We start from the raw sequence: 47649 nt of genomic DNA on the forward strand, positions 1-47649 counted from the left end.
TTTTCATCTTCAGATACTTGATCTTTGAGTTCATCTAAGGTTTTTTCTGAAGTGTAAATTAATGAGTCTGCATTGTTTCTGATTTCGATTTCTTCTTGTCTTTTAGCGTCTGCTTCAGCATTCATTTCTGCTTCTTTGACTTTTTGTTCGATTTCTTCATCGGATAATTTTGTTGAGGAAGTAATGGTAATTGCTTGTTCTTTACCGGTTCCTTTATCTTTAGCAGTTACATTGATAATACCGTTTGCGTCAATATCGAATGTTACTTCAATTTGTGGAACACCTCTTGGTGCAGGTGGGATTCCTACAAGTTGGAAACGTCCAAGTGAAGTGTTGTCAGCAGCCATTTTTCTTTCCCCTTGCAATACGTTAATGTCTACAGAAGGTTGGTTGTCTGCAGCTGTGGAGAATATTTGGCTTTTCTTGGTAGGAATAGTAGTGTTTCTTTCAATTAATGTAGTGGATACTCCACCTAAGGTTTCAATACCTAATGATAATGGAGTTACATCTAAAAGAACGATGTCTTTAATTTCTCCAGCTAATACTCCTCCTTGAATAGCAGCACCCATGGATACACATTCCATTGGGTCAATACCACGTTCAACTGGTTTTCCTATGAATTTTTCAACAAATTGCTGTACGATTGGCATTCTGGTAGGTCCACCAACTAAGATGATTTTATCAATTTCAGATTTACTCATTTTTGCATCATCTAATGCTTGTTGCATTGGTTTACCAGATTTTTCAACAATTGAATCAACGAGCTCTTCTAATTTAGCTCTTGTAAGTGAAATGATTAAGTTTTTAGGGCTTCCGTCAGCTCCCATTGCAATGAATGGTAAGTTTACTTCGGTAGTTGTGGTGGTGGACAATTCGATTTTTGCTTTTTCAGCAGCTTCTCTTAATCTTTGTACTGCTTGGTCGTTGTCCATTAAGTCAATTCCTTCTTTAGCTTTGAATTCATCAGCTAAGTATTTGATTAATACGTTATCCATATCGGTACCCCCGAGTTGGGTGTCCCCGCTGGTGGATCTTACTTCAAATACTCCTCCACCGAATTCCATGATGGTTACGTCTAAGGTACCTCCACCTAAATCGTATACCATAATGTTCATGTCATCTTCTTCTGCTTTGTCAAGACCGTATGCGAGGCTTGCAGCGGTTGGTTCGTTTACGAGTCTTACAACATCTAATCCTGCAATGGTTCCTGCATCTTTGGTTGCAGTCCTTTGGTTGTCGTCAAAGTATGCTGGTACGGTAATTACTGCTTTTTCAATAGGTTCTCCTAAGAAAGTTTCAGCATCTTTTTTGATTTTTTGCAAGATGAATGCGGAAATTTCCTGTGGGGAATATTGTTTTCCGTTTACAGTTACTTTGTGGTCAGTACCCATACTTCTTTTAATTGCACTGATGGTGTTTTCAGGGTTGGTAACTGCTTGTCTTCTAGCAGGTTCACCGACTAACATTTGACCGTCATCAGTAAATGCAACATAACTTGGGAAGGATTTACCGTATTGACTTGCTCCTTCAGCGGAAGGAATTGGGGTTGGTTTACCTCCTACAAGTACAGATGCAGCTGAATTACTTGTTCCTAAATCGATACCAATAATTTTTTCTTTTTTAGCGTCAGACATAATTATCACCTATTTTTTTATTTAATAATATAATAAACTTGATTTATTTTTTGCAAACTATAACTTTGGAGTATTTGAGGACTTTGTCTTTATACATGTATCCTTTCATCAGTTCATCTATAACATATCCGTTTTCAACATCATCGGATTCTTGAACCATAAGCGCCTCATGCTTGTTCAGGTCAAATTTTTCGCCTTTTGCAGGTATTTCTTCAACGCCTTCTTTTGTCAAGATATCTTTAAATTTGTTGTAAATGAGTTCTACTCCTTCTTTTAAGTCATTTTCATTTTCAATTTCTAAAGCTCTGCCGAAATCTTCATAACAATCAATGAATTCTTTTATGATGTCCTCATTAGCGAATTTGATAATTTCCTTATTCTGCTTTTCAGTTATTTTTTTGAAATTTTCGAAATCTGCTTGAAGTCTTTGGGATAAAGCGATGTATTCTTGAGTTTCATTTTCTTGTTTTTCAAGATCTTCCTTGAGTTTGGTCAGTTCTTCGTCTTTGAGAGCTAACTCTTCAAGAAGTTCATCGTAACTTTCTTGATTATCTTGAGTTTCAACTTCAGTTTCGCCTTTATTTTCATCAGTCATACGTGCACCCTTTTCTTGTTTTTTGAAAAACTTTTGTAATAACTCTCCATCGAGAATAGTATTCTTTAAGTTCTTTAATATTGGTTTTGGGAATTTATGGACATATAGGAAAATGGTTCATCAAACAAGAGTTATTACTTTAAGTTTTTTTGAACCAAATATTAAAGTAACAAAAAGTTATCTTTCTCTTACTATATTATAGTAACAAAAAGTTATATAAAGGTTTCGATATAATAGTATAATTATGACTAACACAAACGACATTGAGAAAAATAATAACTATCGCAAAAACGACAATTCTCCTAGAGGTCATATAGAAATTAGAGGACATTACAATGATGACCTCGGAGAGATTGACGAAGAAGATATCCTTGATGTATTAGGTTGTAAGACTAGAAGAGACATTATAAATCTTTTAAGGGAAGAACCTATGTTTGTTAGTGAAATTTCAAATGAGCTGGACATCGGTCAAAAAGCGATTATAGCTCATTTGCGTGCTATGGAAGATATAGGTATCCTAAATTCTTCTTATAAAAAGATTTTAAGAGGGCGTCCTCGTAAATACTATGATTTACAGAATGAAGTTAACATCCACATTACTATTAACCGCAATAGTTTCGATGTTAATTTTTCAGATGAGATTCTCAATACGTTACAACTTCCATCAGGGGACGAATGGTCTAAATTATTGGATATTGAAAGAAGAATCGATGACGGACAGCTTGAAGCTATTGATGAATTGAAAAATCAGATAAGATTATACGGCAACCTTTTGGACAGGGCCGAGTATATTCTTGAGAGAACTTTGAGAAGAAGATGACTTCGTTGTTGGTCATTGACTGTTTGAATTAACTTCAAACATTTCTTTTTTACTTTTTTTTAGCGTTATTATATTTTTTTAGCGACAATAGCCTGGCCCAGTGAAACGGATCCGTCTCCGGCACAGGTGTTTAAATGCTGAATGAACCTGCAATCGTTATTTTCAATGTAATTTTTAATGGTTTGGCTTATGGCTTCGTTGTATAGAACTCCTCCGGTTGCACCGATGTCAGCCACATTCTTTCTGGTTGCCGCATCTATGGCAAGTTCACCAAGTCCTTTTGCAACTGCTTTTTGGCCTGCTGATGCAACATCAGCCTTTTTTTCTCCATTTTGATATAGTCTTACGACTTCCCTTAGGATTTCAGTTGTATTCAGCATATTGTTTTCGATTATCACAGGAATGTCCAGTTCCTTGGTGGCATAATATGCCGCAGATTCAAGCTTCATGGAACATTCTCCCTCATATGTTCGCTCATGACAGATTTCAAGAGCCACTGCCATTGAATCAAGAACCCTTCCGGTACTGGTTGTTTTGCCGACATTGATTCCAGCATCAATCTGCTTAAAGATATTTCTGATTTCGATTTCGCCATATTTGAAGTAATCAATGTAATTGCTGATTAAATCTTCATCTTTCAGGATGCTTGTAAGCATTCTTGCAGGATATCTGGTTGCAACATCTCCTCCAGGCATTAATTGGGGCTCAAGATGGCCTAACCGTTCAAAGGTATTGATGTCGGTGTAGAGAATTTCTCCTCCCCAGCTTGTGCCGTCACTTCCATAACCTACTCCATCAGCAGTGATTGCAATCATCTCATCAATTCCATGGTCGTTTGCAAGTGCAACTGCATGTGCATGATGATGCTGAACCGGCAACACTTTTGCACCGTGTCTCTCCCCCAATTCATGTGCGAGCCTTGTTGTGAAGAAGTGGGGGTGCATGTCGCATGCAATTACGTCAAAATCGTTGATTTTTGTAATCCTTTCCATATTTTCAATGGCATTTTTCAGAAATTCCAATGTTTTAGGCTTGTTTGTATTTCCGATGTGCTGTGACGGATATGCCCTGTCTCCACGGGCAATTGAAAAGGTAACGTCAAGTTCAGGACCTAATGATAAAACGTCAAGGTCATTGACATCATATTTGATTGTATAAGGTTCTGGTGTGTATCCCCGTGATCTTCTAATGAATGACAGCTCATTATTCCTGAATCTGATTACGGAATCATCGCATCTGTTTAGGATTCTGCGGTTATGGACTAATGAGTAGTCATTGACTCCGTTGATGATTTCGCTGTTTTCAATCATCATAGGTTCTCCAGGAATATTTGCTGATGTCATGACATATGTGTCAATATCTCCTTCATCAAAAAGCAGATAATGCATCGGAGAGTATGGAAGCATCACTCCAATGTTGTGAAGTCCGGGAGATAGGCTTTCTGGAAACGGATAATTGTCTTTTTTCTTTAAAATCACAATTGGCCTTTTGTTGGAAGTTATTGTGCTGATTTCCTTTTCGGACAGTTGAGCATAATTTTGAACGGATTTTAAATCTTTGCTCATGACTGCAAAAGCCTGATTCGGACGGTTAAGGCGGTTTCTCAGTTCCCTTATTGCCTTATCGTTATATGCATCCACGACCAGATGTGTTCCTCCGATTCCCTTGATGGCTAAAATTTTTCCCTCTTCAAGAATCTCCGCCCCTTTTTTAATGGGATTTTCAACATTCAATTTGTCTGACCCTTCATATATTGCCATTTGGGGCCCGCAGTCACTGCAGCATATTGCTTCGCCGTGGTAACGTCTGTCAAGAGGCTGCTTATATTCCACAAGACAATTTTCACATAGGGGAAATTCCTCCATTGAAGTTCTAATCCTATCATAGGGCACGCTTTCGATTACAGTAAACCTCGGACCACAGTCGGTGCATGCATTGAATGCATATTTGTAGCGTCTGTCCTTAGGATTTCTTATTTCCTCTAGGCATTTGTCGCATATTGCAATGTCTGGTGGAATAACGCTTACTCCGGAATATGAATCGCCGCTTTCGATTATTTCAAACGAATCATAGTTTTCAGCTTCGATTTCTTCAACATCCATAAAATCGATTTTGGCTATTGGGGGCAATTCCTTCGGAAGTCTTTCAATAAAATCAGTTGTATTTTCGCCCTCAATAATGATTTCGACAACATTTCCAAGATTTCTGACATATCCATTAAGATTCAAGTCAGATGCCAGCCTATATACGTATGGCCGGAATCCCACACCCTGGACTATTCCCTGTGTCAAAACCTTTTGAGCTTTCATAGATATATTATTTAAGTTAAATTTTATATAAAATTTTATCCTAAGTAATACTATGAAAGATATTCTTGAAAGATTGGTTGAAGGGGAAATTGATATTGGCGAGGCAGAAAATCTTCTGAAGGCAGATGCTATTTTGGAGTTTGATGATGTCGCCAAGTTTGACATTAAAAGGGATAATCGTACAGGATTTCCGGAAGCCATTTTTGCGCAAAGCAAGGATTATGATGATTTGATTTTAATAATAAGGAAGTTTCTCCAAAAAAGTAGCGATGATTTGATTATAACAAGGTTGTCTAATGAAAGATATGAAAGGATTCTAAATGACCTGGGGAATGATTCACTTATTTTTGACTATAACAAGAGGGCCAAAATTTTAGTTATCAGAAAGGAAGTCGCAAAAAAAGAGCCAATTGCAAAAATAGGTATTATCACTGCTGGAACTTCAGACATCGCTGTTGCTGAAGAAGCTAAAGTGATTGTTGAGGAAGGAGGATGTGAAGCTATTACTTCTTATGACATAGGCGTTGCAGGAATTCACAGGCTGTTTCCACAGATTGCTCATATGGTTAAGGAGGGCGTTCGTGCATTCATCGTCTGTGCAGGAATGGAAGGTGCACTTCCTTCAGTTGTTGCTGGACTGGTTGATGTTCCGGTCATTGGTGTTCCCACTTCCATCGGATATGGCGTTGGAGAAGGAGGAAGGGTTGCTCTTGATGCAATGCTCCAGTCATGCGCTCCGGGCATAGCTGTTGTAAATATCGACAACGGATTTGGGGCGGGTGTATTCGCTCTTACAATAGTGAACTCTGATTAAAGGAGTTATATAAAAATTTGAGGTTTTGAAGGGGATGTGAAGCTAATCCTTAAGAGGAAGTCTTTTTATTGCTTCATGAACTCTTTTACAGTTGTTTTTGTCGTTGAATAAGAAAAAGTCATCGATTCTTTTGGAATATTTATCTTTTATTTTGCACTGATTTTCGATGTAGTATATTATTATGTCAACAAGTTCATCTTCATCTTTACACACTTCTCCCATTCCCATTGTTTCATAGTCAAAGTAGCTCTCTTCAAGATTGAAATGGTAATCCTCTCCGTACTGGTAGTAGATAACAGGCTTATACAAGTATGCAAAATCAAAAGCTACGGATGAATAATCAGTAATAAGCAGTGATCCGTTGTTGAATAATGTCTGAAACTTGGTTTTTTCATAGTCGATTTTAACATAATCGTTTTCATCAAACAGATTAATGAAATTATAAACGTTTGGATGCGGCCTGAAAATAATATCATATCCATATTCGCGCGCTTTTTCGATTAGTCTTTCATTATTTATCAGGCTATTGAATCTTTTGAAATATTCGGTTTCTTCGATATATTCATTTGATTTCCTGGTTAGATACCTTCTCCAGGATGGCATGATTATGATTTCATGTTTGTCCTCAACATTTTTCAGATTGTCATATCTTGGCAGGCCCCGCAGCTGAACTACGCCCTTTCCATAATTATAAGGGAATTTGAAAGTTGAATCATATTCTCTCTTTGAGCTTACCAAAAAGAAGCATATATTCATGTTCTTTTTGTTTAACCAGTCGGAAATATTGTCTTTAAGGATTCCATGCTGTAAAAATATGTTATTTGATTTTGGAAGTCCTGCAAAAAATGGATAGCCTCCCCAGAAAGGATAAACTATTTCATTATCCGGATGTGATGAAATGATGTTTTCCACATACAATCCCATGAATCTGTGTTTGATGGATTTGTAGGGTATGATTTTTCCAATCTTTTCAATTTCTGCATAATCTTCGCTTTTGGAATCCAAAACAAAGTATTTTTCGATATCCTCATTTTGTTTGACTGAATATTTGAATAGATGAAGTCCGTTGTCATCGGATTCTGTAGGACGGTCCATGTAAAACCATATTCTTTTATTTCTAAAAATTGGATACCCGGCCATGTAAAGCATTCTAAATGGAATTGCCTTGTAAGCGCTTGGATTGCGTGTTTTAACAAGATTCACTAATGCTTTTGCTTCTTCCTTAATCCAGTTAAGTGTTGTCTTCTTTTTTATATGGATGCTGTTGTTTTTCAATATGCTTATGAAATGTCTGGTTTTGGCATAGCCTACACTTCTTGAGAAGTTGCACGGCCTTGAAAAATCAATGTCCAATTTTTTGTTTTCTGATTCATATCCAAGTTCATATCTTCTGTCGGTCGATAAGGGGATATGTGCTTCAATTGAATAATTTGATGCATATTTGTGCCCCAAGCTATACCTGTCATATTGGGGAAATTCTTTTATTTCAGTGTTTATTTTTTCACCGTTAACCAGTAAGTCAAGGGGTCGGGGTGAAACATTCGTTATGCTGGCCAGTATATTCAATTCATTATTTATAATGTCATAAACATCGACAAATACGGTATTAAGACTCAATTTGTCCTTTAATTCCTCAGGAATTTCGCCATATTTCATTAAGAATAAAAATATCTTAGTATCGTTTTCAATTAGGATGTTGTTTAGGATTATGTCGTCGTCAATTTGATTTACAGGGTTTTTTAATTCGGATAGGTCTATTTCATCATTTGATGCTTCAATTGTCGAAAGCCATTTCAGCTGGTTCACCAATTCAAACTGCACAAATTTAGCTACTTCCCCGAATTTGGCTCTGCTTTTTTCTATTATTCTGTTAAGATTCTCGTCAATGAATTTTGAATATGTATCATTGTCGATGATGAAGTCTTCAGTTGGAAGAATCTTCTCTTCTATATTTTCAATGTACAGTCCTCCATCCTTGCAAATTCCCATTTGAGGATGATTTATTGTAATTTCATTGAGAATAGTGTTGAACTCAGCATATCCATTTAAAAATTGCAGATTGTCGGCATATTCTCTTTTAATAATGGTTGAAAGACCTAGAAGTTGTGCCTGTTCGGGATTTTCATACAAATCGAAGACTCTTGAACTTTTAATTTCATAATTCAGGTATCTTTCCAGTTTTCCGTTTTTATAGTAGTATGCAGGCAATACTAGTGTGGTGATGTTGGGATTATTTTCAATAAACTTTAGGGATTTTTCAAATGTTTCTTCGGAAAGATAATCATTTGCTTTTATAAAAAGAATATACTCTCCACTTACATTTTCAAGCCAGTCATTGCATATATTTGGTGATGTTGCGGTAACATGTTGTATATTGTTTGGATATTTGTCAATATACTCATTGCAGGTCTTTTGAGTTTTGCTTAATGCATCATCTATGATTATGACTTCAATATTGTCATTAAAATGTAATGTTTGATTAATTAGGGAGGTGAGTGTTTTTTCAATTCCTTCATTTGAATTGTTTGACAACAATATTACAGAAAATTTAAATTCACTCAACTTCATTCCTCTATTAATCTTGTGATTGCTTATAGTCTGGATGCATTGTTTCAATTATGAAGTCCAAATCTTCATTCACTTTCTTCATGCTTTTATATCCATTCATAAGTATACAATAAGCGCGATGATCTTTATAGAAACATGAAATGATTAATGTGTCGTTGTCCGACTTTAGCATTGACTGGTAGACGGTCACTTTATTGATTTTTACAGTTTTATTTGTGATATTATCGTAATCATCTTGCTCTTGGAACGCCGCACTCATATTGCCTAAAATGTTTTTAATATCTCTTCTTTTTTCGAAATCCAGGATTTCAATTTTTTCAGTATTCTTTTTATTGTATAGCTCTACTGAATATGATTCGGAGCCGCTGACTGCGAAACCGTCAGGTATTGTAATTGTAGTTTTACTGAATGTAGCAATTGCACTTCCTACGGTATTTGAATTGTCCACTATATAGTACATGGACCCAACTCCTACAACAAGTATTATTATAATTAATGCCCATCTTTTATCCATTTTCAAACCCTTTTTTTATTTCTTTTTACTGCTTTTTACATAAGCTTCGCAAACTTCTTTCGCTTCGCCTTCCATGACAATTTTCCCGTCTTCAATCCAAATGCATCTGTCGCAGATCTTTTTTATCTGTCCTATGGAATGGGAAACAAGAAGAACAGTTACTCCATCTTTCATCATGGATTTAATTTTTGCGGAACTTTTTCTTTTAAATTTGATATCTCCGACTCCCAACACTTCATCAAGTATTAGGATATCAGGTTTTATTGCGGTTGCTACTGAAAAACCAAGTTTTGATTGCATACCTTTTGAATAATTTTTTACGGGGTAGTTGATGAATTCTCCAAGTTCTGAAAATTCAACAATCTCATCGTATTTTTCTTTAAGGTAATTCTCTTCCATACTTAGGTATGCCCCATTCAGGAAAATGTTGTTTTTTCCGGTATAGTTTTTATCAAAACCTGCACTTATGGCAAGCAATGGCGCAACTTTTCCGTTGATTTTAACGCTACCTTCTGTAGGCTCATAAATTCCGGATATTATTCTTAAAAGTGTACTTTTACCAGCTCCATTAAAACCAAGGACACCCATTCTTTCGCCTTTGTGAACTTTAAATGTAATTCCATCAAGAATTCTAATCTTTTGCTTTTCCTTTTTGTTTCGTTTTAATGTTCTGATAACATATTCTTTAAGGGTATCAATTTTGTCTTTTGTAATTTTAAATTCCATTACAAGGTCAGTTACTTCAATTGCAACTTCCTTGTCCATGGTAGGTGTGGAATCTTTTTCTTTCTTTCGAAATCTACTAAATATACTCATAAATATTACCCTTTTTAAATTTCTAATGCTAATTTTTTATCGTAAATGTTAAATAGTAAAATACCTACGAAAAATACTGTGAATGCGAATGCTGCCAGATAGGCTAGCGTATTGAAATTCGGCACAACTCCATAAACAACAGCTTCTCTAAAGCATGTGATTGCGGAATATATAGGATTCAATGAAAAGATTTTCTGTACTGTACCCGGCACGATTTCTATTGGATAGAACAATGCTGATGCATACATTAAAATTAATGTGAACACGTTGTAGAGGTATCCCACATCTGAAAAGTATGTATTGCATACTGCAAGGATTAATCCTACTCCAAAAATCAATATCACTAACAAGAATATTGGTATGATTGCATATATGCTTGTCATATGGAATTTTGCTCCGGTTATTAGCATAACTCCGAATAGGATTACAAAGGATATTAAAAAGTTAACGAATTCGTAACATACTGCGCTAACTGAAAACATGTATTTTGGCACATAAATCTTTTTCAAAAGGCTAGCGTTTCTTTTTATAGATCTCATGGCTCCTTTTGTTGCGGAGTTATAAAAATCATAAATCAATCTTCCGGATAAAAAGTAGACGGGGTAATTTTCAATTGATCTACCAAATAACATTGAAAAGATTGCAGTAAATACTAACATTATTAAAAGAGGATTGAAGAAACTCCAGAGAATTCCTAATACTGAATCCTTGTATTTTGCAGTTAAATCCTTTTTAACTAATTGTTTTAATAAAAATTTTTTTTCAGCTACTGTATCAAACATTTTTTAACCAATATTCCTTCGATTTTTTAATAATATAATTATGTAAATATAATATTTATATTTATTAACCTATTTTCTTCTTCGGGAAAATTCCTCGAAGACCTCATCGATTTCCACACCCTTGTAGACTAAAATCAAAAGAGTATGAAAAATCAAATCTACAGATTCGTATACCAAGTTTTCATCATTTTTGGCAGCAAGCAATACCTCTCCGGCCTCTTCAGCTATTTTTTCAAGTATCTTGTCTTCGGCTTTTTTATCGCTGTCCTGCATGATATTTGATGTATATGAATCAATTGGATTGTCTCTTCTTGACTCTAAAACTTCATATACTTCACGAATTATCCTGTCATTATCCATTTAATCATCATCCTGAGATGCTTGGTCTTGCATACTTTCAGTAAGTGCAATTAATGGATGTTTGTCATCGTCAATGATTTCAATATCATTAAATGTTCTAATTCCAGCTTTGTCAGCGGTTTTTTCCATACCTAACTTGATGTCCTGACCTAGGTCAACAACATATGAATCTACAGTTTCATAACCTTTTTGCTTTGATGCTACTGCCCTGTGGTGACCATCTACTAAAATCCAGCGGTCTCCAGTTTTAACGACAATAGCAGGTTCTGCTAATCCTTTTTCTAATTCATAAGCTCTTCCTTCAAGTTCATCTGCATAGACTTTGTCCTGTGTAGGTCTCAATTTGTTGGTTTCAACAGGCATATGTTTTAATGTAGTTTTAATTCCGTATAACTGTTCCATGGTCTTTTTGAAGTATTCCACTTTGTTAGGTGTTGATCTTTCAATGTGTGACCTTACCATATCTGTGTTTGTAATGATTCCAACTAACGCTCCATGTCCGTCTACAACAGGCATTCTTGAAATTCCTCTTCTAAACATTACTCTTGAAGCATCATTGATGGTCAAATCTTGGTTTGCAACTACCAACTTTTTGGTCATCAATTCCTTAACGGTTTCTCCCCATTCCTTTGATATGATGTCAAATGCAGTTATCATACCTACTAATTTTCCGTTTTTAACAACGGGATAACTATTGTGACGACTTTCTTTCATTAGGCTGATAACTTCTTCGGTTTTTGTTTCCGGAGTAACATTAATAACATTTTTTGTCATATAATCTTTTACATAAGATTTTTTTCCTGCCATTTTTTCTCATCCCCTTTATTCAATATTTTCTTTTAGTAATTTAACTGTTTCACCAGGGTCAGCTTTCCCACGAGTTAATCTCATTACTTGACCTACTAAGAAGTTAAGGGAAGCTTTTTGACCACCTAAATAATCATCAACTGCTTTAGGATTTTCTTCAATAGCTTGTTTTACTGCAGCTAATACTTCATCATCTTTTACAACACCAAGCAATCCTAATTCTTCAGCAATCTCTTTTGGAGATTTGTCATTGTTCGGCATTTGTTCAATGATTTTATGACCTGCTTTTGCGGTAATTTCCTTATCCTGAAGCATTTTTAAGAATTCAACTAAATCATCAACGCCAATTCCACTATCTGCAAAGTCCAATTTGTTATAGGACAATACTCTTTTAAGTTCATCTCTCATTACTTTAGCAGCAAATTTGGAATCAATTTCCTTTACAACTTCCTCATATGCAATAGCCAAATCGAGTTCTGATGTTAAAACCTTTGCAGATTCCTCGTCAATGCCGTATTCCTCAACAAATCTTTTCACTTTGTTGTGTGGCGCTTCAGGCATTGTGTCTAAAATGTGTTGGATGGTTTCATCACTGATTTTCATTGGAGGCAAATCAGGATCGGTAATGAATCTGTAATCGTCTGCATCTTCTTTCATCCTCATTCCCACGGTAATCATTTGGGATTCAAGGTATGCACGTGTTTCCTGTTTTACTTCAACTCCTCTTTTCATAAGGTTTTTTTGTCTTATAAGTTCAAATTTCAATGCTTTGTACGCACCCTTGATAGAGTTCACGTTTTTCATTTCTACTCTGTTTCCTCCGTTGATAGAAATGTTTACGTCAGCCCTCATGGTACCTTCTCCACGGGCTCCTCCACTGTACTGTAAAACACGAATTAATTCTTTTAAAAAGTTTCTTGCTTCTTCTGGAGATTTTATGTCCGGTTCAGTAACAATTTCAACCAATGGAATTCCTGAACGGTTGAAGTTGACAGTTCCTCTATCAGGTTTGAATTGACCTGGATCCTCTTCAGCGTGAATTTCTCTTATCCTGATTCCGTTCAGTTCCCCGTTGATTCCGATTGGAACTGATGTTCTCTGATAACCTGAAGGCAAATCCGGGTAGTCATAATGTTTTCTCATGAAGTAAATAACATCTTGGTCAATTTCACAGTTAAGCATTAAAGCTATCATCAATGCATTTTCCAATGCCTTTTCATTTGTTGGGTGTGGTTTTGCACCTGGTTGGTTCAAACAGATTGGGCAGATGTTTGAATTTATCGGCGCGTCCTGATAATTGGTAGGACAATCACAGAATAATTTTGATTCGGTTTCTAATTGTACGTGGATTTCAAGTCCACACATCATATCAACATCGTCACTAATAATAATTCCTCCATAAGGATAATTTTTTAATAATTTATATTATATCTATATTTATTAGATTAGATTTATAAAGATTATTAAAATAAGGTATTTTTTGGCAATGGTTTTGGTGATGTGGTCCAAATCAATATTTGTTTTTCAATGATTCTTTGACATATCTTTTAATGAATTTGTCCAAATCTGGTGAAACTTCACTTTTTTCGGGACCTAATTTGTTTTTATCGGTAAATGTTCCCTTAAGTTCCCGTCCAGCCCATTTCACTTCTTCTTCAACTCGTTTACCATATTTTGTTGCAAACATTTTGAATAATGGGAATTTGGTTATGCCATTGGCCCCGCTCAATATCAGTATTCCTATATTTGCAAGATTGTCAATCCATGTTCCGCAGATTATTTCGATATCGGGGAAAGCTAATCTGACTTTGGCAACAACCTGAGCATAATAGAGTGATGCTGGCTGTGATGAATTCGCATAAACGGTTTCCTTGTGGGGATTCAATGAGTAAAATATTACTCTGTCGATTTTGTGATCTTTTATGTAGTCAATTACATAGTCCACATCATCCAAAGTTTCGCCAAGTCCCAATATGATTGTTATTGCTTTTTTAAACCCAAGATTTCCTGCCACATCTAACATATTGCTTATATCGTCTAACTTTTTACTTGGGCAAACATTTTCATGGATTTTGGGATTGGCCACTTCTACAGCGCCGGTTATGCCTTTGATTTCTGAACCGTATTCATTAAGTTCATCTGTAATTCCTGTATTTAGCCAAACTCCATCCCCTGTAATGCTTTTTATTGTGGTTGCAATTTCTTTAATTTCCTGTGTGGAAAATGATTCATATCCTCCAGATAAAAATTCGATATTCCAGTCAAGTCGTTTGCACATTTCCGCTTCAGCATAAATGTTGCTGATGTTTCGTCTGGCTTTTTTCGGATCTTTGATTTTATCTTTTTGTGTTGACATATAACAAAAAGCACAATCTCCTTTATCACACCACCATGATAGAAATACAGCTCGTTCAAGTGTTATTAGGTTTCCATGATGCTTTAATGTTGTTTCATTAGCTTTTTTTATTAAATCAAATATGTTAGAATCCATATTTTTATATTGATTCTTAAAGTTTATATATTAGTTTGTCTAATGTTATTATTGTAAAATTATTTTGTTTTTTCCAATAAAGTTAAGAAAAACCAAAAGATTTATATACTATGCAAATAATAGTTATTATTACTGTTTAAAGTCTTTTGATTTTTAAACATGGGTTTTATTTGGTTGAGTAGATGGGTTATTATATGCCATCGTAGCTCAGTAGGTAGAGCGTTCGGCTGTTAACCGATTGGTCACAGGTTCGAGCCCTGTCGATGGCGCTTTGAGGGCCCATAGCTTAGCCAGGTAGAGCGTCCGGCTCATAACCGGAAGGCCATGGGTTCGAACCCCATTGGGCCCATGTTAACTAAATTTGTATGTATGTATGCTCCGGTGGTGTAGTCCGGCCAATCATTTCGGCCTTTCGAGCCGAAGACTCGGGTTCGAATCCCGGCCGGAGCATTTAAAAAATTTGTTAAGATTTTTAATGGTTTCTATGTATCCTTTGTTTTTATATAAGCGGGGGTGCCCGAGAGGCCAAAGGGGACAGGCTTAGGACCTGTTGACGCAGGTCTACCAGGGTTCAAATCCCTGCTCCCGCATTTTTAACATATTTTTTATATTTTAATTGTAATCTATGCCGGGGTAGGGTAGGTGGTCATCCTCCGGGACTGTGGATCCCGGGACTCGGGTTCGAATCTCGGCTCCGGCCCCATTTTATAAAACTTATTTTTTCTGATTATATTACTTTTCAAATGCTCTTTGATGAGATTTAAATATTAATGTTGTAAAAATAATAAATGATAATTACAAATTTTAATTAATTTTTTTATCTAGTTCAACATTCTTTGACAAACTAATGGATAAAGGTGTAATCATGGCTAAAAAAGGTTCAGCTGAAGAAAGGGATTTGGTGCATAAACTTTGGGAGAGGAATTTTGCAGCTATGAGGGCTCCTGCATCCGGAGGGGCAACTAAAAATCCGTTGCCGGATGTTATTGCAGGCAATGGAAAATTATATTTGGCTATTGAAGTTAAAACAACCACCAAAGATAAAGTTTATATTGATTCTCCTCAGATTGAGGCACTATGCGAATTTTCTAAAATATTCGGTGCAAAGCCTTATATTGGGGTACGATTCAAGTATACAAAATGGTTATTTTTAGAACCTGAAAATACTCCTCGCACCCGTAACGGAAATTATAAGGTCGAAAAGGATTATGCGCTTGAAAAAGGTTTTGAAATTGATGAAATAGCCGGAATTGACAAACAAATGAAATTTTAGATAAATGGTAATGTTTATATATTATTAAAATATATTTATTATAGTATGTTATGTGGGGTTATGGTGTAACCTGGCATCATCTGGGACTCCAGTTGTCTTTGAAGAAATATACGCGTAACTGAACAGTATCCGTTGTGATGAACAATTGGAGTACTGAGGCAAGAGAAATCCCAGGATCGGGGTTCAAATCCCTGTGACCCCATTTTTTACATTAAGCTTTTTTTCAAAAATTTTAATTACTTTATTGACAATAGTATCTTTCATGAGTTCCAATGATATAATTTTTATTTTAGGTTTTAATTATGATTCAAATTGTTATTTAATTAATGGCAATACTTTGGTAGATACTGGCGCTGGTGCAAATAAGGATTATTTGTTCTCCAAACTCCGGGAAAATGGTGTGGAGCCTGAAGATATTGGATTGGTTATTAATACGCACTGCCACTTTGACCATATAGGTGGCAATTATCTGTTCCCTGATGCTAAAATTGCAGTCCATAAGGCAGATGCAGTTTCCATCAGGAATAAGGATACCTTGGGCACTTCCATGTCTGCTTTCGGAGAAGATGGAAATTCGAGGGTGGATATTGAACTGGAAGATGGTGATGATATTGCCAATTTTGAGGTAATTCACACTCCTGGCCATACCAAAGGCGGGATTTGTTTATGGGATGGTGAGAACTTAATCTCTGGAGATACAATATTTGCCGGCGGAGGAGTCGGCAGAATCGACATCGGCGGAGATTATCAGGATATGAAAAACAGCATTGGAAAATTAATGAATCTCGATGTTAAAAACATCTATCCGGGTCATGGTCCTATAGTGGAAAATAATGGAAAAGAACATATTAAATTGTCTTATTCCTTATTTTAAAGTTTCAACTTCTGTAAGTTGAAGTCTTTTCTGATTAAAGCATGTTTATATAATCATAGGGTTGTGAACAATCCTTTTTGGAAAGTTCACATGATTATTTTATTTTTCTAATTTTTTAGAGACTTTTTTGAAGTTTCCTCTTTTTACAAGCACTGAAACCTTTTCCCCACGACTTATGATATTGTCTGGTTGAGGTATAACAAGGTTTCCTTTTTGGTATGTGGCAATAATAATGTATTCTTTAGTTGGAGATATGTCTTTGAAACGTTTTCCAATAATTTTGTCATTGGTTATGGTCATATCAAGAATTTCGGCGTCCCCTTCTCCAAGTGTTATCAGTTCAGCCACATTAGGCCTTGTAACGATTTTCTGTAAATAGCCTGCAGCAGTAATTTCAGGGCTGATTACTTGGTCAATGCCAACTTCTTTAAATGCCTCTTCGTGGTCCGGATTACTTACACGGGCAATAATGTTAGGGACATTGTATTTTCTAACCAAAATGCATGACAATAGGTTTGCTTCATCATTTCCTGTTGTCGCAATGAAGAAATCAGCATCTTCAATATTACTTTCCTCAAGCAACTTGGAATTGGTACCGTTTCCACAAATTACTAGTGCATCCAGTTCGGCTGCAACTTCTGAACATAGTGATTCATCACTTTCAATTAATGTAATGTCATATCCGTCTTCAATTAATAAATTAGCAAGTGCAAGTCCTACTCGACCTCCACCCATAATGATTACATACATTATATCGCCTCATAATATATCTGATAATCAATATTTATTTTTGGACATTATAAATATTATCTTTTGAAAATTTCGAAAAGTGCCCTTAATGTAATCAATACTGGATAAATTTCCAATCTTCCAGTCCACATATTAAATAAACTAACAAATTTTAGCACAGGGTGTAATGTATAATTGACTATTCCCAATTCCAATCCATTGTTTCCCTGAAGGGACATAATTGCAAACAGGCTTCTGAATGGGTCATATCCGAATAGGCAGAAAAGTCCCCAGGTAAACATGATGAACATCAGGTATAATGTAATGAAATTCCCTGCCTGTGAAACTGCTTTTTCAGGTATTCTCTGGCCGTTGATTTTGATTGGTAAAATCCTTCCTTCAGGAGACATGATTTCTCGAATATGTCTGTAGATTCCCTTAAAGTAGGTTATCATTCTTAAAAGTTTTATTGCACCTACTGTGGATCCACTTGAACCTCCAGTCAGCATCAGGCACATTAAACAGATTATTACAAACGGTGGCCAGTTGGCCATTGCTGTAGGGGGTGCAACATTTGCTCCAGTTGTTGTAATTGCAGAAACTATGGTGAAGAGAAGGTCCATCGGCATAATGTTTGAGAGGTAGTAAAGCACCACAGTAACAATGGCAATCACGCAAATCATTACTTTAAATTGCAAATCGTAAATTAATGATTTTCCTTTGGTTTTTATAACTTTGTAATGGACTAAAAAACTTGTAGCTCCCAAAATCATCAGTATGTCTGAAATGAGGTAAATAATATCACTCTGGTAGTATCCCATATTTGCATTTTTCACATTCATTCCTCCTGTGGATATTATTGAAAATGCGTTACAGATGGAATCGAACATAGGCATTCCCGCAAGGATATACAGGATTATTCCGGCAATAGTATATATCAGATAAATCTCAAGGGTTTTTTTAAGGGTTGCTTTGATACTTGGTTTTATTCTTTCATCACGAGCTTCTGATTGGTAAAGTTTTGATGAAACAGATCCTGGTTTTGTTAAGATGCCGATAACCATAACAACAACTCCTAAACCTCCAACCCATTGTTCTAAAGCTCTAAAAAATAAGATACTGTGAGGCAATATTTCCACATTTTCATACATTGTTATTCCGCTGCCTGTCAATGCAGACATGCTTTCAAAAACGCCGTCAAGAATAGGCAGATTTGTGGCTAATGTGAAAACAAGCCCTCCGATAAGGCTAGCCCATAACCATGCAAATGATGAAATCATCATACCGTGCTTTAGCCGCATTTTTTTGGCAGTCGCATTTTCAAAGTATTTTTTAAAGGCATAGCCCAAAACGATTGAAATTATTGCAGGTATTACAAAACTGATTATGTCAAATTCAAAATAAATCAAATCAAAAATCAAGGGTATTAAACACATTATTCCGATTGCAATCATCAGGTATCCTGAATCTCTTGCAACAATTAGTAAATCAGTTTTAGTTATATACCTCATTATTCTAATACTTTGAATAAATTTCTATATAAATTTATAAGTATGATGAAATAGTATAATATAAATAAGTAGTGGTAGTTATCATGGATAAAAAAACAGTATTGTTATTAATATTTAGTGTAGCTATTTTGCTTGTAATGCTATGGTTTGTAGGTATTGATCAGGTTATCAGTGCTTTAAAAATGGCTAATCCACTTATAATAGTGTTGGCTATTGCTACTCAAGTTTTTACTTATTTTTTATACACTTTGCGTTGGCAAATTCTCAATAATCTAACGGAAATGGATGTTTCAATCAAAGAATTGCTTCCGATGGTTTTGGTAGGTCTTGCAGTAAATAACATCACCCCTTCTGGACGTGGTGGTGGAGAACCTGTAAGGGCATATGTTCTTGCTAAACGTAAGAACTATCAGTTTGAAGAAACCTTTGCGACTGTCGTAGCTGATAGGGCATTGGATACATTTCCATTTGTCGTGCTGGCAGCTATTACCATAGCGGCAATGGCTTTGTATTTTGATTTTGATTTATGGTTGCTTATTGTAATGGTTGTGGCGGTTATCGTTATTGTTGTTGTTTTGATAGTCCTTATCTACATGTGTATCAATCCTGGATTTGGTCAAAGGGTTGAAGGATGGATTATTGGTCTTGTAAGGAGATTCTATAAGAAAAATTCAGAGGAACTGGAATCTAAAATACATGATGGAATCTTCGGATTCCAGGATACAATGAAACTGTTGATATCCAATAAAAAAGTGATGTCTTACACTATTCCGTTGTCCTTTGTAATTTGGCTTTTTGAAATTCTTAGGGTTTATCTTGTATTTCTGGCATTCGGAGCTAACGTGAGCCTTATCACAATAGGTGAAGTATTTATTGTTGCTTCATTGGTGGGTATGATTCCTCTTCTTCCTGGAGGTTTGGGTGCTATTGACGGTATTATGATTGTTTTCTACTCAGCAGCAGGTATTTCAGCTTCTGTAAGTGCTGCGGCAACTGTTGTTGAAAGGTTGATTTCATTTTGGATGGCTACAATCATAGGTCTTTTGATTTTACCGTATTATGGATCTTCAGCAATGGATAAAATTTCATCTTCATCTTCTTCTGAAGAGCTGGAAAAGAATCTTGAAGAAGACCTGGACGATAAATAGAAAACTTTATTTTAATTCATAATCATAAATTTAATTATCACAAAAAATTAATTTTTTGTAAAAATTATGGTGAAACTATGCAAATTAATGATGTAGATATTAAAAATACTTACGCAGAAGGTTTTGGAATTAAAGTAACTAGAATTTTAGTTACTGCAGCAAATCAAGAATTAGCAAAAATTGCAGCAACCGAAGCAACCGGTTATGCAACTTCTGTTATCGGATGTCCTGCAGAATCAGGTATTGACTGTTTTGTACCTGCTGAAGAAACTCCTGACGGAAGACCAGGTTACGCAATTATGATTTGTCACGCTAGCAAAAAATCACTCGACCATGAATTAATGGAAAGAATCGGTATGTGTATTTTAACTGCTCCTACTGCAGCAGCATTTAACTTACTCGAATCTGAAGATGTATTAAAAACCGGTTTCAAACTCAAATACTTCGGTGACGGATTTGAAAAAGACCTTGAAATCGCTGGCAAAACCGTACATTCAATTCCAATCATGTCCGGTGACTTCTTAGTTGAATCAACATTCGGATTCAAAGATGGAGTAGCTGGTGGAAACTTCTTCATTTTAGCAAAAGACCAAATTACTGGTGTTAAAGCAGCTCAATTAGCTGTTGCAGCAATTGAAAATGTTGAAGGCGTAATCACCCCATTCCCTGGAGGTATGGTTGCATCTGGTTCCAAAGTAGGATCCAACAAATATTCTTTCTTACCTGCATCTACTAACGAAAAAATGTGTGTAACTTTAAAAGATGAAGTTGACTCTGACATTAGAGCTGATGCTGACGGTGTATTCGAAATTGTTATTGATGGTATTGATGAAGAATCTGTAAAAGCAGCTATGAAAGCTGGTATTCAAGCAGCTTGTGCTGTTGACGGAGTACTTGAAATTTCAGCAGGTAACTTCGATGGTAAATTAGGATCTTACATCATGAACTTACACGACTTATTCTAGAGAGATTAACTCTCTTTTCTTTTTTTTTATTTTATTTGGTTTGAAAACATGAAATTTAATTTTAAAGGCAACCTCATCGCTTTTTTGCTTTTATCGGTTCTTTTTTTAGGTATAGGTATTGTTTCCGCTTCTGAAAATGTGACTGATATTGCTGATGTTCAACAGGATATTGAAAGCGATGACGTTGTTCCTGATATAGCAAGCAATACTTATGAGATTCAGTCAAACGAGCAGGCGGCTCTGAAAAATACATCAATCACTTCCAATAATCCTTCAATGTACTATAAGGAAAATGGCCAATTAATCGGTTATTTAAAGGATAATGACAACAAGCCAATAAAAAATAAGAATTTAACAATATCTTTGAACGGCAAGACTTATTCCAAGACTACCGATAAGGTCGGTAAAATAGTTTTAAATTTAAACCTCAAGCCAAACAGATATGATGCAAATATCAAATTCGATGGGGATGCAAATTATTCATCAAGCTATTATAATGCAGTGATTAAAGTTTTTAAAGCCCCATTGTCAATACAAACTAATAACTTTAACACATATTGGAAATCTGATTTATATTTCAAAGCTAAAGTATTAAACAAGGTTACTAAAAAGCCTGTAAGTGGAATTAAAGTTTTATTCAAGGTTTATTCAGGCAAAAAATTATACGGACAGTATTATGCAACCACTAACGGAAAAGGTATTGCATATCTTAATAAGAATTTGCGTGTAGGAACTTATGCTGTCCATGTTTTTGTCAGTGATGCAAAGCAAAAGAAGCAGGTTGTAATCGACAGTTCCAAAAGCAAAGCTACTCTGAAAGTCAAACCTACTGCTGAAATGGGATGCTGTTCAATTTATCTTCAGGTAAGCTCTTCAGAAAGTTTGACAGGATTCAGAAGGGATTCTACTTATTCCGCAGACATTCACATCAAGTCCGTTAACTGGTATGGTCGTGTCGCAGTTAAACAATACAAGACTAATGGAGGTTATTCTTTCCATTCAGTCACAACTGCTGACGGATGGATGCTAGCTACTGGTGGGGCAGATGGTCCTAATGTCAATAGGGATATTGAAAAACTTGCAGGTGAAATGGTAAAATCAAAATCTATTCAAAGTTCTAAACTACGAAAAATCAGAAGTTTGATTAGTTCCTTAGGATTTAGCATAGGGCACTTTGCTATTAAGGCACCTAATGGTAAATATGCTTTGGTTTGGACTGGAGGATTCAAAACAGGAAAGCTTAATCCGGGTCAATATATTTCTGTTCCTAATTCAAGGGACTGCTTCCGTGAAGGTAACTGGAAAAGTTTTGGTGGCAATCCTATTGGTGCAGCCGTTAAGATTTTAGCCAGTGACCCTTATGGTGTAAACAGGAGAGATGTCACAGTATTCTATTGGAAAGCAACAACCAAGGAAGGTTCTACAACATCCTGGGTTAAGGTATATGCTGCAAATGACAATGGGAATGCGGTAGGTGCAGGCACAGCTTACCTTAAGGACAACATTTATTTCAAGGACAAGTTCTTTAGCAAGAACAGCCTTCCGAGCACTCCAAGTAAAAAAATCCTTGGATACCATAATTTCGGCAAAATAAATAAATATAAGGTTCTTACTTCTGTAAATGCTCCGATTGTTACAGCAAGTGTCAATAATTCTAAATGGTTTACTGTAACCATTAAAAATAGAGCTACAAATGCTCCTCTCAATGCTATTTCAATTAAATTGAAGATAGCTACAGGATCTAAATATAGGACTTATTCATTAAAGCTCAATAATGGGGTGGCAAAGCTTAACACTAAGGTATTGAGTGCCGGAAATCACAGGGTATACATATATTCTGCAAATTACAACTACTACATTTCAAAAGTAAGTAAAATAGTTATTAATAAATAGAGATTCCATATCTCTAATTCTTTTTTTTATTCCTGCTATTTCTTTGTCGGCTAAGTTTTTTTTTAAGTATTTTTTTAGGTTTTCAAGTCTCAATAGTCTATTTGTGTATTTTTTCGTGAATGTTAAGATAATTATATTTAGGTCGGATGATTATATTTTAATTTAAAGGTGATTATTTGCATCCGATTGATATGGAGTTACAAAAAATATCCGACACTTAAAAAGTGTGGGATATTATGCATCCGACTGACATGCAGTAATCGAAAATATCCGACACTATAAATGTGTGGGATATTATGCATCCGATAGATATGGAGGTATTGAAAATATCTTACACTTCTTGTAAATAATACTTATCAAATGCTCTCTATGAAAATATATTATATATTTTGTAGAAAGTGATAGTATGGATAACGAACTTTTAGATGAAATACACATGATGCGAAATCATGCGAAACGGACACGAGAAGTATACAAGGATGCTGTAAACAAATACACTACTTTTTGTTCAATGTCTTTGGAAGAACTGTTGAAAGAAGCAGAAGCTGAAGAAGATGCAGGCATCAAATGGAAAAAAAGAAAATTAAAAAGAAGATTGTTAACATTCAGACAACACTTGTTGGAAAACTATGCATTGAATACAGTCAACACTCTTTTAAGACCTATTTTAACAATATACAAATATTTTGAGATTGAACTGTTCCCATTGCCTCCAGTCAACAAAAAGAATGTCACTACTTCAGAACCTATAAGATTCAGTGATTTGCCGGACAAAGAACTGTTAAGGAAAGCACTAAGTGTTGCCAGTCCTTTAATGTCTGCTGTCATTTGCTTTATGGTTTCAAGTGGTTGTGCTAAAAGAGAAGTACTTAATTTAACAATCGGAGATTATATTAAGGCCTTAAGTGACTATACAGATAAGAAAGATATCTATGAAATCATTGAGGATTTGGGCAACGCAGAAAATGTAGTTCCTACATTCAATATCAGAAGACAAAAAACTGATAAACATTACACTACCTACTGCAGTCCTGAAGCTGTTAATGCGATAAATTCATATTTGTTAAGCAGGAATGATCCTTTAACTAATGACAAATCTCTTTTTAAGATTAATTCAACTTATCTTTCGGAAATGTTTGTTGCTATCAATGATGGATTGGGTTTTGGCAAAGTTGGATATTTCAACAGGCTTAGAAGCCATATGCTCCGTAAGTTCCATGCATCTGCACTTTACAATGACGGCATGAGTCTGGATGATGTAAATGACTTGCAGGGAAAGGCTAAAAACAAAACCGATCAGTCTTATTTCATGACAAATCCTGAAGATTTGAAATATGAATACATCAAGCATCTCCATGCTGTAACTATAAATAAGGAAGTTGAAAAGCTGTCCATCAAATCTCCTGAGTTTATGCAAATGGAGAATGAAAAGAATAAGCTTGAATCAGAACTTGTTGACATTAGAAAAGAGATGGATGATGTTAGAGAAATGAAAAGAGAACTGGAAGGTCTCAAAGCAAAAGTTGGAAAATAAGAATGATGAATGTGGTGGCATCTTACTTGTGAGATGCTCCTACCAAACATTCATTTATTTTAATTTTAATGTTGATATAACTAATAGCTACTTTTTTTCTTTTATTTTAATCAACTGGTTTTTACATTAACTGCCGTGATTTTGAAAATAATGTCTTGTTTTAAATTGCAGTATATATGAACTGGTTCTGGATTGTTGGTTTTGGATAGCTGATGGCGGGTGTTAATGTTGGTTGGTAACAGGTAAGCTATGATGATTCAAGTATTCTTTCGCCTTTTTCGGTTAATCTAAATATTTTGCCGGTTTTAACTTCGGGGTTGATGCATTCCATGACTCCCATGTCAAGCAGATGTTTTATGTTATTGTAAATAAAATTATTACTTCTAATGCTGCCGATTTCAGGATGCAATACCTGATCAACATCTGACATGTCCCAGTTTTTACGTCCGACAGATTTGTTCCAGCGATAGATTACAAGACTCATGTGCCTTGATATGAATCCTTTTTCCAAACCTTCTTTGATGTCATCAAATTCAGTTATTTCAATAAAATACATTCTGCAGGAATATATTCCATACTTTTGAGCTTTTTCTTTTGGAGGAATGCTTCCCATGAACTTCAAGGCGTCTTCATGTGTGCTGTTCCAGGTTAATCCGGATTCATCATTCTCATCTTCGAAGTCAACTACATTTTCACAAATCCATTGCAATAAATTTCGGTCGTTTTTCCTAATCATTTTTTTACTTCTCCCTGTTTTCATGAGTGGTGATTATTATTTTTTTTAACGAGCGTATTTATAGTGAATGAGAGAGCATTTGGTAAGTATTATTTCAATAATTTCATGTGGGATAAATTAAACGAGATGCTTTTATTTTTGTTTAATTGACTGCATTGACATTAACGTTGGTGTTATTGAATCCATAATATTGTTTTGAATTGCATATGGAAAAGTAAGTTTTAAATTGGAAATTGCAGTCGTTAATGTCTTATTTGTCACTCGAGTGAATTTTATCTTTTAAGCTATTATTGCACTGCTATTGTAATTATTCATGATGTTGGATTGATAGGTATGCTGTTGAACTATTTAAATGATTATGAAATAATAATAGCTATAATGAAACTTTAAAGAAGCTTAAATAATGTTCTGCATCTGTATTTGTATTTTCCTTATTTTAATTTGAGATGAAATTTTATGGCCATGATTTTTTGGGTTTTCGAATTTTTGATTTTATACATTTCACTTTTCCCGTCGAATTTTAATATTGAATTGTTTATACAAATTCTCAAAAACACTATGCTTAAAGTCAAGTATTACAATGTTATATTTAAACAGTTTCTAAAAATATGCCAAACAAAATGTTTATATACACAAAATTATAGACCTTAAAATAGTCATTACTGACTGAAAGCAATTTTACGAAGTGGGAGCAATACTTCACACTCGTACAACTTTTCCTTGGTAATGTCTGTAAATAAATATCTGGAGGTAAAATATCAAAAAAGCAGTGAGAAAAAAAGATCATAATAAAAGGATTATAAAAAAATAATTTTATTTTGGATAACGAACTATAAAATATTTTTAATATAATCCTATAATGGGTCAGTAAGAAAAATAAAAATAATTAGACATGTCCACAAAAACATAGTTAAAAATTAATACTTTTCAAAACTTAACCCAATATCTAGTTTATTTTAAGCAATATATAAATATTTATACATATTAAACCAGAGCCAACTTATCTTATTCTAAATATTCGGTAAAGAATGGAAAATTGATTTTACAACATACTATTTTTATTTTAAAAGACTTCTGGCCCATAACAAGTTTTCAGACTGTTGATTATTAAACCCGTTCATGATTACGGGAAAAATAGGAGACAAAAGATCATGTGTGAAGTAATAAAACAGCGGCCAAATGAAATAATTATCTTCAATAACTTCAGGGCACTTGAAGAATGCATTGCCGAAATTCAGGAAACAGAAAACATCCGCAATGAAAGGGAATTCTTCGAGTCATACAGAATCAAGATAATGAAACTGGACTAAATACCAGAAGTGTAGAATTTAAATTTAAAATTATGACAGGAGTCTTTAAAATATGATGGAACAAGAAATTGACGGTAAAATCCACGTTGTGGTCCCAAAAGAAATGTGGGAAAAAATGTGGAATATTTTTGATAGAATTGACCAATTGGGCATTGACATAAATAGCTGTTCACAATTTGAAAGATAGGAGGCTGAAAAATAATGGCAACCTCAATCAATCAATTCGAAGACAATTTCCACGGCATCTTAACCCATAGCGGTGAGGTCAAAATTGCCAAAGGAGATATGGAACAGGAAATCCTCTACATTGACGATGACGGCATAGTATTGATGGACGGGGGTAAACATGCATACCAGGCAGCAATACATGCCAAGCTATTGTCATTAATCCAATATGCAACAGAGGGGGATATTGGATTTATCAAATTCATAAGAGGAGAACCTTTCATTGTCGGATTCAGGAAAAACAAAAGAGATGGTAAATATGGAAAATGCAATCCTTGAAATGCAGCAAAACCTCAGAGACGGTTTCTTTGTCGCATTTGTATCTGCAAATAAAGATCACTACTTTCCAGTTACCAAATCAGATGACATTGCTTTCCTGAATGATAACAGAATATCCATCCATAGAAAAAACGGATGGACTTCAATAATTAACTTGGATTTAATTGTTGAAATATGCATCAGGCGTGAGTTGAGTTAAAATGTCCAAACCAGCAAGATTATATCCTAAAGAGGAACCGATTAACCCTAATCCAAAAATGATTTGGATTGGAAGCATTATATTTGCCATAGCTATCGGATGGTTTGGAATCACAACCGCAAGCTTCGGAGTATTATAAAAAAGGTGATAATAATGGTAAAAGCAGAACTAATAGAAAATCCACAAGAGACTGAAATAGTCACTGCTGTTGATAATGTCCCGGACGTTGATGTAGCTATTGAACAGTGGGACGCTTATCAAAAACTCTGCAAAGGATTATTGAATGACAGTGACTATCAGGAAATTATTGTTAAAGAAAAAGATGAAGACGGAAACTACGTTAAAGTGAAAAGACACTTCAAGAAAAAGTCAGCATGGCAGAAGCTCTCAAGAGCATTCAATGTTGATACTGAAATTGTTGACCGTGACCTTGAAAGGACAAAAATGGGCAGAATCAGAGAAGCATACTACTGCGTGCGTGCAACATTGCCTAATGGTCGCAGCGTAGAATCTGATGCATTATGCTCAAGGTCTGAAAAAGGTAAAGACAAAGTGTCTGACCACACTATAATGTCAACTGCAAAGACACGTGCAACCAATCGTGCAATAGCTGAACTGATTGGAGCAGGTGAAGTGTCAGCAGAAGAGATGTCAGCAGAAAAGATTGTAAGTCAATCAAAATTTTTAAAAGAGGATAACTCCTCTTAAATAATTTTTTAGGAGACAAATAAAATGAGTTTTGAAAATACCAGACAAACAATATTTACAGGTACAGAATTGGACTTTGAAGAAATCGTGGAAATCCCGGAAGGATATGAAAAAGCAGAACTAAGGGACTTTGAAGATGGAACTTTAATAACTGGCAGGCCTGAAATGTCTTCAGTAACCTCCTATACTTTCGATGATGACGGTGAGGAAAAAACCGTCAACCGTTTTAAATTATTCATTTTCAAAGACGATGAAAAAATTTACGTTGAAATAAACGTTAACCTCAAAAACGATGGTGACCTTCACAAAAACATCAGAAAAGGAAGTGTACTCTTTGACTTCATAACCTCTATCTTAGAATTGGAAAATACAGGAAGTGTTGGCAGATCCAATATCTTAAGAAACGTCAACCTCGCTGAATACAGGGAATTCGTAAACAACTTAGGTGAAATAACAATACAGGTCAAAGAAAAGTCCGGAAGCTATATCTATTACAGTTTCATCGTACGTGACGTTCAGGTAAAATAAGTGGGTGTATGAATGAGTAATGTAGCTGAATTACCGACAAAGGATACAATAACTCTCATTATCAACAGGGACAATGTTGATAAGGTCACATATGTATTTAAAAACAGGTATGGTAATAAAATCGGAGAATATCTAAATAAATCTCCCGCTACATTATCTTCCCAAAGCAATGTCGCAAGACAGTTCAAACAGATTATAAATCCTAACGGCGAGTTGAAACCGAGACAGGTCAACAACCAGTTTTCAGAACTGAAGCAATTACTGCAGCTCCACTATGAAAATGAGCTATCTGTTATCGAGCAGGAAATAGCTGACAAGAAACAGGCCGAGCAGGAAAAGGATTCCAATAAATTAAAGGAAGCTATCACCAAATTGCAATCTCTAAGCTGTCCTTTAGTTTATATTGGAAGTCTTGTTGAATGGTTTACTGCAGGTGAGCGCAACAACATAATGTATGCATTTACCGTATATGCAGGACAAGTTATCCTCAAAAATCCTGTTTCTGTAATATGTCTTGGTGAGGCAAGCAGCGGCAAATCACATATTCAGGAAACAGCATTAAGACTGATTCCAAAAAGGTTTGTTGTCAATGAAAAAAAGATTACCGAGGCTGCACTCTTCAACCGTGCAAAAAAGGACAGATATTTCTATGACGGAATGATTGTCAACTATGGCGATATGGGCGGAAGCAATGACCATGAATTCATGGAGGAGTCCAAAAACCTCATGAAGGAACTTCAGTCTGACGGCTTTCTAAACAAGCCATTAAACATTCCGGACGGTGAAGGCGGATGGGATGTAAAAGACCTGGAACTTGAAGGCAAGCCATGCCTGACATATACTACCGTACCTAATCATTATTTTGATGATCAGGAAATGAGCAGAAGCATTTTCATCACACCTAGAATGGACAATCAGAAAATCTTCAACAGAAGAAAAAGTGCACTGGAATTCAAGCATGGCAAAAGTTATAGGATTTTAAAGCAATACGAAAAGGAAGCTGAACTGGTGCCATACATGCTATTGCATCTAAAGGAGGTATTTGAAAATACTGTAGTGATAAACCCGTATGTTCATTTTGTCATAGACTTTTTAAAGAATTCTTCTTTTTACAAAAGGGATTTTGACAAGTTCAATGGGTTACTTAAAACAATAACTGCCCTGAACTATTATAATCATAAAGTCTATGATGTTGACGGAAAAAAGGTGGTGCTCACAAATATTGCTGATGTGCAATTGTTCATGAGTCTTTTAAGACCATACAAGGAAAGCATATCTGCAAACCTTGCACCAAAAGCTGTTGAAGTTCTAAACGATATCAGAAACAATATTGATGATTGGAAGATAAGCAAGGACAGGGAAGTGCTGAACATGGGAATTACAACCAATGATTACTTCACACTTCAAAGCCTCGGACTGAGCAAGGCATCAGCCAGGAAATACATGTATGAACTGGCAGACAAGGGATTTCTACAGATTACTGACAGGTCAGGAAGATCCAATGTATATGACCTTGCAAAAAGTGAAGTTGAATCAATCAGCTATGATTTAAAGCACATGGACGATTCAGTATATGATGATATCTGCTATGAGATTGGACAGTGGGTTGTAGACATTATGAAGGAAGATAAATTTGTTGAGGGGTTAAGTATAATGAACTTTGATTCAGATATAAGAAAGCCAATATGGATTGGCAAAAAACCATAAAAACTGAAAAACCATGAAAACCAAAAAACTAGAAAAACCATGTAAACTTATAAAAACTTTTGTAAAAGTTTTTTTAAAAAATTGTTTATAATTGTTTTTAGGTAAATTGGGGGATTTTGCTTTGGTTTTGGGGAGTTGGTTTTTGCAAAAAACTGAAGTTCCGGAAATGTGTGGGGGCATGTTTAACAAGTGGCCCCGCATACTCCGGCAAAATTTGGTTTTTTAAAAAATCATTTTCGTGAAACTTCTTATGGATTGTTATTATTTGATTTAACGGATTTTAAGGAGTTTTTAAAAAAACCATCAAAAAAGTTTACAATAGTTTTTATGGTTTTTATGGTTTTTATAAAAATTGATTGTTATGAAATCTATTAAGCAGCAGATAATCGAAGCTAAAAAAGAAAAACGAGAAAGAGAGGAAGAATTATGGTTTGTGGATTACTGTAACAACTGCAAAACAGGATTGGCTTCAGAACATGATATTCCCTGCCATCATCCATGGTACTGTTGGCATGAAGGCGAATCAGCCATTGTACAATCAGGGATTGTCCGGATAGATGAGTTTAGAAGGCTGCATGGATACGTCACATCACAGATGTATTGGGAGTATAAGGAGTTGAGAAAAAGGCAGCGCCAATTGATATGGCAGGGTAGAAGAAAATTATTGAGAGATTAAAACAAATAAATTTATTACTAATTTTATATAAAAAATATAATAAACAATATAATAAAAAATTATAATTGGAAATGATATGTCATGGGAATTACTGATTATATTAGAACCAGATTATTGAATAATCGTGTGGAGCAGTACAACACCAAGCGCAGCTATTGGGGTGAAAGTGAAAGACAGCCTAGAGTCGATGGAATCAACACAGGTCTTGATCTTGTCGATGCACTTCCGCCAGTGATAAATAAAACAATAGCCAATGCACGTTATGCTGTTAAGCTTGACGGTTATACTTCAGGAATTTTGAAAAACAGAATTGATAAGGCCAATGTCAATATTGTTCTTGTGGATAAGGAAAACAGGCTTTCTCAAGAGCAGAAACTAACGTTAATCCTTTGGGCCAGAAAAATCGACATCAGACAAGTGGCTAAGGAAATCTTGCAGGGCGGAATGGTTGACGGTGAAGGACTAATCAAACCTGTGCAGCGCTGGGATAAATCCATTGGTAAATATATTAAACCTATCTTTTTAGAAATAGGTGCACACGGTTACGGATTGAAAAAGGAATTCAATGACGATAATGAAGTCCAGCTGTACCTTCATGAGATGCCGAAAGATATCGTTAACGGGTCTCCCGAAGACTTTAACAACTATGTAAGTGTTGAGGAAGGAACATTAACGGTCAAGTATGAAGCTGGTGAGGTTATTAACTTCATGTACAATGAAATCTACGGCGAAGCTCAAAGCATCATCTTAAATTGCCTTGATGACATTTACCATAAATGCAATCTGGAGAGAAACCAGGTTGAAAGAATCAACAAGGACAACATCATTGAAGTAAAGCCGTCTCTTGACGCTAACGGCCAGCCTATAATAACCGAACTGTCATCAACCGCTAAAGAGAATCTTTATGCAGATTATGGAACAACTGCCGATTCGAATGTAGCTATTGTGCCTCCTGGAATTGAAAGTAAAATCTTAGGTGGTAACAACTACCAGTCCGACTATACAAGACAGACTGAAATCTTCAGGAATAATATCTTAAGGACTTTCGTTACTCCTCAGTCTCAGGCAGGTAACGAACGGTCTAACCAGAACGTTGCCGAATACATTAACGATTCTGCCATTACAGGATTTATCGTTAATGTTGCCAATGACCAGAAATGGGTGTTAAAATATTGCAATCAGCTATTGAATATGCAGCTGGAACTTATGGGTATTGACGAAACATTGAATATATATTTCAGCTATTCAAGAGATGATGTGCTCCGATACATTATGGAACTCTCCTCTGAAGGTGATGAAATCTATAAGAACTACTTGTCTAACTTTGAAGAGGAACAGCCTGTCGGTGAGAGAATTTCATCTGAAAGCGGTGTTGAAGTATAATGTTTTTTGCAAAATATTTATATGCAATATCATACATAATTATAAATTGAATTTTATAGGAGGTAAAAACTTCATTTGAGGTTCAGCCTGTATATCCTTGTCTCGACGAGGGGCGAATTAGGTGGTATACGGGTTCTTCTATCATTCATATAAATCAATTCTAATTTTCATATACAAACTTAATTACTTTATTTTTTATTAGATCAATGAATCCATGATTTTCATTTTCAAAATTCTGGAATGCCGACCATGAAATCAAATCCGCCATCTGCAAACCTTTATAGTGCATTGAATCCGCATGCTCGATTACAATAGGTTGCTTTTGAATATTATTTAAACTGTTTAAAAAGAGTTCATTGAAATTGTCAATTTCTTTCTGTTTGTTTTTTGACTTGTCAATGAATATGAAAGTGGGTTTATCTATATTAATTAATTCAGCTAGCTTTGAAGCTAAAATGTCATATAATTCTTTGTTGTCATATTCATAACCTATTTTATATCTGTTTGATTTGTCAAAGACGATTATGAAAATTTCATAATCAATGTTTTTCAACTTTTTGAGGATTTTGATTTTTAATTCATAAGGTAAGTTTCCGCCTTTGATTTCAGCAGAACTCAACATTTTCTTTTTAAATGACCTTCGGATTTTTTTAATTGACTTGTCCAGCTTCTTTGAATCCTCAACTTTGATGGCAGCCATAATAAAATACTTTGAACTGCCTTGTTTAGTTCCCAAATCTCCACTTTCATCAATATAAATATAAGACATGCTTAAAATCCGATTATAATTATTTAACAACGCATTATTAATCTATTTTTCATCATTAATTAATCTTTTTAATGACAAATAGAATATAAATATTTATATAAAATAAATAATAAAATATATAATAAATAATATAATAAAGTGATAATCATGAAACATGAACTTTTTGAAGTCGGATCATATGACTACTCCGATTTGGATAAACGTCTGACCAAACCTGTTGAATGGACTGCTGAAGATCTAAAGCTAATAGCTGAAAACTACCGTGGAGGAATCCCTTTAACCTCCGAGCACGATAGGGTTTATATCGGCATCGGAAACAACATAGTATTCGAAGAGGATAAGGGAAAGCTATTCATAGACCTTCCGGATGAACTTGACATGAAAGGTAAAGGGCTGTCACCAAAAGTTGATGTTTTACTGAAAGACAATGGAGATTCATTTGGAATTGATACTATGAACTTGATAGATGTAGGCGTAACCAAAAACCCAAGAAAGATAACCTTGTTGAATTCTGAAATAACCGGCGAGACTGGAGAAACCGGTGAAACAGGTGTGACCGGTGAAATTGGAAATCCAGAACCTGCACCACAGCCTCCAGAACCGCAAAACCAGGACGCTAATGTGGCAACTAATCTGCTTTTGGAAAAACTTCAGGGCAAAGATGCTGAAATCGGAAAACTTCAGGATGAAATAGACAACCTGAAAAAGGAATCTAAAAAGTATATCAAAATAAAAAAGGCTATAGAAGAAAACAAGGAATTCATAAACAATAAGGAAGATATTCTAAAAGAATTGTCTGAACTTAGAAAACATGAAAATGAAAGGAAAATAAAAGAGTACGAAGCTAAATACAACTTCAACTACAATGAAAACGCACAGGATAAGGAAATCATCGATAAGCTACTCACAGGTGATGTTGATATGGAACTGATGGAAAAACTTGCTGAGAGAAGAATTAAAATTGAAGCTACAAATGACATTTCAGCTCCTGGCGGACGCAACCCTCAAAACTCCGGTGAAATAGGTGAAACCGGAACTACTGGAAAAACAGGAGATGAAAACGCTCCGTCATTTACAACCCGTGAAGAATATAACAAGATTCTAAAGGACATGGGATTCAACCGAACTAGAATATAGCTATGATGGTGTTTTTCTAACTTTTCCACCGGAGCTATACTTTCATTGAATCGTTCGTTATTTATATTTGGGAAAGTGTTTTCACTTTCCCATTAAATTTACAAAACTTAACCCTCGAACCGACCGGTAAACGGTCGGTTCTTAAATCTGACAAGATTAATTATTTCTTCATATACATATTGCGACTCATTTCATTCGTCGCAACCTGTCCATCAAAGATGGACAGCTTATTTTTTATTAATGGCCTTTATTGAAAATATCAAAAACAAATCAGTAATATTATTAAACAGTAATGTAATAAATTATATCGAGGAATGAATAAAATGTTTTGTAAATGGTATTATCATGGCTGTTGTATACTATTTGCGTGTCCCTGTGATTTGACTGGGTCATGCGGACTCAAAGAATGAAGCAAACTTAATATTAACTTTCAAAGATTATTTTTACATTAATGCCGGCAGGTATTGATGATTAGTTTCTAATGTGGTATTTTGGGGTATCAACTATTTTTCAAGCAATCATATTGATGTCATGAGCGGTTAGTGTAACTAATTTTTTATTACTCTTTTTATTATATTATTTATATAAAATAAATAATAAAATATTGATTATGACATTGCAAGAGGAACTACAAATCAATATTGTAATGGGTAACTACAACCAGAGAAGCGGAAGCTATTCATCCAGCTATGATTATCTCTTCTTGGATAATCTGGCCAATAGCTCTTACGCTAATCTTTTCAGAAGTGATTTGAAAAATCTTAAAATCAAAACAAAGGACAAAACGGAATGCAAGGTTCTATACGTCCCATCTTATGGATCTCAACCGGCAGCAGTATTGGTGAGAGTTCCGACAAGTAAGATTTCTGAAACCACTAAGCTATTGCTGGATGTTCATGACAAATCAACAACATTCTCATGCACTTTAACGACTGGCGATGAGGTGTTGATGTTTGATGCAAACTCTGATACATTCTCACAATTTTTCATGAACTACTCTGGTTTAAGCATCAACAATGACTCAACAGACGGAGGAAAATATCTAAGAGCCAGATTTGTTCCAAACATTGAAGGAACTTCTCCAACTGGTTTATACACTACATTTGCTTCTGGTCAACCTTTAGCCAATAATCGTGTTTTTGCTGCGAGATTCAAAAGAATCGGCGGTAATGTTGTTGTTAATGATAATGCAACATATCATGGTTCAACAAGTGGAAGTATCATGATGCAGTCCGATTTCAATCTCACAATGTATCAGGTAGACAGGAAAGATACAGTCTTAACCTGGTCTGATGACGTGAAATCATATTGCATGTTTGACGGAGCCAAAACATTAGTTCAACTTTCATCATGGGACGCTTACGCTTCAGGAAGTGATGATAATGGAAATTATAATCAATACCATCTTCATGCACGTGTAGGAACTGGAACATCAGATAGTGCAGATTATATTGAAGGATTCATGAGAAACAATCCAACCAAAATCTATCAGACAGAATATAATGAGGTTTCCATTTCTCCGGAATGGTATCTGACAGAAGAATTTGAGGAATACAATTACGTTGACTTGAAATGGCTTTTGATATTTCCGTCACCATTGTTTGCAGCAAATGGAATTCCACATGTAACTGTCACTGAAAGAGATTCCAAACATGGAATCAGATTATACAAGGGAAGCCATGAATATCCTAAGGCCTACAAAGGCAGCACGTTATTGTGGGATGCAAATGATGAGTCAATGGAAAACACCGGCCTTTACATACCGGATAAAATAATCAATCATGATTGGGATTGGGTGTTCTAGATGCTTATCGATTATGATGAAACCGTTGGCCATGGCCGTGGATATCCTACAGGATTAAGCCATGAGGAGAAAATGGATGTTATTGCGTGTCTTCTGGATGAGGGCGAAAAGAAGTATGTTAATGAGGAGCATACTGCATGGATTTCATCCAACCAGTGCCGTGTCGGTGAAATGGTCACATTGGATGAATCCTCAACAATGGAGCATACAATAGTCAAGAAAGCTAATGAGGGCGATCTGGCCTTTGGTTATCTTCTGGCTAAAGTTCAGGTCAGATCTTCAGGATATACTCTCGTTACTGTGGCAGTGTTGGGTGATGTTTTCAGATTGAAACTTAAAAGACCTGCTCCTGTAAGGATATTGCCGAACACCAGAATCTACATTGATAAGGACGGCGAGTGCAATCCGGTTGAAGGACATGACTTGAGGTTATTATCAATAGTTAATCTGACGGAAAATGAGGATGTGGAATACATCAGGGTCTACCGGCAGATGTCGGAAATCGAAATGTATCCCGAATCCCAGAACTGCATAGATCTTGCCGACTGCAGTTTTGAACAGGATGAAATAACTCACGTCGTCAACATGATCGTACCAACGGAATCCAATATCATGGCACAGGCCAATTATGTCAAGGATGCTGACGGTGTTACATATTGTGAGCTTCCGGACGTAGCCATTGTCAATAATGTCAGATTTGTATGGGAAGACAACAAGCTGTACATGGAATGGGAAGGCTGCAGTGAAGATGAAAAAGTATATTTTATATAAAAGAAATAATAAAATATATAATAAATTATATAATAAAAAATATAATATTATAGTGAGGTTTAAGATGACAATAAGGAAACTGGTGGGAACACTTGAAAACAAAGGACCATACATAGACCAGTCAACAGGGCACTGGTTTTACTGGAACGGCACCAAATACGTTGATTCCGGTTATCCTTATGCCGTCAAACCCATTATATCATTTAAAATCGAAGATGGTATTCTATATTATTCAATTACTTGGGAGGCACAATGAAATACATCAAATACTTTGAAACTTTAGAAGAGTACGAATCCTGGATAAACATTGAAGAGAATGCTGAAGAAGTATACAGAAGCGAAGAAAAGATTTGTGTTGATGGCATAATCCTAAGCCATACAAACAAACCTTACACAGGAAAGGAGGAAAAACAATGATTTACGAATGGTTGGAAAAAAACAGAAAGGACATTGACATTTTAACTTCATTTCTAGTCACAGTTATTCCAGTCGTCATGTTATACTCTGAGTCTTTGGGCATTACAGAAAATACAGTTCCCTACTGTATCCTTATGATAGTGTTAGGCATAGCCAGCCATTATGCAAGTAGGATAAGAGGTCAAGGAGATGTTGAGAGTGCTAAAAAGAAAGCTAAAAGGGTTTTGGGTTATCCTGAAGAATGATAAGCTTCTTTGGAGGATATTGTTATCATGAACAAAATAAAAAAGAAGATACTCATCTGCAACTTTACCAAAACAATTTCAAGTGCCGTTTTAACAGCAGTAGCTATCAACATTATCATGACCAACGCAACAAAGTGGAGTTTAATCGAAGGACTATTGCCGTTTACATTAGCCATAATTATTGTTGCATTAATCGACTTTTATGAGTATAGATGTGAGCGTGAAGACAAGGTAACTTTAGAGGATTTGGAGTCAAGAATCCAAAAACTGGAGGAAAGTGAATGAAGATATTGATTGCAGTTCCAACCTTTGAGTCCATCAAGCCAGAATGCTTCAAAAGCATATATGGTCTGACAAGGCCTGAAGGATATAGTCTGTACTTTGATTATGTTGCAGGCTATGACTGTGCCAAGGCAAGAAACCAGATAGCCAAAAATGCAATGGCAGGAAACTATGACTATGTATTGATGGTAGATTCAGACATTCAGCTTCCTTCAGATGCTTTAGTCAAGTTACTTGAATGTGAATCAGATATTGCACTTGGATGGTATTATCGCAAGAGAACAAAAACAGATCAGACAATCATCTATACCTTCGGCAAGGACTTCAACGATGACAACTGCATCAAAGGAAAGACAATGATACATGAAGTCCCAAGGCCAATTGAAGTCAAAGGAGGGGGACTTGGAGTTGCATTAATCAATGTTAATGTATTTAGCAAACTTCAATATCCATATTTCAAGTTTGTCACCTATCCAAATGATACAGTATTGTCTGAGGATTTATATTTCTGCAATCATATATTTGACGTGATGATATGAGTGATACAATTGTTTTATTGGAAGAAAGAAAGGAGATTACTACCTTCTTATTGGATGATGGAGTTAAAACATTAGTCGATAATGTAATAACTGCATCAGGTAGTAGTCTTGGATATGAGTATTCCAATAAGTGCATGGTAGACGATATACTTTGTATTTCAGACAAATCTGCAATAGGAAAAGAAAGTTTAAGAAAATACTCAGGTGACGATACGGAAGTTCCTGTAGGGGTCCTTGTCAATGAACCGGTTGTAATGACAAATGGGGAGAGAAAGGGAAGTGTGCTTCTCTTAGGAGGACTTTACCGTTTGAAACTGGCTTCTGGAATCGTTAATGTTAAAGCAGGAGATAGGATTAAATTATCTCCAAACGGAGCCATTGTCGATAATGCAGGTGAGTTTCTGGCATTTCATCCTGTTGCAAATTCAGATGAATACAATTATGTCAATTGTTTCCAAGTAAGTCTTGGAGGTAAAGGAGAGAAAGGAGACACCGGAGATACAGGTGCTGCTACTGTTATCTTGGGGTCTTATGATACTTTCGAAGAACTGATAGCAGCACATCCAACTGCCAATGAGGGTGATGCATTCCTGGTGGATGGTGAACTCTTCGTTTGGCACAATGATTAAAAAATAAATTTATAGAGGTGTTTATATATGGCATGGACAAGCGTAGGTACTATTAAAGGACCAAAAGGAGATACCGGTGATAAAGGTGACACCGGGGACACAGGTAAAGCTTTTGAATATTCCGACTTCACACCAGAACAGTTAGCAGGATTGACTGGTGATAAAGGAGATAAAGGTGACAAAGGTGATACCGGAGACGTAGGCGCTACAGGAGCAACCGGAGCAACTGGTGAAAAAGGAGATACTGGTGCTACCGGTGCAACAGGTGAAAAAGGTGACACCGGGGACAAAGGAGCTACTGGAGATACCGGAGCAACCGGTGCAACCGGTGATACTGGAGATCCATTCAGCATTTACAAAACATATGCATCCGTTGCAGCTATGGAAGCCGATGCAAGTAATGTTCCTGAAGGAATGTTTGTAGCCATCCAATCAGATGTTGAAGATCCGGACAACGCAAAGTTATACTTGAAAGGAGCAAGTGAATTCACTTTCGTAACTGACATGTCCGGTGCAACAGGTCTTAAAGGAGATACCGGTGCAAAAGGTGATACCGGTGCAACCGGAGCTACAGGCGCTACTGGTGATAAAGGAGAAACCGGAGATACCGGTGAAACCGGTGCAACCGGTGAAAAAGGTGACACTGGACAAACCGGTGATACCGGAGCCAAAGGAGATACTGGTAACACTGGAGAAAAAGGTGATACTGGGGCAAAAGGAGACACTGGAGATACTGGTGCTAAAGGCGATACTGGGGATACTGGTGAAATGGGTCCTCAAGGATACAGCACCATCATCAAAGGAAGTTATGCCAGTTACGCTGATTTGATTGCAGCACATCCGACTGGTACAACCGGCGATGCATATCTTGTTGACGGAGAACTTTACGTTTTCCAATAAGAAACTAATTCCATAAGTTCCCTATAGGAAGTGCCGGCCGCTAATGTTGGCACTTCCTTTTTTTATAAAAAAAAGGTGATAAATGATGTCATGGGTAAATGTAGGAAATATTAAAGGAGATACAGGAGCTACAGGTTCAGACGGGGACAATGTAAGAATAATAAAAGATTCAGCACATGGCTTTATCTATTTCGGTTCAGGTGAAGATGAAGTATTCCTATATCTCAGCGAAATAAAAGGGCCGAAAGGTGACACTGGAGCTACTGGTGCAACAGGCCCGGCAGGTCCGGTCAATCTTGTCTCAGCTTTGGATACAACAGACTCTACAAATGCAGTAACTAACAATGCAATAGCTACTGCCATACAAAACATCAGCAATCAAATAGGAACAATAACATCCGCACAAAATGCTAATTTAACATTACTTGGGAGCTGATTAACCATGAGTTTTATAGCTCCCGACCTTTCAGAAATATTAGAAAACGAACAGGAATTAAATGCAAGATTGACTAATCTGAGAGGATTGCTTAGAAATGAACTGGATGATTTAAGCACTAGCTATTCAGGCAATGATTCAATTACCAGGTTAATTAGTTTAATCAATAATCCTCCAGCATGGGTAATCGAGAGAAGTACAACATTCACTAACAATAAATTAGGCGAATGCGTTAAAGTTACGGGCTCTGATTATCTTGGATGGAATACGGCATATCCTACACCATATTCAGATACTGACAATTGGTATCTTCAATCATTATCAAAAACATCAAGCGGACCGTCAACTTCATGGGGCAAATTTAATACTGGAACCGTTAATCCAACTGATGATTTTGATTTGGTGGTCTATGGAAGAAGCATGCAAAACTACAACAATGGAGGATTTTCTGGAGTAGGATTCAGTTATGGCATTCCAACTGCAGGTTCCGGCATGACTGGATTTTACATTGGAATTACCTTGGATTCTGGAACATATTATCCAGCATATGCAATATTCAATAACAGTACAAGTCCAACAATAACAAAAATGGATTATGGGACTTATGATTCTGCAAATCAGAAATTCATATTAAAACTGCTGCATAATGGTGATCATTTGGAATTATACTGGTTTAAAGATAAGAAATTCCTATGGAATGATTGGTTTGATTTATCTGATCTACCTCAAGGATATGATAGTGCCGATCTTAAATTCGGCTTTGTAAGCTATGGAAACAACCTTGGAAGACTTTCATATATTCCAAGATTATACCTGGCATCACCATGCAGATTAAATATACTATAAAGGAGGATTTGATAATGTCAATTGCAAGTGATGTAATAAGTACAAATACAAAACTAACAAATATACGGAATGCATTAAGGGAATTGTTAACACATCACGGTATAGTCTATTATAATGATGATGATGTTTTCACATTGGCAAGACGGATTTGGTTTCTGATTCATCCAACAAGCGGGACTCCTAGCACATCATATAATGATTCTGCTTCAGTAGGCCAACCAGTTTACGTTAAAGTTTATAAGGATTCAGATGATGATGAGGAATTGCCAGACGGCAGTGTTGCTGATTTCTTCATCAGCATCAACGGTGGAAGTGAAATTCATTTAACCTCATTATTTGATAATGACCAAGCCAGCTGCTCATACATTCCAGAAAACGCCGGAGATACATTATCAATCAAAGCATTAGTTAATGATTTTATAGGAATTGATTTGGAATTGGAAGTACTAGCTTTTAGATATGAAGACGAGTATGATGTAAGTTCTGAGTCATATACCCTTGTTAAATATCCATCTTCAGCTAACATCACCATTACTGAAGTTGATGAATTCAACAGCGACTATGATTATGCCAACGGTGTTGAAGTTTCAAAAACATATGGATCTTCACAGGCAGCATATATGATACCAACCAGTTTGCTTGATGGGATTGACTTAACGGATACTGGAATTCACTTTTCAGCTATTGTAAGTCCAATGTATTCATCATCAAGCGGATGGGCAAGTGGAATCTGTCTTTTGAATTCGAAAAATCTATCTCATTATCGTGACAATAAGATTCTCGAACTTGGAGCATATCCAGGCAAAAAGGGCCTGAAATATTCCGGAACAAATCATACAATAAATGAGATAAATGCAAGTAACGGACAATTAACACTGAATGGCGCTTTTAAATTTGAGTTATGGTACGATGGTTCCTATGTTAAGGCAACTATCTCACATTATTGGAATGATACTGTTTATTATAGTTATGAAAGCTCATCACTTCCAGATGCGATATCCAATATGCAAACAGTCTTTCCTGCATTCATGATTTACGATTACGGTGGAAAAATCAGATTTAGGGAATGTCTTATAGAACCATGGAGCAGGGATTAAAATGCCAGATACAGAATGGATAGAGATAGGTCGTGTAGTTGGTGATACTGGCCCTAAAGGTGATACTGGGGACATTGGTATTGGAACAGTAATAAAAGGACATTACAATACTTATGATGAGTTCATTCAAGTTCATCCTTCAGGTAGTTTAGGCGATGCCTATATTGTTGATGGCAGCTATTATTATTGGGATGGAACCGGCTGGGCAAATGCAGGTTCAATCAAGGGAGATAAAGGTGATACTGGTGATAAAGGTGTTAAAGGAGATACTGGTGCGAAAGGCAGTAAAGGAGACAAAGGCGAGACTGGACCAGCTGGACCGCAAGGAGAACCTGGACTTAAGGGAGATACTGGAGACACAGGACCTGCTGGAGATACTGGACCGGCCGGCCCGACTGGGGACACTGGAGCTACTGGTACTGGTCTTACTATTAAAGGTTCGTATAGCACTTACGAGGAACTGATTAATAATCATCCTACTGGTAATGATGGTGATGGCTATTTAGTTAACGGATCTCTTTATGTCTGGAACGGAAACGCTTGGGAAAACGTAGGAAACATAAAAGGAGAGAAAGGAGATACTGGTGAAACGGGTGTTAAAGGAGACACGGGCGTTAAAGGTGATACAGGTGATGCATTCACATTTGAAGATTTCACACCAGAACAGCTTGCTGGTTTGAAAGGCCCAAAAGGAGATACTGGAGCTACAGGCAGTAAAGGAGATACGGGTGCTAAAGGAGATACTGGCGCAACCGGTAAGGCATTTGAATTTTCAGACTTCACACCGGAACAGTTGGCAAGTCTTAAAGGTGCAACTGGTGATAAGGGAGACACTGGAGATACGGGAAGTAAAGGCGATACAGGAGCAAAAGGTGATACGGGCGCAACAGGCAAAACCGGAGCAAAGGGAGATACCGGACCTAAAGGTGATACTGGTGTTGGTAGTGATGAGGAAGCTGGATGGAAACTGCCGGTGGATAAAATACAAACTACTACAACACTGCCGACAGGTGTCAGCAAAGGTTATCGTGTAGCCATTTGCACAAGCTCTCTCATGGCTATTAAAGAATATAACGGGACTTCTTGGGATAGTGAATCACTTGATCCCTATTCTGTGATACCATTAAAACATTCAGGAAGCATACAGATGTATTTGGCAAAATCAACCGGACCAGTTTACATGGGTGTTGAATATGGAGTCTTTGGTAAATTTCGTTTCATGACACAAGCTGCTTATGATGCATTAAGTAGCTATGATGAGGATACAATTTATTTTGTAAGAAGTTAATAAGTGATATCATGGAACTTTCAGATGAAATCTTAACTGAGATTAGCTATGTTCAAATGTCAAAATACAGAATAAAAGTAATGAAGTCATTAGATGGGGATGTTAAAATTCCCAGTGTCATTTCTAAAGATTCGGGGATTAAGACAAATCATATTTCAAAAATTCTTTCAGAGTTAAAAGCACATGAGCTGGTTGAATGTATTAATCCGGAATTTAGAAAAGGTAGGTTGTATAGGTTGACAGATAAAGGATATATAATAATTAAAAATTTAGAATAATTATTCAAAAATTTCTTTAACTTCATTACCTATTTCTATTAATTCATTTAAATCTTTTCTAAACATATTTCTATGGCTATTAATATCATTTAGAGGCATTGGAATTTCATGCATGGGTTTCCCATCTAAGTATATAGTATTATAAGGTGTTTTTTCAGAAAGAGCTTTTGCAGCATCAGAAACTTCATCACATTTAGCATAAAAATTATTTATTTTATTTATTTCTTCTTCTTTGAATATGCTTGGAATAAAATTAATTAAATTAATCCAATTTTGATTAGTCCATATTGGAAAATTAGGCATCATGTTATAAAAGTTAAATACTTCAGGATATCTTTTGTTTTTTTCAATTTTGATTTCTTCTTTTAAATATTTGTCTCTAAATTCTTCAAGAGAATTAAGAATGTGATTAATTTCAGATTTTATAAGTGCATTAGCTCCATTTTTTCTTTTATTAAATTTATACCAGGATATGATTAATGCAAATGTTGCTGAAGCAATAGCACCAACAATTGCTCCAATTATCGATCCGATTATTGTAGGGTTAGTTAATATTTCAGTAAACATATTATCTATATTAATTAAAAATTTGTAGGTATATTTGTACACATATCAATATTAGGTTAACTATGCTTACTATTAGCATAGCTTTTGCTAGTTTAACATTGTCTTTAGTTAATTTTAATGTTTCGTTGTTTAATTCTGTTGCTCTTTTTTCACTTTCTTCAACAAAATTGAGTAATCTAACATTGCTTTTTATTACAGAAACTTCAGAAGGATGGCAGAAATTAGGATGTTTCGGCATTGGTGCATATGGATTAAATCTACTGCCAGTATATTTTTCTTCAAATCTGCACTTTTGGCGAAGGTTATTTAATTGTTTACATTCATCATAAGCAATACAATATTTGATTTGATATATGTCTTCATCTTTAATTTTATCAGCGCATTCTTCAGAACATAAATAATAACTTTTGTCACTATTTGTAAAGTATTCCTCAGGGTCAATTTTATTATTACATATTTTACAATTCTCAATTTCAATCATTGTTTTTACCTATTTCTGTACTGGTAATAATTCTATTTAATAATAAACGTAAAAAAGAAATATTGGATGAAATTTAAATAGTTAGTGGTATGCTTTAGGCCTACCTTCTATTCGTCCAATATAAATGCAATTATTTTCTACTTTAAAACAAATCCTATAATCTCCTTTTCTAGCTCGTTTATATTTAGGATATTTTTTTACTTTTTCATAGCGTATGTCTTGGGGATTTTTCATTATTTCTTCTAATTTTTTACGGATTATCTTATAAGCTATTGGATTTTTCTTTTTATAGTTTTTTAATTGCTTTAAAGCGGAGTGCTTAAATTCAAGTTCCATATTAATCATCTAAGTATGCGTCAAGTTCATCTAATGAAGAAAAGTGAACTCCTTCTCCGTTTTCAAATTCTTTATCTGCTTCAATTAAATCTTTAATTGCCTGATATTCTTCATAGTCATCTAATAGTTTGGTAATTATGTCATTAAAGGAATCATTTTTGTGACCGATGTCTGCTAATCTTTCATGGTTTAATAAACTAACTCTGATTGCTTTTGTTTCCATATTATATCACCGATTGTATATTTGTTATAGGATGTATATAAAGTTAACACAGTATACAATGTATACATTATCAACAGAATTGTGAAAATCAAAAAAGTAAAAAATTGGAAGTCAAATAAAACTTCCATAAAAATAAGAAATTAATCAACTAAATCAAATTCGAATTCAAAATTAGAATCAAAATCCACTAATTCTTTTTCTAATAATAAATCTAATTTAACTAAGTTATCTAAAGAATCACTAACTAAATAAATTACTTCTGAATATCCCATATTAACTGCATAACTTGTTTCCAAAATCCGAATATCTGGTTTTCGCCCTTTACAATAACCAAATTCTGTTTTCAATACTCTTAATTCATCAATTTTATCATGAGTGCCTATTTTCACGGATTTAATTTTATCGAAACTAATTGTAAGTCTTCCAATATACTGAAGCACATCTTTTGAATCTGGGTCGATAAAAGTAACATACTTACATAATTCTCCTAAATCATTAATTAAATCTTTAAATGTTTGATTTTCATCAAATTTGTAAATACTGAATTCTCTTTTATAATTATCATTTTTGAGGTCATTATTATAATTTCCATTTCTAAATTCTTTATAAACATCTTTATGTCCGCTAAAATATGATTCGCAATATCTAGTTATGATGGAGTATATTTCATCATATTTTTCCATATCATCAATTTCGATGATTATTTCATTTTTTTTCTTCATAATGAATAATAATTAGTATTTAATGATTTAAATAGTTTTTGATTTGTTAAATGATTAACTAACTAATATATAATATTTATTATTTATTTAAAGAAGAATTAAAAGATAAATGAAAAAAAATAATCTCCTAGTTAATTGTTTTACTTATTCTACTAAAAAAGTCCAATAATGATGTGGGCAGTATTAAAAAAAATAATAGAAAAAAATTAATAAAACTTAAAATTAAAGCATATTTAATTAAATCAAAAATAAAAAATGAGTTTTTGTAAGATTTGAGTATAATAATGAAGTAGAATTATAATACATCCAATTCATATAAGTTCTTTTAATCATTCTCACAATTGACTATATTTTCAAAATTAGGTAAACCGACTCTAGAATGGTAACTAAAAAATCTTTGTGATAAACTTTCACGGAATAATTCACTCAAAGAACAGGTATACACATCAGTATACTTAAAGAAAATGTAGTCATAAGGCAATGTATAAAAAATTTTAAAATCGATTATTAAATTAGGCAATCCTTCTTCCTCTGAATCACTTAAAAAATGATATCTAGGATTATTATTCTTCTCTATAGACTGCCAATTAGATTTTGAGGGTTTTCCTTTATTATCCATTTTAAACCCCATATCTAACAAGTAATCTCCAGAATTCACGTCTTCAGCTAAAAATGCAGGAGCAATAATAATGGATGGTAAAAATTTATTACCATTAATCGGATTAACAGAACTAAAATCATTTATTTGTTGAATCTGAGAATTTAGTATATGGATACCCTCTAAATCACAATCTTGAGATAAAATCATCCCATATTGTATTGAAGTAAGTTCAATATTGCTATCATTACCTAGTGAAACAATAGTAGGAAATTCAAAATCGGATAATACGTCTCCCTGATGTATTCTATCACAATTTAAAGTACGATATACGGATTTTATACTAGAAACCATACTATCAGAAAAAATATTTATAAATTTAAAGGAATTTTCTTTTTAACATGCATTCTTGTTTTTTTATATTTACTAATATCAATATTGTCTTTAGAATCAAGTTTCATATACTCATTTTTAGTAAAATTATTTTTTCTTAAATTAAAATTAATTTCTTTATTATAATTGCTCATATTGACCCTCTATTATTTTAAATTTTTTCCTATACTGTTATTATAAAACATATGGATAATGTTATTCATTTCAATGACTTTGTCTTTAATGTCATTAATATTCTCTAAATTATTAGTGGAACACTCATAATCTAAAATAAAATCATTTTTAATAACTGTGCTGGGATAATTGAGATTAAACTGTCCATATTGAAAAATAAAATTAAACTCATCGATTTTATATTCTGCACGATTTAGTGATCTAATTAATTTAGAATTTTCAGGTTGAAATTTAAAATTATGTAAATTAGGATCAATCCAATCATTCCAATTTTTAATTTTAACTTTAGGAGTAATTTCATTAACATATCTCAATTTAATTGCAGTTGTCCTTTCAACAGAGATGTTCTTTAAAGCATTGATTATTAACTCCGTATCTTTAATCAAACATTTAGGATCTTTGAAAAATTCTCCATTATATGATAATGTTAATGATGAATTTTTTAGATGTATCTTTTTAATATTTTCTTTTTCATATACCCAAAATTTATTTGGACCATTCTCATTAATAACTAATTCTTTAAACAGGT

55 protein-coding genes and 6 tRNA genes are annotated in these 47649 nt (G+C 35.0%); 39 read left to right on the forward strand and 22 right to left on the reverse strand.

What is annotated here, in order from left to right; translation table 11 throughout:
• Positions 1-1634, reverse strand: a 1634-nt coding sequence (dnaK, locus tag QZV68_RS04340; RefSeq protein ID WP_296878956.1) for a molecular chaperone DnaK, incomplete at its 3' end; no start/stop codon positions are given.
• A gap of 43 nt (positions 1635-1677) precedes the next feature.
• Positions 1678-2229 carry a nucleotide exchange factor GrpE gene (locus QZV68_RS04345; protein WP_296878958.1) on the reverse strand — a complete coding sequence of 184 codons (552 nt, stop codon included), beginning with the start codon at positions 2227-2229 and terminating at the stop codon, positions 1678-1680.
• A gap of 244 nt (positions 2230-2473) precedes the next feature.
• On the opposite strand from QZV68_RS04345, the gene QZV68_RS04350 reads away from it, so the two are divergent.
• On the forward strand, positions 2474-3049 hold the full coding sequence (locus QZV68_RS04350) for an ArsR family transcriptional regulator (protein ID WP_296878960.1): 576 nt from the start codon (positions 2474-2476) through the stop codon (positions 3047-3049).
• A gap of 68 nt (positions 3050-3117) precedes the next feature.
• On the opposite strand, the gene hypF is transcribed toward QZV68_RS04350, so the two are convergent.
• Positions 3118-5358, reverse strand: coding sequence for a carbamoyltransferase HypF (gene hypF, locus QZV68_RS04355; protein ID WP_296878962.1), 2241 nt, complete (start codon positions 5356-5358; stop codon positions 3118-3120).
• Positions 5359-5410: 52 nt separating this feature from the next.
• On the opposite strand from hypF, the gene larB reads away from it, so the two are divergent.
• Entirely contained in the window at positions 5411-6172 is a 762-nt protein-coding gene (larB, locus tag QZV68_RS04360) for a nickel pincer cofactor biosynthesis protein LarB (protein WP_296878964.1), read from the forward strand.
• A gap of 42 nt (positions 6173-6214) precedes the next feature.
• Here larB and QZV68_RS04365 read toward each other — a convergent pair whose 3' ends face one another.
• From QZV68_RS04365 to QZV68_RS04400, 8 genes are all read right to left on the reverse strand, one after another.
• On the reverse strand, positions 6215-8740 hold the full coding sequence (locus QZV68_RS04365) for a CDP-glycerol glycerophosphotransferase family protein (RefSeq protein WP_296878966.1): 2526 nt from the start codon (positions 8738-8740) through the stop codon (positions 6215-6217).
• A gap of 7 nt (positions 8741-8747) precedes the next feature.
• A complete protein-coding gene (locus QZV68_RS04370; protein ID WP_296878968.1) occupies positions 8748-9254 on the reverse strand; it encodes a hypothetical protein in 507 nt (168 codons plus the stop codon).
• A 15-nt stretch (positions 9255-9269) separates the two neighbouring features.
• The gene (locus QZV68_RS04375) at positions 9270-10070 is read right to left on the reverse strand and encodes an ABC transporter ATP-binding protein (RefSeq protein ID WP_296878970.1); all 801 of its coding nucleotides are present in this window, start codon (positions 10068-10070) and stop codon (positions 9270-9272) included.
• Between the two features lie 14 nt (positions 10071-10084).
• Positions 10085-10852 carry an ABC transporter permease gene (locus QZV68_RS04380; RefSeq protein WP_296878972.1) on the reverse strand — a complete coding sequence of 256 codons (768 nt, stop codon included), beginning with the start codon at positions 10850-10852 and terminating at the stop codon, positions 10085-10087.
• A 69-nt stretch (positions 10853-10921) separates the two neighbouring features.
• Positions 10922-11212: a phosphoribosyl-ATP diphosphatase gene (gene hisE / locus QZV68_RS04385; protein WP_296878974.1), complete on the reverse strand. Its 291-nt coding sequence runs from the start codon at positions 11210-11212 to the stop codon at positions 10922-10924.
• On the reverse strand, positions 11213-12019 hold the full coding sequence (locus QZV68_RS04390) for a CBS domain-containing protein (protein WP_296878976.1): 807 nt from the start codon (positions 12017-12019) through the stop codon (positions 11213-11215).
• Between the two features lie 15 nt (positions 12020-12034).
• Positions 12035-13387 carry an Asp-tRNA(Asn)/Glu-tRNA(Gln) amidotransferase subunit GatB gene (gene gatB / locus QZV68_RS04395; RefSeq protein ID WP_296878978.1) on the reverse strand — a complete coding sequence of 451 codons (1353 nt, stop codon included), beginning with the start codon at positions 13385-13387 and terminating at the stop codon, positions 12035-12037.
• A gap of 142 nt (positions 13388-13529) precedes the next feature.
• A complete protein-coding gene (locus QZV68_RS04400) occupies positions 13530-14510 on the reverse strand; it encodes a radical SAM protein (protein WP_296878979.1) in 981 nt (326 codons plus the stop codon).
• Between the two features lie 196 nt (positions 14511-14706).
• Here QZV68_RS04400 and QZV68_RS04405 point away from each other — a divergent pair.
• The 8 genes from QZV68_RS04405 (at position 14707) to QZV68_RS04440 (ending at position 16657) form a co-directional block, all read left to right on the forward strand.
• Positions 14707-14779 (forward strand) — tRNA-Asn (locus tag QZV68_RS04405).
• A gap of 6 nt (positions 14780-14785) precedes the next feature.
• Positions 14786-14859: transfer RNA gene (locus QZV68_RS04410), tRNA-Ile, on the forward strand.
• 26 nt (positions 14860-14885) lie between these two features.
• Positions 14886-14960: transfer RNA gene (locus tag QZV68_RS04415), tRNA-Glu, on the forward strand.
• 57 nt (positions 14961-15017) lie between these two features.
• Positions 15018-15100: transfer RNA gene (locus QZV68_RS04420), tRNA-Leu, on the forward strand.
• Positions 15101-15137: 37 nt separating this feature from the next.
• Positions 15138-15213 (forward strand) — tRNA-His (locus QZV68_RS04425).
• A gap of 162 nt (positions 15214-15375) precedes the next feature.
• Positions 15376-15783, forward strand: a complete 408-nt coding sequence (gene hjc, locus QZV68_RS04430) for a Holliday junction resolvase Hjc (RefSeq protein WP_296878981.1) — start codon at positions 15376-15378, stop codon at positions 15781-15783.
• Between the two features lie 54 nt (positions 15784-15837).
• Positions 15838-15985: transfer RNA gene (locus QZV68_RS04435), tRNA-Trp, on the forward strand.
• A gap of 60 nt (positions 15986-16045) precedes the next feature.
• On the forward strand, positions 16046-16657 hold the full coding sequence (locus tag QZV68_RS04440) for an MBL fold metallo-hydrolase (protein ID WP_296878983.1): 612 nt from the start codon (positions 16046-16048) through the stop codon (positions 16655-16657).
• A gap of 99 nt (positions 16658-16756) precedes the next feature.
• Here the strand turns inward: QZV68_RS04440 and QZV68_RS04445 are convergent, their stop codons facing one another.
• Together QZV68_RS04445 and QZV68_RS04450 are read right to left on the reverse strand one after the other, a co-directional pair.
• Positions 16757-17407, reverse strand: a complete 651-nt coding sequence (locus QZV68_RS04445; protein WP_296878985.1) for a TrkA family potassium uptake protein — start codon at positions 17405-17407, stop codon at positions 16757-16759.
• A 56-nt stretch (positions 17408-17463) separates the two neighbouring features.
• Complete coding sequence (locus tag QZV68_RS04450; RefSeq protein ID WP_363136966.1) at positions 17464-18900, reverse strand: TrkH family potassium uptake protein; 1437 nt, start codon at positions 18898-18900, stop codon at positions 17464-17466.
• Positions 18901-18980: 80 nt separating this feature from the next.
• Between QZV68_RS04450 and QZV68_RS04455 the strand changes: the two genes are divergently transcribed.
• From QZV68_RS04455 to QZV68_RS04470, 4 genes are all read left to right on the forward strand, one after another.
• Positions 18981-20045 (forward strand): UPF0104 family protein, encoded by a 1065-nt coding sequence (locus QZV68_RS04455; RefSeq protein WP_296878989.1) that lies wholly within the window; start codon positions 18981-18983, stop codon positions 20043-20045.
• A 77-nt stretch (positions 20046-20122) separates the two neighbouring features.
• Positions 20123-21010 carry a formylmethanofuran--tetrahydromethanopterin N-formyltransferase gene (gene fhcD / locus QZV68_RS04460; RefSeq protein ID WP_296878990.1) on the forward strand — a complete coding sequence of 296 codons (888 nt, stop codon included), beginning with the start codon at positions 20123-20125 and terminating at the stop codon, positions 21008-21010.
• A 48-nt stretch (positions 21011-21058) separates the two neighbouring features.
• On the forward strand, positions 21059-22903 hold the full coding sequence (locus QZV68_RS04465; RefSeq protein ID WP_296878992.1) for a hypothetical protein: 1845 nt from the start codon (positions 21059-21061) through the stop codon (positions 22901-22903).
• A gap of 406 nt (positions 22904-23309) precedes the next feature.
• On the forward strand, positions 23310-24437 hold the full coding sequence (locus tag QZV68_RS04470) for a site-specific integrase (RefSeq protein ID WP_292886493.1): 1128 nt from the start codon (positions 23310-23312) through the stop codon (positions 24435-24437).
• A gap of 247 nt (positions 24438-24684) precedes the next feature.
• On the opposite strand, the gene QZV68_RS04475 is transcribed toward QZV68_RS04470, so the two are convergent.
• Positions 24685-25173 carry a hypothetical protein gene (locus QZV68_RS04475; RefSeq protein WP_292742704.1) on the reverse strand — a complete coding sequence of 163 codons (489 nt, stop codon included), beginning with the start codon at positions 25171-25173 and terminating at the stop codon, positions 24685-24687.
• A 1151-nt stretch (positions 25174-26324) separates the two neighbouring features.
• On the opposite strand from QZV68_RS04475, the gene QZV68_RS04480 reads away from it, so the two are divergent.
• The 10 genes from QZV68_RS04480 (at position 26325) to QZV68_RS04525 (ending at position 32188) form a co-directional block, all read left to right on the forward strand.
• Positions 26325-26483, forward strand: coding sequence for a hypothetical protein (locus QZV68_RS04480; RefSeq protein ID WP_292742707.1), 159 nt, complete (start codon positions 26325-26327; stop codon positions 26481-26483).
• A gap of 52 nt (positions 26484-26535) precedes the next feature.
• Complete coding sequence (locus QZV68_RS04485) at positions 26536-26670, forward strand: hypothetical protein (RefSeq protein ID WP_292742709.1); 135 nt, start codon at positions 26536-26538, stop codon at positions 26668-26670.
• 14 nt (positions 26671-26684) lie between these two features.
• Positions 26685-26987: a hypothetical protein gene (locus tag QZV68_RS04490; protein WP_292886496.1), complete on the forward strand. Its 303-nt coding sequence runs from the start codon at positions 26685-26687 to the stop codon at positions 26985-26987.
• Entirely contained in the window at positions 26968-27186 is a 219-nt protein-coding gene (locus tag QZV68_RS04495; protein ID WP_292742712.1) for a hypothetical protein, read from the forward strand. Before QZV68_RS04490 ends, QZV68_RS04495 begins: the two co-directional genes overlap by 20 nt.
• Before the next feature lies 1 nt (position 27187).
• The gene (locus QZV68_RS04500; RefSeq protein WP_296846731.1) at positions 27188-27325 is read left to right on the forward strand and encodes a hypothetical protein; all 138 of its coding nucleotides are present in this window, start codon (positions 27188-27190) and stop codon (positions 27323-27325) included.
• Between the two features lie 14 nt (positions 27326-27339).
• Positions 27340-27894: a hypothetical protein gene (locus QZV68_RS04505; RefSeq protein ID WP_292742716.1), complete on the forward strand. Its 555-nt coding sequence runs from the start codon at positions 27340-27342 to the stop codon at positions 27892-27894.
• A gap of 24 nt (positions 27895-27918) precedes the next feature.
• The gene (locus QZV68_RS04510; RefSeq protein WP_296878997.1) at positions 27919-28422 is read left to right on the forward strand and encodes a hypothetical protein; all 504 of its coding nucleotides are present in this window, start codon (positions 27919-27921) and stop codon (positions 28420-28422) included.
• A gap of 12 nt (positions 28423-28434) precedes the next feature.
• On the forward strand, positions 28435-30129 hold the full coding sequence (locus tag QZV68_RS04515; RefSeq protein WP_296878999.1) for a hypothetical protein: 1695 nt from the start codon (positions 28435-28437) through the stop codon (positions 30127-30129).
• Between the two features lie 361 nt (positions 30130-30490).
• Entirely contained in the window at positions 30491-30805 is a 315-nt protein-coding gene (locus QZV68_RS04520) for a hypothetical protein (RefSeq protein WP_296879001.1), read from the forward strand.
• A gap of 81 nt (positions 30806-30886) precedes the next feature.
• Positions 30887-32188 (forward strand): hypothetical protein, encoded by a 1302-nt coding sequence (locus QZV68_RS04525; RefSeq protein ID WP_296879002.1) that lies wholly within the window; start codon positions 30887-30889, stop codon positions 32186-32188.
• 160 nt (positions 32189-32348) lie between these two features.
• Here QZV68_RS04525 and QZV68_RS04530 read toward each other — a convergent pair whose 3' ends face one another.
• Positions 32349-32957: a DUF3800 domain-containing protein gene (locus QZV68_RS04530; RefSeq protein WP_296879004.1), complete on the reverse strand. Its 609-nt coding sequence runs from the start codon at positions 32955-32957 to the stop codon at positions 32349-32351.
• A gap of 147 nt (positions 32958-33104) precedes the next feature.
• Here QZV68_RS04530 and QZV68_RS04535 point away from each other — a divergent pair, with 147 nt between their 5' ends.
• The 15 genes from QZV68_RS04535 to QZV68_RS04605 all read left to right on the forward strand — a co-directional run bounded on the left by QZV68_RS04535 (position 33105) and on the right by QZV68_RS04605 (position 43626).
• Positions 33105-34094, forward strand: a complete 990-nt coding sequence (locus QZV68_RS04535; protein ID WP_296879006.1) for a hypothetical protein — start codon at positions 33105-33107, stop codon at positions 34092-34094.
• A gap of 610 nt (positions 34095-34704) precedes the next feature.
• Positions 34705-35898: a hypothetical protein gene (locus QZV68_RS04540; protein ID WP_296879007.1), complete on the forward strand. Its 1194-nt coding sequence runs from the start codon at positions 34705-34707 to the stop codon at positions 35896-35898.
• Positions 35899-36669 carry a hypothetical protein gene (locus QZV68_RS04545; RefSeq protein ID WP_296879009.1) on the forward strand — a complete coding sequence of 257 codons (771 nt, stop codon included), beginning with the start codon at positions 35899-35901 and terminating at the stop codon, positions 36667-36669.
• 64 nt (positions 36670-36733) lie between these two features.
• A complete protein-coding gene (locus tag QZV68_RS04550; protein WP_292742734.1) occupies positions 36734-36925 on the forward strand; it encodes a hypothetical protein in 192 nt (63 codons plus the stop codon).
• On the forward strand, positions 36922-37086 hold the full coding sequence (locus tag QZV68_RS04555; RefSeq protein WP_296879011.1) for a hypothetical protein: 165 nt from the start codon (positions 36922-36924) through the stop codon (positions 37084-37086). Before QZV68_RS04550 ends, QZV68_RS04555 begins: the two co-directional genes overlap by 4 nt.
• Positions 37083-37331: a hypothetical protein gene (locus tag QZV68_RS04560; protein ID WP_296879013.1), complete on the forward strand. Its 249-nt coding sequence runs from the start codon at positions 37083-37085 to the stop codon at positions 37329-37331. The genes QZV68_RS04555 and QZV68_RS04560 overlap by 4 nt, the downstream gene beginning before the upstream one ends.
• A gap of 27 nt (positions 37332-37358) precedes the next feature.
• Positions 37359-37616, forward strand: a complete 258-nt coding sequence (locus QZV68_RS04565) for a hypothetical protein (RefSeq protein WP_292887553.1) — start codon at positions 37359-37361, stop codon at positions 37614-37616.
• Complete coding sequence (locus QZV68_RS04570) at positions 37613-38152, forward strand: glycosyltransferase family 2 protein (protein ID WP_296879015.1); 540 nt, start codon at positions 37613-37615, stop codon at positions 38150-38152. The genes QZV68_RS04565 and QZV68_RS04570 overlap by 4 nt, the downstream gene beginning before the upstream one ends.
• Entirely contained in the window at positions 38149-38781 is a 633-nt protein-coding gene (locus QZV68_RS04575; protein ID WP_296879016.1) for a hypothetical protein, read from the forward strand. Before QZV68_RS04570 ends, QZV68_RS04575 begins: the two co-directional genes overlap by 4 nt.
• Positions 38782-38808: 27 nt before the next feature.
• Positions 38809-39681, forward strand: a complete 873-nt coding sequence (locus QZV68_RS04580) for a collagen-like protein (RefSeq protein WP_296879018.1) — start codon at positions 38809-38811, stop codon at positions 39679-39681.
• 85 nt (positions 39682-39766) lie between these two features.
• Positions 39767-40117, forward strand: coding sequence for a hypothetical protein (locus QZV68_RS04585; RefSeq protein WP_296879020.1), 351 nt, complete (start codon positions 39767-39769; stop codon positions 40115-40117).
• A gap of 6 nt (positions 40118-40123) precedes the next feature.
• Positions 40124-40963 carry a hypothetical protein gene (locus tag QZV68_RS04590; protein WP_296879022.1) on the forward strand — a complete coding sequence of 280 codons (840 nt, stop codon included), beginning with the start codon at positions 40124-40126 and terminating at the stop codon, positions 40961-40963.
• Positions 40964-40977: 14 nt separating this feature from the next.
• Positions 40978-42060 (forward strand): hypothetical protein, encoded by a 1083-nt coding sequence (locus tag QZV68_RS04595; RefSeq protein ID WP_296879024.1) that lies wholly within the window; start codon positions 40978-40980, stop codon positions 42058-42060.
• Between the two features lies 1 nt (position 42061).
• Complete coding sequence (locus tag QZV68_RS04600) at positions 42062-43348, forward strand: hypothetical protein (RefSeq protein WP_296879026.1); 1287 nt, start codon at positions 42062-42064, stop codon at positions 43346-43348.
• An 11-nt stretch (positions 43349-43359) separates the two neighbouring features.
• Positions 43360-43626 (forward strand): transcriptional regulator, encoded by a 267-nt coding sequence (locus tag QZV68_RS04605; protein ID WP_296879028.1) that lies wholly within the window; start codon positions 43360-43362, stop codon positions 43624-43626.
• Here the strand turns inward: QZV68_RS04605 and QZV68_RS04610 are convergent, their stop codons facing one another.
• From QZV68_RS04610 to QZV68_RS04640, 7 genes are all read right to left on the reverse strand, one after another.
• Positions 43627-44193 (reverse strand): hypothetical protein, encoded by a 567-nt coding sequence (locus QZV68_RS04610; protein WP_296879030.1) that lies wholly within the window; start codon positions 44191-44193, stop codon positions 43627-43629.
• Between the two features lie 10 nt (positions 44194-44203).
• On the reverse strand, positions 44204-44674 hold the full coding sequence (locus tag QZV68_RS04615; RefSeq protein ID WP_296879032.1) for a hypothetical protein: 471 nt from the start codon (positions 44672-44674) through the stop codon (positions 44204-44206).
• Between the two features lie 81 nt (positions 44675-44755).
• On the reverse strand, positions 44756-45010 hold the full coding sequence (locus QZV68_RS04620) for a type II toxin-antitoxin system RelE/ParE family toxin (protein WP_296879034.1): 255 nt from the start codon (positions 45008-45010) through the stop codon (positions 44756-44758).
• Between the two features lies 1 nt (position 45011).
• Complete coding sequence (locus tag QZV68_RS04625) at positions 45012-45233, reverse strand: hypothetical protein (protein ID WP_295610986.1); 222 nt, start codon at positions 45231-45233, stop codon at positions 45012-45014.
• Positions 45234-45373: 140 nt separating this feature from the next.
• Positions 45374-45955, reverse strand: a complete 582-nt coding sequence (locus tag QZV68_RS04630; protein ID WP_296879037.1) for a hypothetical protein — start codon at positions 45953-45955, stop codon at positions 45374-45376.
• A 325-nt stretch (positions 45956-46280) separates the two neighbouring features.
• Positions 46281-46907, reverse strand: a complete 627-nt coding sequence (locus QZV68_RS04635; RefSeq protein ID WP_296879039.1) for a hypothetical protein — start codon at positions 46905-46907, stop codon at positions 46281-46283.
• Positions 46908-47092: 185 nt separating this feature from the next.
• Positions 47093-47649: TIGR04255 family protein (locus tag QZV68_RS04640; RefSeq protein WP_296879041.1), on the reverse strand; the 557-nt coding region annotated here is incomplete at its 5' end.

It is taken from the genome of uncultured Methanobrevibacter sp., from assembly GCF_902801725.1.
Lineage (GTDB): Archaea > Methanobacteriota > Methanobacteria > Methanobacteriales > Methanobacteriaceae > Methanocatella.

Bases quoted from the DNA above. Each gene is read 5' to 3' on its own strand.
- QZV68_RS04540 (WP_296879007.1), top strand. From the start codon at position 34,705: ATGACATTGCAAGAGGAACTACAAATCAATATTGTAATGGGTAACTAC.
- QZV68_RS04550 (WP_292742734.1), top strand. From the start codon at position 36,734: ATGACAATAAGGAAACTGGTGGGAACACTTGAAAACAAAGGACCATAC.
- QZV68_RS04615 (WP_296879032.1), bottom strand. From the start codon at position 44,674: ATGATTGAAATTGAGAATTGTAAAATATGTAATAATAAAATTGACCCT.
- QZV68_RS04530 (WP_296879004.1), bottom strand. From the start codon at position 32,957: ATGTCTTATATTTATATTGATGAAAGTGGAGATTTGGGAACTAAACAA.
- QZV68_RS04545 (WP_296879009.1), top strand. From the start codon at position 35,899: ATGCTTATCGATTATGATGAAACCGTTGGCCATGGCCGTGGATATCCT.
- QZV68_RS04605 (WP_296879028.1), top strand. From the start codon at position 43,360: ATGGAACTTTCAGATGAAATCTTAACTGAGATTAGCTATGTTCAAATG.
- QZV68_RS04510 (WP_296878997.1), top strand. From the start codon at position 27,919: ATGAGTTTTGAAAATACCAGACAAACAATATTTACAGGTACAGAATTG.
- QZV68_RS04525 (WP_296879002.1), top strand. From the start codon at position 30,887: ATGGGAATTACTGATTATATTAGAACCAGATTATTGAATAATCGTGTG.
- QZV68_RS04345 (WP_296878958.1), bottom strand. From the start codon at position 2,229: ATGACTGATGAAAATAAAGGCGAAACTGAAGTTGAAACTCAAGATAAT.
- hjc (WP_296878981.1), top strand. From the start codon at position 15,376: ATGGCTAAAAAAGGTTCAGCTGAAGAAAGGGATTTGGTGCATAAACTT.
- QZV68_RS04585 (WP_296879020.1), top strand. From the start codon at position 39,767: ATGTCATGGGTAAATGTAGGAAATATTAAAGGAGATACAGGAGCTACA.
- QZV68_RS04455 (WP_296878989.1), top strand. From the start codon at position 18,981: ATGGATAAAAAAACAGTATTGTTATTAATATTTAGTGTAGCTATTTTG.
- QZV68_RS04440 (WP_296878983.1), top strand. From the start codon at position 16,046: ATGAGTTCCAATGATATAATTTTTATTTTAGGTTTTAATTATGATTCA.
- QZV68_RS04565 (WP_292887553.1), top strand. From the start codon at position 37,359: ATGAACAAAATAAAAAAGAAGATACTCATCTGCAACTTTACCAAAACA.
- QZV68_RS04350 (WP_296878960.1), top strand. From the start codon at position 2,474: ATGACTAACACAAACGACATTGAGAAAAATAATAACTATCGCAAAAAC.
- QZV68_RS04445 (WP_296878985.1), bottom strand. From the start codon at position 17,407: ATGTATGTAATCATTATGGGTGGAGGTCGAGTAGGACTTGCACTTGCT.
- QZV68_RS04475 (WP_292742704.1), bottom strand. From the start codon at position 25,173: ATGATTAGGAAAAACGACCGAAATTTATTGCAATGGATTTGTGAAAAT.
- QZV68_RS04465 (WP_296878992.1), top strand. From the start codon at position 21,059: ATGAAATTTAATTTTAAAGGCAACCTCATCGCTTTTTTGCTTTTATCG.
- QZV68_RS04365 (WP_296878966.1), bottom strand. From the start codon at position 8,740: ATGAAGTTGAGTGAATTTAAATTTTCTGTAATATTGTTGTCAAACAAT.
- QZV68_RS04625 (WP_295610986.1), bottom strand. From the start codon at position 45,233: ATGGAAACAAAAGCAATCAGAGTTAGTTTATTAAACCATGAAAGATTA.
- QZV68_RS04370 (WP_296878968.1), bottom strand. From the start codon at position 9,254: ATGGATAAAAGATGGGCATTAATTATAATAATACTTGTTGTAGGAGTT.
- QZV68_RS04490 (WP_292886496.1), top strand. From the start codon at position 26,685: ATGGCAACCTCAATCAATCAATTCGAAGACAATTTCCACGGCATCTTA.
- QZV68_RS04600 (WP_296879026.1), top strand. From the start codon at position 42,062: ATGCCAGATACAGAATGGATAGAGATAGGTCGTGTAGTTGGTGATACT.
- QZV68_RS04555 (WP_296879011.1), top strand. From the start codon at position 36,922: ATGAAATACATCAAATACTTTGAAACTTTAGAAGAGTACGAATCCTGG.
- QZV68_RS04515 (WP_296878999.1), top strand. From the start codon at position 28,435: ATGAGTAATGTAGCTGAATTACCGACAAAGGATACAATAACTCTCATT.
- QZV68_RS04610 (WP_296879030.1), bottom strand. From the start codon at position 44,193: ATGTTTACTGAAATATTAACTAACCCTACAATAATCGGATCGATAATT.
- QZV68_RS04630 (WP_296879037.1), bottom strand. From the start codon at position 45,955: ATGAAGAAAAAAAATGAAATAATCATCGAAATTGATGATATGGAAAAA.
- QZV68_RS04570 (WP_296879015.1), top strand. From the start codon at position 37,613: ATGAAGATATTGATTGCAGTTCCAACCTTTGAGTCCATCAAGCCAGAA.
- QZV68_RS04580 (WP_296879018.1), top strand. From the start codon at position 38,809: ATGGCATGGACAAGCGTAGGTACTATTAAAGGACCAAAAGGAGATACC.
- QZV68_RS04560 (WP_296879013.1), top strand. From the start codon at position 37,083: ATGATTTACGAATGGTTGGAAAAAAACAGAAAGGACATTGACATTTTA.
- fhcD (WP_296878990.1), top strand. From the start codon at position 20,123: ATGCAAATTAATGATGTAGATATTAAAAATACTTACGCAGAAGGTTTT.
- QZV68_RS04535 (WP_296879006.1), top strand. From the start codon at position 33,105: ATGAAACATGAACTTTTTGAAGTCGGATCATATGACTACTCCGATTTG.
- hisE (WP_296878974.1), bottom strand. From the start codon at position 11,212: ATGGATAATGACAGGATAATTCGTGAAGTATATGAAGTTTTAGAGTCA.
- QZV68_RS04620 (WP_296879034.1), bottom strand. From the start codon at position 45,010: ATGGAACTTGAATTTAAGCACTCCGCTTTAAAGCAATTAAAAAACTAT.
- QZV68_RS04495 (WP_292742712.1), top strand. From the start codon at position 26,968: ATGGAAAATGCAATCCTTGAAATGCAGCAAAACCTCAGAGACGGTTTC.
- QZV68_RS04485 (WP_292742709.1), top strand. From the start codon at position 26,536: ATGATGGAACAAGAAATTGACGGTAAAATCCACGTTGTGGTCCCAAAA.
- QZV68_RS04400 (WP_296878979.1), bottom strand. From the start codon at position 14,510: ATGGATTCTAACATATTTGATTTAATAAAAAAAGCTAATGAAACAACA.
- QZV68_RS04390 (WP_296878976.1), bottom strand. From the start codon at position 12,019: ATGGCAGGAAAAAAATCTTATGTAAAAGATTATATGACAAAAAATGTT.
- QZV68_RS04470 (WP_292886493.1), top strand. From the start codon at position 23,310: ATGGATAACGAACTTTTAGATGAAATACACATGATGCGAAATCATGCG.
- larB (WP_296878964.1), top strand. From the start codon at position 5,411: ATGAAAGATATTCTTGAAAGATTGGTTGAAGGGGAAATTGATATTGGC.
- QZV68_RS04590 (WP_296879022.1), top strand. From the start codon at position 40,124: ATGAGTTTTATAGCTCCCGACCTTTCAGAAATATTAGAAAACGAACAG.
- hypF (WP_296878962.1), bottom strand. From the start codon at position 5,358: ATGAAAGCTCAAAAGGTTTTGACACAGGGAATAGTCCAGGGTGTGGGA.
- QZV68_RS04480 (WP_292742707.1), top strand. From the start codon at position 26,325: ATGTGTGAAGTAATAAAACAGCGGCCAAATGAAATAATTATCTTCAAT.
- QZV68_RS04635 (WP_296879039.1), bottom strand. From the start codon at position 46,907: ATGGTTTCTAGTATAAAATCCGTATATCGTACTTTAAATTGTGATAGA.
- QZV68_RS04575 (WP_296879016.1), top strand. From the start codon at position 38,149: ATGAGTGATACAATTGTTTTATTGGAAGAAAGAAAGGAGATTACTACC.
- QZV68_RS04375 (WP_296878970.1), bottom strand. From the start codon at position 10,070: ATGAGTATATTTAGTAGATTTCGAAAGAAAGAAAAAGATTCCACACCT.
- QZV68_RS04500 (WP_296846731.1), top strand. From the start codon at position 27,188: ATGTCCAAACCAGCAAGATTATATCCTAAAGAGGAACCGATTAACCCT.
- QZV68_RS04505 (WP_292742716.1), top strand. From the start codon at position 27,340: ATGGTAAAAGCAGAACTAATAGAAAATCCACAAGAGACTGAAATAGTC.
- gatB (WP_296878978.1), bottom strand. From the start codon at position 13,387: ATGATGTGTGGACTTGAAATCCACGTACAATTAGAAACCGAATCAAAA.
- QZV68_RS04380 (WP_296878972.1), bottom strand. From the start codon at position 10,852: ATGTTTGATACAGTAGCTGAAAAAAAATTTTTATTAAAACAATTAGTT.
- QZV68_RS04595 (WP_296879024.1), top strand. From the start codon at position 40,978: ATGTCAATTGCAAGTGATGTAATAAGTACAAATACAAAACTAACAAAT.
- QZV68_RS04520 (WP_296879001.1), top strand. From the start codon at position 30,491: ATGAAATCTATTAAGCAGCAGATAATCGAAGCTAAAAAAGAAAAACGA.